The sequence below is a fragment of the Corynebacterium sp. MSK035 genome, from assembly GCF_030232615.1.
GTDB classification, from domain to species: Bacteria; Actinomycetota; Actinomycetes; order Mycobacteriales; family Mycobacteriaceae; genus Corynebacterium; species Corynebacterium jeikeium_D.
In genome coordinates this window covers 1-47,989 of record NZ_JASPJP010000016.1, presented here as the reverse complement: position 1 = coordinate 47,989, position 47,989 = coordinate 1, and the positions used below count along the sequence as shown (strand labels likewise).

Genomic DNA, 47,989 nt, shown 5'->3' with positions numbered 1-47,989 from the left:
ACTGCGTAAATCTAGACCGTTGTGACACACCTCAATCATGCTCGAGCACAGGCCCACAATTAGGAGACACGCCCTAGTCAAGCTCGACCCGCACCCGCCCGTTGCGGTTCTGGTCTTCTCGTGGCGCAATACCCAGCGCGGCGGCGGGGAACAGAGCCGTGACGGCAAACAGCGCGGGGAAGCCCGCAGCGGCCACAATCGCACCCGAAACCGGAGGCGTTGCAGCGTAGATAATGTTCTGGAACGTGTTCTGCGTACCCATAGCGCGTCCGGACCAGAAGGGGCCTGCGTATTCAGCAACTGCGGTGAAGGCGAGTCCATTCGGGCTGACCACAGCAACGGCCAGTGCGCAGACCAGCAAAGTTCCAAGCGTGCGCCAATCAGCCCAGCTGGCAATCATCATTGCGACAGCCAAAACAAAGGTCGCACCCGAGACCCAGCGGTAGGGGCGGATGCGAGATCGCACTCGGTCAGAGACCACACCCATCAGTGCTCGCGATCCGGCACCGAGCAGCTGCGAGACCATCACAATTGTGCCCGCCGTGCCATCGGAGTACCCCACAGACAGCAACCACACCAGAATGTAGGCACCCATCATCGACTGCGGCCAGGACAGCAGCGCCGAGGCGATGTGGATGCGCACGAGGTACTTGCCGTCCCGGTAGGGGCTGGCCGTGACGGTGGGGTTCGAGGCATCAGGGCGAGGGGGATTCTTCACGCCTATCAGTACAAGCAACGCCAGCACGGCGCACAGGATTGCGGGCATCGCGAGTGCGACTCCGATGCTGTAATTCTGCGCGAGAGGGTGCAGGGTTACCGCTGATAGTGCAGCGCCGAGGGGCTGAGCCATTTGGCGAATGCCCATCGCAGTGCCGCGCTGATGCGGTGGGTACCAGCCCGACACCACGCGGCCGGATGCCGAATTCACGCTCGCCGCCGCACACCCGGCGAGAAAGAGCGTGGCCCCGAGCAGAGCCGGGCTTGACGACGAAGCTAGCGCCGCAAGCCCCGTCGTTAAGGCAGTAGAGGTCAGGCCGGCGAACAGAGCTGCGCGTTCGCCATAGCGGTCGACAAACCAGCCCCAGGCGATGAGCGTGAAGACAATACCGGCCGCCGGCATTGCTGCGACGAGGCCGGCGGCGGAGAGGCTTAAGCCGTTTTCCTGTAGGGATGGGATGAGAAAAGGCACACCCATGTGAACGACGGACGAACCGACCGCCGCGAACATGGACAGAAGAAGGACAAGGTGACGGTAAGCGGGCATTACAGTCGGGAGCTCATCTCTTCAGCGGCGCCGAGAACCTTTGCGCCCCAGCATTCGTAGGGCGACGGAGTCATGCGCTCCACGGGGCCGGAGACGGATAGGACTGCAATCATGCGCTGGTTGCTGTCGAAAACCGGGGCGGAGACGGAGGCAAGTGCGGGGTCGCGCTCACCCATGGACTCGGACCAGCCGAGACGTCGGCAGTCGTCGAGGTCCTGTTGGTTGAAGTCGGCGTCGGGAAGCATTCGCTCAGCGAGGTTGGCCGGGCCAAAGGCCAGGAGAACACGTGCGGCGGAGCCGGCGGTTAGCGGCATGCGAGAGCCAACTGGCACGGTGTTGCGCAGTCCGGTGGCGGGCTCCATGGAGGCAATACAGGTGCGGGTATCGCCGGTGAGACGGTAGAGCTGCACGGACTCTCCGGTTACCTCTACTAGCTTCGGCAGGATGTGCGCTGCGGCGTCGGCAAGCAGGTCGGTTGTGACAGGCGTGATCTCGGTGAGGCCGGGGCCCGTCGTCCAGCGGCCGTCCGGAGTGCGGGTGACAAGGCGGTGTACTTCCAACGCCGTGGCCAGCCGATGGGCGGTGGCGCGGGGCAGGCCGGTGTCGTCACAGAGCTCGGCGAGGGTGCGTGGAGTTTCTGCAACAGACTTGAGAATGAGTACCGAACGGTCGAGAACCTTAATGCCACTTAGAGCTGGCGTCTCGGATGTGCTAATCTGTCCCATGCCATGATATTAACATCTCATTCCTTGAGATAAAAGAGATATATCCGGAAGGCGGCTCACCCACTATGCGCACCACGGACACCAGCCCGAAGACTCTGGCCGAGAAAGTCTGGCATGACCACGTAGTCAAGCAAGGCGACAACGGCGAACCAGATCTGATTTATATCGATCTGCACCTCGTCCACGAGGTTACCTCGCCGCAGGCTTTTGATGGCCTCCGTCTGGCAGGGCGCAAGGTACGCCGCCCGGATTTGACCATCGCAACCGAGGACCACAACGTTCCGACCACTGTCGCCGGCGGCAAAATCAATCTGATTGAGGAGCCGACCTCTCGTACCCAGATTGCCACACTGCGCAAGAACGCCGAGGAGTTCGGTATCCGCCTGCATCCGATGGGCGACCGCGAACAGGGTATCGTGCACGTCGTCGGCCCACAGCTGGGCCTGACTCAGCCGGGCACCACCGTCGTCTGTGGTGACTCGCATACCGCAACCCACGGTGCTTTCGGTGCTATGGCCTTCGGTATCGGTACCTCGGAGGTTGAGCACGTTCTGGCTACCCAGACCCTGCCGCTGAAGCCTTTCAAGACCATGGCGGTCAACGTCACCGGCGAACTGCAGGATGGTGTTACCGCCAAGGATTTGATTCTGGCGATTATCGCCAAGATTGGCACCGGCGGTGGTCAGGGCCACGTTATTGAGTACCGCGGCGAGGCCATCGAGAAGCTGTCGATGGAAGCCCGCATGACCATTTGCAACATGTCCATCGAAGCCGGTGCCCGTGCCGGCATGATTGCTCCGGACGAGACCACCTTCGAATACCTGAAGGACCGCCCGCACGCGCCGCAGGGCGAGCAGTGGGACGAGGCAGTCGAATACTGGAAGTCCCTGGTTACTGACGAGGACGCGAAGTTCGACAAGGTCGTTGAAATCGACGGTTCCGCGCTGACTCCATTCGTTACCTGGGGTACTAACCCTGGCCAGGGCGTGCCGCTGGGGGAGACCGTGCCAGATCCGGAGTTCATCGCTGAGGACTCCGACCGCATCGCGGCCGAACGCGCACTGGAGTACATGGATCTGAAGCCGGGCACCCCGATGCGCGACGTCAAGGTCGACGTGGTCTTCGTAGGTTCCTGCACCAACGGCCGCATCGAGGACATGCGCGCCGTCGCCGACGTGCTGAAGGACCGCAAGGTTGCCGACGGCGTCCAGATGCTCATCGTGCCGGGCTCCGCAAAGGTCCGTGCGCAGGCTGAGGAAGAGGGACTGGGCAAGATCTTCGAAGAGGCAGGCGCCGAATGGCGTATGCCGGGCTGCTCCATGTGCCTGGGCATGAACCCGGATCAGCTGACCCCGGGCCAGCGTTGCGCTTCGACCTCCAACCGCAACTTCGAGGGCCGTCAGGGCAAGGGTGGTCGTACCCACCTGGTCAGCCCGGCTGTCGCCGCAGCCACTGCCGTCGCCGGTCACTTCGCAGCACCGGCTGATCTCTAACTGACTCTCACTGCCGATCTTTGTACAACAGACCCAAGCAGAACTTCTAAGGACCTTTCACTATGGAAAAGTTTGATACTCACACCGGCGTCGGCGTTCCCCTGCAGCGATCCAACGTCGACACTGACCAGATCATCCCGGCTGTCTACCTAAAGCGCGTCACCCGCACCGGATTCGAGGATGGCCTGTTCAGCAACTGGCGCAACAACGAGTCCGACTTCGTGCTCAACCGTCCGGAATACGCAAAGGGCTCCGTCCTCGTAGCAGGGCCGGACTTCGGTACCGGTTCTTCCCGCGAGCACGCCGTGTGGGCCCTGATGGACTACGGTTTCCGCGTCGTCATCTCCTCCCGCTTCGCCGATATCTTCCGTGGCAATGCCGGCAAGGCGGGGCTGCTCGCCGCACAGATGCAGCAGTCCGATGTCGAGCTGCTGTGGAAGCTGCTGGAGGCTAACCCTGGCATGGAGCTCACCGTCAACCTGGAGACCCGCACCGTCGAGGCCGGTGAGCAGGTCTTCCCGTTCGAGGTCGACGACTACACCCGCTGGCGTCTGATGGAAGGGCTTGACGACGTCTCCCTGACCCTGCGCAACGAAGCGGACATTGTGGCCTACGAGGAGAGTCGTCCGGCCCACAAGCCTAAGACGCTGTAGGTCAAAATCCTCACAAACTACTTCACCGGCAGCGCCGAGGCGTAGTAATCAGCCGTGGTCATCACACCGTCGTTGAAGCCCAGCACCCAGGCAGAGCCCTTCTTGCACAGGATTTCCTCGTCGAAGGGCAGGGTGCCCTCAGCGGACCAGGCGGCAAGCAGGTCTGGGATGGTGATGCCCTGAGAGCAGATGACGCTGACTCCGCCTAGCGCGACAATGTCTTCGAATGCCTTCTTGGACTCAACCTGGTTGGCAATCCAGTGCTCGTCGCCAAGCCGTTCGTCGACTGTGACCTGCATTCCCAGCTCTGCGGCGAGTGGCGCGACGGTGTCCTGGCAACGCACGGGCTCGGCGGAGTAGATCCGCTCGGGGCGGAAGCCTTCCAGGGCAGAGACGAGCAGTTCCGCTTGACGACGTCCCTTCTTATCCAGTGGCCGCAGTGCATCATTGCCGTTCCAGTTGGTGCGACGGTGCGCACGCCCATGGCGAACCAGAATGAGACGGGTGTCCGGTTCCTTGTTCATGCGCTTGCGGGCCTTGACCAGCACGTCGCGGTCGAGGTCGTAGGACAGCAGCTCCTCGGCTTCGTCCCAGGAGACCCAACGAAGCTCGTTGACCTCGGAGTTCTGTTCGAATTCGCCGTCTAGAACCTCAGCGGTCCAGTACCAGACCAGCTTCGTTCGTCCGGCGACAGGGTAAGAGACGTTGCCGACGAGCTTGCCCAGACGGACGCGGTAGCCGGTCTCTTCCCAGATTTCGCGGACGGCGGTGGCAATGAGGTTCTCGCCGGCGTCGAGCTTGCCTTTCGGCAGCGACCAGTCGTCGTAGGAAGGACGGTGAATCACGCAGATTTCAGGGTTATGGACATCGCCGCGCCATAGAACCGCGCCGGCCGCGAAGGTCGGCTTGGTGACATCCTGACCTGGCTTCGTCGGAATCTGGCGCAGGCGACCGGTCACGGAGGTATCGCCCTTGAGGTCCTTGTCCTCTTCGTGCATCATCGTGAATTCCCTTTCAATCCTTTGTCGCCGACCTAGTTTAGTATCGCAGTGTGAGAACGTCTCGCTAGACTTGTTGGAGATTAGAGGCTAACGGAGGAAGGTCGCGGCGATGGTGCAAGTTTCAGTGATGGGTGCGGGCTCGTGGGGCACGACGCTCGCCAAGGTTTTTGCTGATGCGGGCAATCCTGTACGGCTGTGGTCGCGACGTGCGGAGCAGGCACAGCGTATTCAGATCAGCCGCGAAAACCACGACTACCTGCCTGGTCTGGGGCTGCCGCGCAACATCGAAGCCACCTCGGATGCAGAGGCCGCGCTGAAGGGCGCGGATGTGGTGGTGCTGGGCGTGCCCTCGCAGACTCTGCGTGACAACCTCAAGGTCTGGAAGGACTTCATCGGGCCGGAGACGATTCTGCTCAGCCTGGCCAAGGGTGTGGAGCGCGAGACACATCTGCGCATGAGTGAGGTCATTGCGGAGGTCACAGACCTGCCAGCAGAGCGTATTGCGGTGCTGTCCGGCCCGAACCTCGCCCGCGAGGTTGCGATGGAGCAGCCAGCGGCAACGGTCATTGCTTGCGCTGATGAGAACAATGCCAAGATGATTCAGGCGGCAGTTGCCACTAATTACTTCCGCCCGTACACCAACACCGATGTGATCGGCTGCGAAATCGGCGGTGCCTGCAAGAACGTCATTGCGTTGGCCTGCGGTATGGCCGCTGGTCAAGGAGTGGGTGAGAACACGCTGGCAACCATTATCACCCGTGGCTTGGCGGAAATCACTCGTCTGGGTAATGCCGTCGGCGCAGAAGATAAGACTTTCGCGGGATTGGCGGGCCTCGGTGACTTGGTGGCCACTTGTTCCTCGCCGCTGTCGCGTAACCGCACCTTCGGTGACCGTCTCGGTCGCGGTGACACGATGGAGCAGGCGCAGCACGCTACGCGCGGTCAGGTGGCTGAGGGTGTGATTTCTTCAATCTCGGTCCGTGACCTCGCTCGTCGCAATGGCGTGGAAATGCCAATTACTGAGGCCGTTTACGCCGTCTGCCACGAAGGCGCGAAGGTCGATGAGACAATTCGCAAGCTGATGGGGCGAAGCCGCAAGTCGGAGTAACCACTTCAACGAGGTCGGGGCTAAACTAAGTCACCATGACTTCGTCGAATAGCTCGTCTGCAGATCGCATTTCCGTCGCCGTCATCTACGGTGGCGCAAGCCCTGAGCACAGCGTCTCCTGTGTCTCGGCCGGCGCAATTATGGATCACCTGGATGAGGACCGCTTCCGAGTGGTTCCCATTGGTATTACCAAGGATGGTGTCTGGACCGTCGGTACGCGTGAGACGGATACGCTGCGCACACAGGGGCGTACGATGCCGGAGGTCATCCCGGGCGAGGAAGTTGCGCTGAGCACGTCGCCGTCACGCCGCGGTGAATTCCGCTTCGTCACCGGTGATCGCGCCGGCGAGGTTTTCGACACCGTCGACGTCATCTTCCCGGTACTCCACGGTCCGCACGGCGAGGACGGCACGATTCAGGGGCTCTTTGAGCTTTCCGGCATTGCTTATGTCGGCCCGGGCGTGCTCGCTTCCGCGGCGGGAATGGATAAGGAACGCACGAAGAATCTCTTGCAGGCAGCGGGGCTTCCTATCGGCAAGCAGGTTGTTTTGCATGTCGGCGAGTCGCTTTCCGACGAGGACAAGGAGCCCCTTGGCCTGCCGGTGTTCGTTAAACCTGCTCGTGGTGGATCGTCGATTGGCATTTCCCGCGTGGATGATTGGGCGAATCTGGATGCGGCGGTAGAGCTGGCCCGAGAGCACGACTGGAAGGTCATTGTAGAGGCCGGTGTAGACGGCGCCGAAGTGGAGATTGGTGTGCTGCAGCGTGCTGACGGCAGCCTGCAGGTATCAGTTCCGTCGTTGCTGCGTGGCACGGAGGACTCTGACGAGGGCTTCTACGGTTTTGAGACCAAGTACTTGGATGATGTCGTCTCGGCGCAGATCCCGGCTGAGCTGCCGGAGGATGTTTTGAAGGCACTGGACACGGATGCTCGTCGGGCGTTCAGGGCACTGGGCTCTGATGGTCTGACTCGCGTGGACTTCTTTGTCACGGATAATGGCCCGATTATCAATGAGGTCAACACCATGCCGGGCTTTACCCCGATTTCGATGTACCCGCAGATGTTTGCGGCCTCAGGTGTAGCCTACGAGGAGCTGCTCAGCGCCCTGATTGAGCGGGCGCTGGTAGCTCGTCGATAGAAGTTGGTTCTTACTTTTCTTCGCTCGGCGAGATGTTCTCCAGGTTGTCAGCGATGACCGAGGAGAGCACCGGCATCAGTGAGCTGGCCTCCGACATCGGCATTTCAACGGCGACGAAGCGCTCCCGGCCCATGGCGTACCAGGTGGCGGAGGTACCGGAGGAAAGCGTTGGTTCGTTGAACCAGACAATGTCGCCAACCTGCGTCAGCTGCTGCGTGGTGGTGCTATAGCCAGCCGGCTCGTCGACACCACAGCGCAGCACCACCGGATCGGCTGGGGTGCCGCCCCAAATGACCATGTCCTTCGGCATGTCAGCCGGCATTTCCTCTGCGCTCAGACGGTGACGGTTGCCAAGCTCGCGGGGGAGGGCAGCCTCCAAGCCGCTGCAGCGCCTATCAGCTTCCGGAGCTGCCAGTTCTACCAGTGGGACGCCGCCGCGCTCCGGCTTGTTCTTGTACGCGGAGTCCGGGCGCAGCGCCTCGGCGAGGTCACTCAGGGCATCCTCCGCCTCTGCATTTCCTTCGGCGGTAATTGCAACAACCGGTTCGCGCCCGACGGTGAACCAAGTCGCCAAAGACTCGTCGGTACTGTCGACAACACGCAGCCACGAAATGCCCTTGACCTCTTCGGTCTTAGCCAGTTCGTTGTACTGGCTAGGTACGTTCGCGCCACAGCGCAGCGTGATGCGGTCTTGTTCCAAGTTTCGGTACACAGCGGCACCTTCTGGAGCTGGCTCTGCAATGTCGGCGCGAACCAGACCTGCGGCGCGATCTGGCAGTCGGTCGAGCAGTTCCGCACACTCGGGCGAGTCATTGGCGGGGAGCTCCGGGTTGGAAATCGCGACTGGCTTTGTCGCCTGATTATCCTGGTAAATCTTTGCGGCAAAAATGATGCCGAGGATAGAGATAATGGCGATAGCGAGTGCGATGCCCGCGCGTGTCCGGCTACCCTTGGACTGAACTGTTTCTCCCGATGGGGGTGCGTCTACCATGGGCCTGATTCTACGTTGTCCGGTACCAACTCCAATTGGTTGGGGGCAATACCGAGACGGGTTCCGCTATTAACGGTTAACCATCGACTATTAGGAATGTGACTCGACACTGTGACTGAATTGACCATTGGCGATATTGGCGAGTTTGGGGTCATTGAGGCCATCCGGGCTATCGCCCCGTCGGCACGCAATGGCGACGATGCCGCCGTCTTGACACAGACAACCCCCAACGCCCGTTTTGTCACTTCCACCGACATGTTGGTGGAAGGGCGCCATTTCCGCCTGGACTGGTCGACACCTCAGCAAGTTGGAGCTAAGGCCGCAGTACAGAACTTCGCCGATATCGAATCGATGGGTGCGCGTCCAACGGCCATGCTTTTCGCCATCTCAGCACCGTTGCATACTCCGGTGAGTGTGGTCACCGGTATCGCCGAGGGGTTGTGGCAGGAAGGCAAGCAATGTCCGGCGGAGCTCGTCGGTGGTGACATGGTCAGCGGAGATTCTCTGGTGATTTCCATCAGTGCGATGGGCGAACTCGGTGGGCTTGGGCGGCCGCTGCTGCGCTCAGCGGCACGCGCGGGGGATACGGTGATTGCGTCGGGACGCATCGGCTACTCTGCTGCGGGCCTTGCGCTGCTGCAGCACTGCGGAAGCCCGGCAAAGGTTCCGAGTGAGTTTGCGCAGCTGGTGGCAGCACACTGTACGCCCGAATTTGAATATCGCAGGGGTGCCACGGCGCGAGCCACAGGTGTGCGTTCACTGACGGACAATTCCGATGGACTGGTGGTGGATCTCCGCGCTATTGCGCAGGCCTCCAGGGTTACTTTGGAAGTTGACAGCAGTGCTATTGCGCCCGATGAGTTGCAGATTGCCGCTGGTGAATACCTGGGCATCGACCCGTGGGAGTGGGTGCTCACCGGAGGGGAGGACCATACACTGATCGGTTCGACGCCGGGGGAGCCTCCGACGGGGTTCCGCGCTATCGGTACGGTGTCGAAGGAAAAGTTCGATTCGGTGCTTATCGACGGCAAACCTCCTGCCCGCGATGCCGGTTGGGTTTCCTTTTAAGAGTTCGAAGAGGTTTTGAGAAGAAAGGCTGCATGACATGGATCCGTTGCCGGTCGAAGAAGGGTGGCAGAAGGCGCTGGAGCCAGTGGCCGATGACATCCACCGGATGGGGCAGTTCCTGCGCGAGGAGAACGCGGCCGGCTACGGTTACCTGCCCGCGGGCACCGATGTGCTGCGCGCCTTTACTTATCCATTCGATGAGGTCAAGGTGCTCATTATCGGTCAGGACCCGTACCCGACCCCGGGGCATGCGATGGGGCTTAGCTTCTCGGTCCAGCCGGATGTGAAGCCGGTACCGCGGTCGTTGGCGAATATTTTTAAGGAGTACTCCTCCGACCTGGGGCTCCCGACTCCCTCCAACGGTGACCTCACTCCGTGGAGTAGGCAGGGCGTGGCCCTGTTCAACCGTGTACTGACCGTGCGCCCGGGTGCTGCTGCCTCGCACCGCGGTAAGGGCTGGGAGGCAATCACGGAGCATGCCATCAAAGCATTGGTCGCCCGTGATCAGCCTCTCGTGGCCATTCTGTGGGGACGCGACGCGCAGAGTTTGCAGCGTTGGCTCCCCGGCGTGGACTGCATCTGTTCGCCGCACCCGTCACCGCTGTCGGCATCCCGTGGGTTCTTCGGGTCGCGTCCGTTCAGCCGGGCCAATGAGTCGCTGATTCGTCAGGGAGCTACCCCTATCGACTGGACGCTAGAATAGGAATTCATGTCTTTGCAGATTGGTTCTGCCGCCATTGTCGGCTGGGTTGCCCGGGGGATTGACGCGCTTCAATCCCGCCGCGATGAGATCAACAGTCTCAATGTCTTCCCAGTACCGGATTCCGATACCGGGTCGAATATGCTCGCGACGTTGAGTTCGGCCTATGAGGAAGCGCAAAAGGCTGACGCTTCCGATGTTCGCGCAGTCACCGCGGCCCTAGCTGCCGGTGCAGTGCGCGGCGCCCGCGGTAATTCGGGCACTGTGCTCTCGCAGGTTTTTCGCGCGGTGGCTGAGGCTGCCTCCGGTAGTGGCATTGGCGTTGAGTCGGTACAACACTCGCTAAAGCTAGCTGTGCAACATGTTTCCCAAGCGATTGCCAATCCGGTGGAGGGCACGATTCTGACAGTCCTGCGGCACGCCGCGATTGCCGCGGAGGAATTTGAGGGCGACTCGATTGAGGAGCTCGCCGACACGATCGCGGATGCCGCTCGCGATGCGCTGGCGAAAACCCCCAGCCAGCTCCCGGCACTGCAGCAGGCGGGCGTGGTCGACGCCGGCGGCGCGGGGTTGGTCATTCTGCTCGACGCGCTTGCCGACGAAGTCAGCGGCCGCGCAGCCGCACCGGTCGATTTGCATGTCGACGCGCCACACGTAGCCACCGTTGAGATGGAGGTCATGTACCTGATTTCCTTGGCGGATACCCAGGCGGTGGAAGCGCTGCGAGAGCGGTTGAACCCGCTGGGCAATTCGCTCATCATCGCAGGTGATGCTGGTAATGCGGAGACCGCGCAGTACATGGTGCACATCCACACAGTGGAGCCGGGCGCGGTTATCGAGGCAGCACTTGACTTCGGTCGTCCGGAACGCATCCGTATCGAGGTGCTCGATGAGCCGGAGACAACACCTGAGTCCACTCGCATCCTCATTGCGGTAGTGCCGGACGGTCCGCTGAATGATCTCATCACCTCCTCTGGGGCGATTGCTATCAGCCCGACCCCCGCTCCGACTCCCACATCCACTCCCACAGATCGAGCAGCCATCGCCGACCAGGAGTTCGCTGACAATGTGGTCACCAAGGCACTGACTGCCATGAGGGGCGCGGACGAGGTTATCCTGCTGCCAAATGGGCTGGTCAGCGACCAGGAATTGGCGGATATCGAATTCGCTGCTGCCGCGGCTAATCCGACGCTCGCGGTAGTGTCCACAGTCTCCATTCCGGCTGGCCTTGCTGCCTTGGCCGTGCATTCGGCTGAGCTGCCGCTGGCGGTTGCTGCGTATGCGATGGGAGAGGCTGCCAATGGCACGCGAACGGCTGTAGTCGCTGCGGACGTCGATAAGCCCCTGACTGACGCGCTCACAGAGACCATCTCAGACCTGTTGGCTGGCGGCGGGGAACTAGTGACTCTGCTGCTCGGGCGCGGAGCTGAGGGCGTGGACATAGCGCAAGTGCGGGCGCGGCTGGACAAGCCTGTGGAGGTCGTAGCCTATGATGCGACCGGCATCGATGAGCTGGTGCAGGTAGGAATCGAGTAGCGCGATGCTCGGATGGCTCGGCTCGGATTATGCGCGCACGCCCCTGAATATCGTGGTGGGGCCAAAGATTGCAAAGAAGCTGCATACGGCTTTTGGTATGGAGACCGTCTCGGATGCGCTGACGAATTTCCCGAAGCGCTACGTGGCGCAGGGTAAGAGCTTAGATGTGTCATTTTCCGACATTGGCGACACCATCACCACAGTCGTGGAGGTGCACAGCATTTCGCCAGCGCCCGCCTTCGCCGACCGACGCAAGCCACTGAAAATCTATGTCAGCGACGGCGTGCGCATTCTTCCGGCCGCGATTTTCGGTGCCGAATGGCTGCGCAATATGCTGCACCCCGGTGTGCGTCTACTCATTGTTGGCACGCTCAGCGAGTTCCGCAATGAGCTACAGCTGAAGAATGTTGATTGCATGGTGCTTAAAGCCGATGGTTCGGTAGGCGCAGCCACTGGCAAGCTGGCCACACTGACGAAGACAGCCAAGGGGATTGCGGAGATGCAGCGGCTGCTCACGCGCCCCTATCTGCCCATTTACCGTGGCCGTAAAGGAGTAGCGGGTATTCACCTGGCTCTGTACATGCAGCGCATCCTCGAATGGTTACCGCTGCAGCCAGACCCATTGCCCGCCACGCCGGAGGGACTTACCGATTTCGACTCCGCACTGCGTGGCGCACACTTTCCCTCCATCGCGGGCCCCGATATTGCGCTTGCCCGTCTGAAGTACGACGAAGCGCTTGAGCTCCAGCTCGCCGTTGGTGCACGCAAGCGTACTCAAGCGAGCCTCACCGCGCCGGCCTGCATGGAAGTCGCCGGGGGACTTCGCGACGAGCTACGCCGGGGGTTGCCGTTTTCGCTTACCGACGGTCAGGTCGCGGTCGCAGCCGATATTGCGCACGATATGGCGAGGCCTAACCCAATGAACCGCCTGCTAGCAGGTGAAGTTGGCTCGGGTAAAACCGTGGTGGCCCTGCTGGGAATGCTGCAAGCAGTCGATGCCAGCAGGCAGTGCGCGATGCTGGCGCCGACGGAAGTCCTGGCCCAACAGCACTACCGATCGCTGACAGCGATGCTGGAGCAAGCCGGAGTAGCAGTGACTGTACGACTGTTGACGGGATCGATGTCGACGAAGGAGCGCCGGGCAACCCTGTTGGAGGCAGTCAACGGGGAGGCTGACATTGTCGTCGGCACGCATGCCCTGCTCAGTGAGGGCGTGGAGTTCTTCGATCTCGGGCTGGTGGTCGTCGATGAGCAGCACCGCTTTGGTGTGCGCCAGCGCGATCAGCTGCGAAGCAGGGGACGGGGTGGAATGACACCGCATCTGTTGGTGATGTCGGCAACCCCGATTCCGCGCACGGTAGCGATGACCATTTTTGGCGACCTCGCAGTTTCGCAGTTGACGGAATTGCCACGGGGACGTCAGGAGATCCAATCTTTTGTCGTACCGACGCTGGAAAAGCCGCGCTGGGAGGCACGAACCTGGGAGCGGATTGGGGAAGAAGTGGCCAAGGGCAACCGCGCCTTCATTGTCTGTCCCCGCATTACCCGCGACGAGGAACAGTTCCTCGACGAGTCCGTGGAGGCGGTGTTCGACCGAGCGAGGAAGAAACTTCCCGGTGTACGTATCAGTCAGTTGCACGGCAATATGGCACCGGAGGACAAAGACCGCGTGATGCAGGCCTTTGCCACAGGACAGCTGGATGTGCTGGTGTCCACCACAGTTATCGAAGTCGGCGTGGATGTACCAGAGGCCACGATCATGATGATTCGCCGCGCCGAGAGCTACGGCATCTCGCAGATCCACCAGCTGCGCGGTCGTGTCGGCCGTGGTGACCGTGGTGGACTGTGCTTCCTGTGTACACACACGCATTCACAGACACCAGAGCGCACCCGGCTAGACCGCATTGCCGCCACCACCGACGGCATTCAACTGGCGGAGTTGGACCTGGCCACGCGTAGTTTCGGCGATCTGCTCGGCGATGACCAATCGGGACTGGCAACAGGCCTCGGCCTGGTGGACCTCACCACCGACGGCGAGATCATCGAGCGCACCCGACACGATGCCACGGCTCTCCTCGACAGTGATGAAAGGCTTGTGGGAGAGCTTATCTCCGATATCGATGAAGAGCAGTCGAACTACTTGGACCGCTCCTAGTAAGACCAAAGTAGACTGTTGGGCATGGTAAATGTCTGTGCACCTTTTGCAGGAGTAGTCCGCTGGGAGGTCGCCGAGAAAGACTCGGTGACGACCGGTCAGGTCATTGCGGTCGTGGAGGCCGTCAAGCTAGAAGCGCCGGTTTTAGCGCCCTGCCCGGGCACGGTCGCGGAGGTGGCGGCAGATCAATTTGTGGATGTCGAAGGCGGTCAGCTGCTGGCAAGAATCACGCCAGCAACTCACAGCGCCACGGCACAGCACAACGGCAACGAGAACACATCGCACGAAGGGAAGTAGATGACCCGCATTATTGCAGGTGAGGCACGCGGTCGTAGGCTAGTCGCGCCTAAGGGAGAGACCACTCGGCCAACTAGTGACCGCGCGAAGGAAGCCATCTTTTCCTCCTGGTCAACACGCTTTGGGCTAGAGGGAACTCGCGTTCTCGACCTGTTTGCTGGCTCGGGCGCGCTCGGTTTGGAAGCGGCTTCTCGCGGCGCGCGTTCCGTCGTGTTGGTGGAAAACGATCCGAACGCCATTGCCGCTATTGAAAAGAACATTCGCACCGTGGGGCATCCTGATGTGGCCGTGTCTCCGATGAAAGTGTCGTCGTACCTTGCGGGCGCGCCGGGCGAGCCTTTTGACCGCGTTATTGCGGATCCGCCCTATGAGCTGGCGGGGGAGGCCGTTACAGAGATGCTGGAGGCGCTGCGCAGTTTCCTCGCGCCGGGCGCGGTCGTGACTGTGGAGCGTCACCGCGATGACGAGGAGACGCAGTGGCCCGAGGGCTACGAACAGCTCCAGCAGAAGCTGAAGCGTCGCATTCACGGTTTGGCGCGCTTCGACACCGCTATCTACAACGCTTAACGTTCTTCTTTACGCTTTACGACGGCCAAAGGTGGTTTGACCTCTATGACTCACGCATGCTGCCCCGGTTCCTACGATCCCATGACCTCTGGTCACCTCGATGTGATTGAGCGTGCCGCGCGCCAATTCGATCAGGTGACCGTGCTGGTTACCCACAACCCGAATAAGCAGGGCATGTTCAACGTCGAAGAGCGCATGGACCTCATTCGGCAGTGCACGCAGCACTTGGACAATGTGCAGGTGGACTCCTGGTCGAAGCTGTTGGTTGACTACACCTCCGCGCAGGGTATCACCTGCCTGGTCAAGGGTCTGCGCTCGGCGGCGGACTACGAGTACGAGGCGCCCATGGCGCAGATGAATCGGCGCATGACGGGCATTGAGACTCTCTTTGTGGAAGCTGATCCGAAGTACGGTCATGTGTCGTCGACACTGATGAAGGAAGTTGTTCGCTACGGCGGTTCGGTGGAAGGGCTAGTTCCTGAGCCTGTCTTGCACGCCCTGCAGCGCCGACTGAAGTAGCATGTAAGTCATGTTTCGCGTCTTCGAATCTCTTGATGAACTGGTCCAGATCCTAGAAGAGGCACACGGCGTGCCACTGTCGGCCAATTGTATGGTTCCGCGTCAGCGTGTTCTCGAGTTGCTCGATGAGCTGAGGGATGCTTTCCCGGCTGAGCTCGATGACGCGCAGGACGTCTTGGACCAGCGGGATGAGATTATCAACGATGCTGAAGCCCGGGCGAACAACACCATTTCGACTGCGGATGAAGAAGCCCATCGCATTGTCGACGAGGCCGAGGCCCGCGCTAACCACACCGTCGAGGATGCCAATGCCCACGCAGCTGGCACCGTCGCGGCCGCTGAGGACGACGCCCGTCGCCTCCGCGAGGATGCTCAGCACGAGTACGACAGCATTGTGGATCGTGCTTCTGCCGAGTCCGATCGCCTGATTCACGCTGGTAACGAATCCTACGAGCGTTCCGTTGCGGAAGGCCGCGAAGAGCAGGCTCGCCTGGTCGCTGAGTCGACGGTCGTCCGCGAAGCCAACGACGAGGCGAATCGTCTGCTTTCCGACGCACACGCGGATTCCTCTCGCCTCCGTGAAGAGTGTGACCGCTACGTCGATTCCAAGCTCGCCGAGTTTGAACAGACTCTCCAAGAGACCCTGCGTAATGTCGGTCGCAATCGCTCTGTACTGCGTTCGGGAGCCGGTGCCGTCGGCGGTGGTGCAGGGGCACAGAGCGCGCCGTCTTCCTTCTCCGAGGGGCAGGAACGCCGCCGGTACGAGCGTTAGCGCATCTTCGGGGTAGACTGAGGTCTATCATGACTGACTCATCCCCATTTGTTCTGGACGTTTCGACATGTCTGCAGGGTGGCATGCCCGAGCAGTTCCGCAAGGTAGGCGATAGCCCTGTCCGCGTTGGTGTCGAGATGATTGGCATCGCCGCTGGCGAGGAGGTTGTCGTTGACGGCATTGTCACGAACCTCGGCAGCGGTGTCATGGTTGACGCGACTGTGACTGCCAAGGCCACTGGCGAGTGCGTGCGCTGCCTAGCCCCGCTGAATCCGGAGCTCAGCTTCCACATTTCGGCTGTCTTTTCCAACAACGAGGACTTCATCACAGGCGACGATGCCGAGGAAGAAGACCTTGAGGACGAAGTTGGCCAGATCGTCGACAATACGGTGGATATCACTCAAGCCGTCATCGATGAGGCGGGCTTGAATCTGCCCTTCAATCCGACCTGTCTGGATTTCGATTCCAGCTGTGCTGAATCGGATTCGGAAGTGCCGGAGCCAGACGGCATCTCGGGTGAAGAGGAGCGCATTGATCCGCGTTGGGCTGGCCTGGCGGAAAAGTTTGGCTCGCTCGGCGACGAGAAGTAATCGACGACGACTTAGACGAAGACTTTAAAGGAGATATAACGGATGAGCCGCAAGCGTCGGCTAACCGGTGAGGCGGCTAGAAAGGCGGCTTTCGAGGCCGTCGATCACGCCCCGCTGCTGGAAAAACTCGGTGTTGAGCTACCAGAGGAGTCCCTGAAGCTCGCTTTGACCCACCGCAGTTTCGCGAATGAAAATGGCATGCTGACCAATAACGAGCGGCTAGAGTTCCTGGGCGACGCCGTGCTGGGCATGTGCGTTGCTGAAGAACTCTACCGTCGCTTCCCGGACCGCGCTGAGCAGGATATTTCCAAGATGCGTGCAGGTGTCGTGAACATGTACGCGCTGGCTGACCTGGCCCGCAGTATCGGGCTGGGAGAGCACATTCTCCTCGGCCGCGGTGAGAAGGCCACCGGTGGCGCGGATAAGCACTCGATTCTCGCTGACACCACCGAGGCGCTGCTGGGTGCTATTTACCTGCAGCATGGCTTCGAGGTTGCCCGCGAGACCGTGCTTCGCCTGTTCAACCAGATGATTGACGATGCCCCGACTGAGTCCCGCGGCCGTGACTGGAAGACGCTGCTGCAGGAACGCCTGGCGGCCAAGCAACTACCGGCTGCTGAGTACACCGTGCGCACCACCGGCCCCGACCATGACCTAACTTTCTACGTCGACGTGCTGGTTGACGGCGTGGTTAAGGGCAGCGGTACCGGCGCCACGAAGAAGGAAGCTGAAATGCACGCCGCGCATCAGGCGCATACCGCACTGGCCTAATGCCCGAGCTTCCTGAAGTCGAGTCCGTACGCCGCGGTCTCGACACTTACGTCGTCGGTGGCCGCATCGACGATTCCTTCGTCTACAACGCTCGTGCCGTGCGGCGCCAACTCGGTGGCGCCGCGGAGTTTATCGGTCGTACGCGCGGGCGGACGGTTGTCGCTACGGATCGTCGTGGCAAGTTCATGTGGCTCACGCTTGACGACGACTCCGCAATCGCCATCCACCTGGGCATGAGCGGCCAATTGCGCGTGGAAGCTCCGTACACTCCCGATACGCTGCCTGGCCGTCACACCCGAGCCGCTTTCGACATCGCCCTGCCGGACGGCGCTCGGCACCTAATCAACTTCAACGATCAGCGCACCTTTGGTTGGGTCTGGGCCTGTGAAATGGTCGAATCCCATGGACGCGTGGTTCCGGAACCCGCAGCCAAGATCGCGCCCGATCTATTGGAGCCCACCGTCGATGTGGTTGCACTTGCACACCGCATGATGAAGTCGCGTTCACCGATCAAGGCCGTATTGCTCAACCAGAACATTGTGTCGGGTATCGGCAACATCTATGCCGACGAAATGCTTTGGGCGGCGAAGGTCGATGGTCGCGTGCCGGCGTGTGACCTTTCGGTCCGTCGTTTAGCGAAACTTTTGCGCGAGGGGCAATCGGTACTCGAGCGGGCGCTAGCGGCCGGTGGCACGAGCTTCGATGCGTTATATGTGCATGTCAACGGCGAAAGTGGCTATTTTGAGCGGAGCTTGAACGCCTATGGACAAGCGGGGGAGCCGTGCCCGAGGTGTGGGCGCGAAATTGTCCGTCTGCCATTTGGGAATAGATCGAGTTATCTGTGTCCCACTTGTCAACGCTAGAATTTCCTTATGAGTTTCATGGAGCAAGCAACCGACTGGGTAAATGCTTGGAATGACAAGTACTGGCTGTTCATGATTGTTCTGCTAGTTGGTACAGGTTTGTACTTCTGTTGGCGGACCATCATGGTGCAGATCCGGTACATCCCGGAGATGTTCAGGGCCATCACTGAAAAGCCCTCTGATATCTCTGAAGGTGTCAAGGGCATCTCGGCCTTTAAGGCCTTCACAATTTCGGCGGCCTCACGCGTGGGTACCGGAAACGTCGCAGGTGTGGCGGTGGCGATCACCACCGGTGGCCCTGGCGCCGTGTTTTGGATGTGGCTGCTCGCCGCGATTGGTGGCGCAACCAGCTTCGTGGAGTCTACGCTGGCACAGCTGTACAAGGTGCGGGATAAGGACTCTTACCGAGGCGGCCCGGCCTACTACATCACCAAGGGGCTCGGGGAGAACTGGCGCTGGATGGCCTCGCTGTTCGTCATCGCTATCACGGTGACCTACGGTTTCGTGTTCAACGCGGTGCAGTCCAACTCGATTACGGCGGCTGTGGCGGAGTCGACCGGTCAAGACGCGCCGATCTTTAAGTTCGGTGTCGGCATTGTGCTGGCAATCTTGGCCGGCGTCATCATCTTCGGTGGTGTGCAGCGTATTTCGGCGGTGACGCAGATCGTCGTGCCGATTATGGCCGTCGCCTACATTATCCTCGGCCTGATTGTTTTGGCTCTCAACATCACCGAGGTGCCGAGCATGATCAAGCTGATTTTTGAGCACGCCTTCGGTATCCGCGAGATTGCCGGTGCCGCTGTCGGTACTGCCATGATGCAGGGCATTCGCCGCGGCCTGTTCTCCAACGAGGCTGGTATGGGTTCCACTCCGAATGCGGCGGCGACGGCGTCGGTGTCACACCCGGTCAAGCAGGGTCTCATCCAGACGATGGGTGTCTACTTCGACACCTGGGTCGTCTGTACCATCACCGCAGTGATCATCCTGCTGTCCGACCCTACTTTCGGCGGCGATGCAGAGGGCACCGCGCTGACTCAGGCCGCGCTGTCGGCGCAGGTGGGCACGTGGGCAATCCACGCGGTTACGGTCATCATCTTCTTCCTGGCGTTCTCCTCCCTGGTGGGTAACTACTACTACGCCGAAGCAAATATCCCATTCCTGTCTAAGAGCAAGGCTGTCCTGAATACCGTGCGCGTGCTGGTCATCCTGTGCGTTATTGGCGGAGCTGTCGGTTCCGTGCCGCTGGTCTGGTCGCTTGCGGACACCTTCTCCGCACTCATGGCCACCATCAATATCATCGCCATTCTGCCGCTGGGCGGCGTAGCTGTCGCCCTACTAAAGAATTACTCCGAGCAGAAGTCCAAGGGGCTTAATCCGGTATTCCACCGCGATGATCTGCCTAACGTCCGCGGCCACGACAAGATTGAGTGCTGGGACGGTTCCGACCCGATGACAGTGCGTGAGTCCGATGTCGCTTAACGACGTCCGCCTCACCGCGTGGGTACACGGTCGTGTTCAAGGTGTCGGTTTTCGCTGGTACACCCGCGCGACGGCTCTGGAGTTAGGCCTGGTTGGTTATGCCCAGAACTACCCGGATGGTCGGGTGTTAGTTGTTGCTGAAGGGCCACGGGCAGACTGTGAGAGTTTGCTCGCTTGGCTTGAGGGGCCGAATACTCCGGGCGATGTGACGGCAGTGGTGCCGTTATGGCAGGAACCGAAGGGTGCATTGAGCGCATTTGACCGTCGTTAAGCGGGTGCCAACTGCCTTCTCTCCCCCCCCCATGTCGGTGTAGGAATCCGAAAAATTCGAATACGTTCTATCCCTCGCTCTGCGTCGTTGTTTTTACGCAGTTGGCGGGGGATTTTTTCGTGTCTTCAGATAGTCAATTGGGACGCTGAAGAGGTCTTAGAGCCCTGGAAAACTACGCAAGGGAGAAAAAGAATACGCAAATACGGAGGAAAAGTGATTTAAGTTGATAACTACCTACTGACAGACAGGGGAGGCACATATGACGCCTGAAGAAGTAATTGCACAGTCGGGAAACTCAGCGTGGATGCTGATTTCGGCTTCGTTGGTTTTGCTGATGACACCGGCGCTCGCGCTGTTCTATGGCGGCATGTCGCGACAGAAGTCGGTGCTCAACATGATGATGATGAGTTTTGGTGCGGTCGGCGTTGTCGGTGCCATTTACGTGCTGTGGGGCTGGTCGATGTCCTACGGATCGCAGTCGATCGGTGGTGTTTTTGCCAACCCATTCGAGTTCTTCGGTCTGCGTAACTCGATTACGGATGGTGACGGCAACTACATCGCAGGTGCGAACGGGTACCCGAACATCATCGACATCGGGTTCCAGCTCACGTTCTGCTCTATCTCGGTGGCGCTGATTTCCGGTGCGCTGGCTGAACGTGTGAAGTTCTCCACCTGGTTGATCTTCGTCGGCTTCTGGACGACGCTGGTGTACTTCCCAATGGCCTTCATGGTCTGGGGCGGTGGCCTGCTGAGCCACTCGGCAGAGGGGCTGTCGGCAAAGCTGTTCGGTACCGCTGACGGTGAAGCATTGATCGCTCCAATTGACTTCGCTGGCGGTACGGTTGTGCACATTGCTGCTGGTACTGCCGCTTTGGTGCTGGCGATTATCGTCGGTAAGCGCAAGTCCATCGATGGCAGCCAGCATCGCCCGCACAATCTGCCACTCGTCATGCTGGGTGCTGCACTGCTGTGGTTCGGCTGGTTTGGCTTCAACGGCGGTTCGGCATTTGCTGCCGACGGTGTCGCTGGTCTGGCATGGCTGAATACGACGGTGGCAGCGTGCGTGGGGATGCTCGGCTGGATTTCACTCGAGCGTATTCGTGATGGACATCCCACCTCGCTGGGCGCCGCTTCGGGTGTCATCGCAGGGCTTGTGACTATTACTCCGGCCGCAGGAGATATGAACCCAGTGACGTCAATCATTCTGGGCTATATCGGCGGTGCGCTGGCTTGCTGGGGCGTTGGCTTAAAGTACAAGTTCAACTTCGATGACACCCTGGATGTGGTTGGTCTACATCTGGTTGCAGCTATGTGGGGAACGATTGGTGTTGGCCTGCTGGCCAACGATCGCGGATTGCTTACCGGCGGTGGCATCGACGGCCTGAAGTTGTTTGCCATCCAGGTCATTATTGCTGTCGTCGCAGCGGTGTTCTCAGGCGTGCTGACGTACATCATTGCCCGAGTCCTGAAGGCAACCGTCGGTTGGCGTATCCACGGCGAGCAGGAGCATTCTGGTATCGACGTCGCTCAGCACGGTGAGTCGGCCTACGCGTCAACTAAGCAGGCAGTGGTGTAAACAACGCTGTGTAAACAATCTTGTGTAACAGGGTGCGTGCTTGGGGTAATTCAGCTCCAAACCGTAACTACGGGTAAGATATTGCCCCATGTATTTGAAATCGCTGACTCTGAAGGGCTTTAAATCCTTCGCTTCGGCGACGACGATGAAATTCGAGCCCGGCATCTGCGCAGTTGTCGGCCCGAATGGATCTGGTAAGTCGAATGTCGTCGATGCCCTCGCGTGGGTTATGGGTGAGCATTCCGCCAAGACCCTCCGTGGCGGCAAAATGGAAGATGTCATCTTCGCGGGAACCTCCGGGCGAAAGCCTTTGGGGCGCGCGGAGGTCACTCTTACCATCGACAATTCCGATGGGGCACTTCCCATTCAATATAAGGAAGTCTCTGTCACGCGTCGCATGTACCGCGACGGCGCAAGTGAGTACGAAATCAACGGTTCTCGCGTCCGCCTCATGGATGTCCAAGAGCTCCTCAGCGACACCGGCATTGGCCGCGAGATGCACATCATCGTCGGCCAGGGTCGGCTTTCGCAGATTCTGGAATCGCGGCCAGAGGAGCGTCGTGCGTTTATCGAAGAAGCCGCAGGCGTGCTCAAACACCGCCGTCGCAAGGAAAAGGCGCAGCGCAAGCTGCAGTCGATGCAGGCCAATCTCGACCGTCTGCAGGATCTGACAGGTGAGCTTTCCCGTCAGCTCAAACCGCTGAAGCGTCAGGCTGAGGCCGCCTCTCGCGCCCAGACTGTGCAGGCAGACCTGCGCGACGCCAAGTTGCGTTTGGCTGCCGCGGACTTCGTGGATTTGCAGGACAGCCTCAATGACATTGCTGGTCAAGCCAAGCTCATTGAGGAAAAGGTGGAGGCCGCCACGGAGCGAGCCGAGATTGCCGCTGAGCGCACTGCAGAACTCGAAGCCGAACTGGAGGACATCACTCCAGCTGCCGATGCTGCCCGAGATTTGTGGTTTCGTCTCTCCGCACTCGGTGAGCGTATCCAAGCGACGGCCCGCATCGCCGCCGATCGCGCGGCCGACCACTCCGTCGCTCCGTGGGTAGGCCCAGACCCGGACTTCCTGGAGCAGAGGGCCGACGACGCCGCCACCGAAGAAGCCACGCTCGCTGAGGCTGAGGCAGAGGCCCGCGAAAAACTGGAGGAAATCCGCGAAACGCTCTTCGACGCCGAGGAGACTTTCCGTGAAGCCGAAGCGGAGCACCTCGCGGCCGTTCGCGCAATCGCCGACCGTCGCGAAGGCGTGGTTCGTCTCATTTCCGCAGAAGAATCTCTGCGCACCCGCTTGGAAGCCGCCGAAGCCGAAGCTGCACGCCTTGCCGAGCAAACCAATGAGGCCGACGAACGCCGTGCCGATGCCACCGAAGCCGTGGAAAACGCCGCGCAGGAACTAGCCGAGGCCGAATTCGAAGGTCCCGAGCTGCAGAGTGCTTATGAACAGGCCAACCGAGAAGCAGAGCTGGCCTCTACACGGTTGAAAGAACTCCGCGCTGACGAGCGCGACCTCGAACGCAGTGTCTCAGGTCTGTCCGCCCGCATCGAAGCTCTGGAGACCGCCCGCACCGCCGCTGCCAACGACGGCACCGCGTGGCTACGTGAAAAACACGAACTCGGCGTTCTCTCTGAAGTCATCGATGTCGACGCTGGCTGGGAAAAAGCGCTCACTGCCGCCCTCGGCGCGGCCGCCGAAGCACTGGTCAGCGAGGGCAGTGGAGATTCGCTTATCGACGAGCTTGTGGCCACGGGCAAGGGCAGTGCCGTTGTTATCAATTCTGCGGATGCATCCGACTCTTGGCGCTTGGACATCACTCTGCCCGCACAGGCATCCTGGCTGCTCGATCATGTGACAGTGCCCGCGGAGCTTTCGGGTTCGTTGACCTCTCTGCTCGTTGACGTCGTGGCCTGCGACGACGAGCACGTCGCCCGTGAGCTGGTGACCCAGGATACTCGACTGCGCGTTGTTGACCGCGATGGTGTGCTGCGTGGCTCTGGTTGGGTAGCTGGCGGTGCTGGTGGCACTGCATCAGGTGTGGAAATCGCCGCCGACATTGCTAAGACTCGCGAAGAACTAGCAGAAGCACAGGTGCGTTTGAGTGACCTCGGTGGTGTGCTCTCCGGTGCACAGGCCGAAGAAGAGGACCGCCGCACGGACGCGGCGGCCGCCCGTGCTGCGCTGCGTGAACACCAGAGTCGTATGAAGGTCCTCACGGATGCCCGAACTCGGGCCACAGCGCAGCTGTCCGGCGTGGTGCATGATGCCGAACGCGCTGAGCAGCGCGGAGCCGAAGCCGCGGACCGAGTAACGAAGCTCCAGAAGGAGTTGGCGGTGGTCGCAGACCGCTTAGCTCGCGTTGACCGTGACCCCGAGGAGGGGGAACCGTCGACAAGCGAACGTGACCGTGCCTCGGAGGCGCTGACGGCTGTGCGCGCCATGGAAACAGAGGCGCGTCTGTCGCTGCGTACGGCAGAGGAGCGACTGTCGAGTGTACGAGGCAAGGCCGAGCGGCTCCGTCGCCAGGCTGCATCGGAGCGCGTAGCGAAGGCCCGCCATGAGCAGGCGCAGATGGCGAAGGTTGCCCAGCGCGAATTGGCAGAAGTTGTCGCGGAGCTGGCTGAGGATTTGCATGCGAAGGTCAACGTGTCGTTGGCGCGGGCAGAGGCCGATCGCGACGATGCCGAGGCGCAGAAGAAGACAGTGTCGCAGGCACTATCAGCGGCCCGGACGGAGGCAAATGCGGCGCAACGTGAGCTGGCACAGCTAACGGATTCCGCGCACCAGGGCGACATCGCCCGTGCGCAGGCGCAGGTCCGCGTGACCGAGGCTGCAGAGCGCATCGTCGACCAGTTGGGGCTGTCTGTCGATGACCTGCTCGCGGACTTTGCTCCTGATGAGAACTTCGACCGCGCAGCCGTGACGAAGCAGCTCAAACAGGCGGAGAAGGATCTGCGTGTGCTCGGCCGCGTCAACCCGTTGGCGCTGGAGGAGTATAAGGCGATGGAGGAGCGCTACTCTTTCCTATCCACGCAGCTCGATGATGTCCTCAAGGCCCGCCAGGACCTCACCGATGTTGTCGAGGAAGTCGATGCCACGATCCTGCAGCTCTTCACAGACGCGTGGAACGATGTCGAGGCAGAATTCCCCGCAGTCTTTCAAACGCTTTTCCCGGGCGGCGACGGACGACTGGTTCTCACCGAGCCGGACAACCTGCTCACGACAGGTATCGAGGTTGAAGCCCGCCCGCCGGGCAAAAAGGTTAAGCGGCTGTCGTTGCTCTCCGGCGGCGAGAAGTCGCTGACGGCGCTGGCAATGCTCGTCGCTATTTTCCGCGCGCGCCCGAGTCCCTTTTACGTACTCGACGAGGTGGAAGCCGCGCTTGACGACGTTAACCTGCGTCGCCTTATTGCGCTGCTCGAGGAACTCCGCGCGACCAGTCAGCTGATTGTCATTACGCACCAGAAGCCAACAATGGACGTTGCGAATGTGCTCTACGGCGTGACCATGCGGGGCGATGGTGTGACTCGAGTAATCTCGCAGCGAATGTCACCGGCATCCGCAACTCCGTCGACAGGAGCGGAGTAAGCGCGGAGTAAGTGAGGAAGAGTCGTTGATACTGCATAATGAGAGTTATGACTCCAACTCAGTGGATACTCCTTGTCGTCGCGATTGTCGTTATTATCGCGCTGCTCTTTGTTGTGGGCTATGTCCGCAGGAAGAACCAGCGCATTTCCTTTGCGAAGGAAGATACTAAGGAACTCACCCAGCAGGAGAAGTCTGGAAATTACCAGGCCACTAGTGGTTTTAACTTCGCTCCGGCCGGTGGTGGGACTGATACCCGCGAGAAGCAGCCGGTTGAAAAACCGATGCCGAAACCGGCGGAAAAGCCGATTGAAAAGCAGGCCCCGGAGCCAGAGGAAAAGCAGGCTGATATACCTGCCGATCAGCCGGACGGTTCACTGCTGAAACCAGAAGGTCGACTGGTTATTCCGGATAACCCCACCGAAATGGAGGGGGATTATGACCGCGTAATGCGGGAAATCCCAATCGATTTGCCAACGGCCGGGGAAGAGGAATCAGAGCCCGAGCCGGAACCACAACCAGAGCCCGAAGCAGAGCCTGAGGTAGAGGTAGTTCCTGCTCCTGAACCGGAGCTGGAGCCGGAGCCGACTCCCGAACCAGAACCGACGCCAGAGCCGGAGCCGGAAGCTGCGCCGGAGCCGACGCCAGAGCCAGAAGCAGAACAGCAGATTGACTCCATCGACCCGGCTGAGGGACGTCTGGGCCGCCTGCGCGGTCGTCTGTCACGGTCGCAGAATGCAATTGGCCAGTCTGTGCTCGGCATCTTGGGCGCGGGTGACCTTGATGAGGACGCGTGGGAAGAGGTTGAAGACATCCTGGTTATGGCTGACCTCGGTGCGGCTGCGACGCAGCGTGTCGTCGATAAGCTGCGCGAGCGTATTGCCAGCCAGAAGGTGAGCACGGAAGAGCAAGTGCGCGCCCTGCTGCGTGAGGTGTTGATTGAGGAGTGCAAGCCTGAGATGGACCGCTCCATCCGCGCACTTCCGCACGAGGGCAAGCCCGCAGTGATTCTGGTAGTCGGTGTCAACGGCACAGGTAAGACCACGACGACGGGCAAGCTGGCTCGTGTACTGGTCGCCGGTGGCCACCGTGTTGTTCTCGGCGCAGCGGATACCTTCCGTGCTGCTGCAGCCGACCAGCTGGAGACCTGGGGGCGACGCGTTGGCGCGGAGACCGTTCGCGGCGCTGAAGGCGCCGATCCTGCTTCTATTGCATTTGAGGCAGTTGCTCACGGTATCGAGTCCGGCGCTGATGTGGTGCTCATCGACACCGCCGGCCGCCTGCACACCAAGGTCGGTCTGATGGACCAACTGGACAAGATTAAGCGCGTGGTGGAGAAGAAGGCTCAGGTTGACGAAGTCATCCTGGTTTTGGACGCGACGGTTGGCCAAAATGGTCTACTGCAAGCTCGTACGTTCCGGGATGTAGTAGACATCACCGGCGTTGCCCTGACCAAGCTGGACGGTACCGCGAAGGGCGGCATTGTATTCCAGGTGCAAAACGAGCTCGGTGTGCCGGTGAAGTTGGTTGGCCTTGGTGAAGGTGCTGACCACCTGGCGCCGTTTGAGCCGGAGAGCTTCGTAGACGCACTGCTCGGCGGCCGCAAATAGTAACTAACATCGATGAGTGAATTTTCCATCGATTGGTGAGTACAGCGTCCCCCGTTGCCCCCGGCAAAAATAAAGGCCTCGGAGCCACCGCGTAGATTTCTGTAGAGGATACGCGGGGCTCCGGGGCCTTTAATGTTGAGGTGCTAGGAATCTAGCGGAGAGTTGTGCTAGGAATCCTTAGAATTCTTGCGTGCGAGGCGGGTAGCTGCCACGCCACCGACCAAGAGTGCAAGAGCGGCACCGCCGAGGGCAGTCGCCTGAACACCAGTGACTGCTAGCCCAGTGTTCTTGGTCCCGGTTTTCTTACCGTCATTCTTAGGGTTGTCGGGCTTGTCGCCTGGTTTTTCCTCCCCGGGCTTCTCGTCGTCCCCAGGCTGTTCGTCGCCTGGGTTCTCGTCGTCGCCCGGAGTTTCGTCATCGGAGGTCGGACAGTAGCCGTAGACTCCGGTTGCCGGGTCAATCTTGCTCATATCACGCGGGGAACCGTCGGGGCACGTTGCGGTGTCGTCGACTCCCGGCGGAATTCCGTCATTTTCTGGGGCATCTTCATCAGGCTCCGGAGTTGGGCCGGAATCATCTGAAGTGCCACAAGCACCGTAAGCCCCGGTTGCCGGGTCAATCTTGCTCATGTCACGCGGGGAACCGTCGGGACAGGTCTGGGTGTCCTCAACGCCCGGTGGGATGCCATCGTTAGATGAACCTCCTGGATCCGGATTTGCAGCGTCATCTACACACTGGAAAGTACCGCCAACATTTTCAAAGTGTTGACCGGCGGGGCATTCCGACGGGGCGGGGTCAGGAATCTGTGCGGTGGCAGCGCCAACGCCGATGAGCATGCCGGCTGAAGAGGCAGCGGCCACCATGGTCGAAGAGAGCTTCTTCATTTGGAGACCTCACAATGTCTATAGGAAAGCCCTGTAATCAACGGGCTTAAGGGGGGGGGAACACTGTTCACACTTTTGATTCTAATAACTAATTACAGCCTTTGGTGACGTGAGCTTGGGGAGGGGGTAAATCGAAATTGTTGACTCGTCCAAGTCCCAGTAAGGGAAAGCGGGAACTTATATTTACAACGCTGAGTGTGTACACCCGTTGTGGTTGGAGCATCTTTAGAACTCGTCACTGTTCACTCGGCGGGGAGGCTTTTCTGTCTTCGCTAGCGAAGCTTGGCATCTGATCGTGTCGGGGTGGCGAGAGGCGGGTGGGAGCGTAGAGGTTTGGTAAAAAAATCGGTACCTGTGGGTTTTATGCTTCGAGCTCTAGACGTTATGACTTTTCGGAGGTGTGACGCACAAAAATGCTCCCGATGCTGAATTGGCATCAGGAGCATTTTATGTTTCGTTAGCGGGGTAGAACCCTAAGCTTCTTAGCGGTTCTTGCGGGCGATGCGGGTAGCGGCGACACCGCCGACCAGGAGAACCAGAGCGGCTCCACCCAGGGTGGTGGCGTCAACGCCAGTGGCTGCCAGGCCAGTGTTCTGAGTCGAAGAAGCCTTCTTGGACTCCGAGGTATTGTGCTCAGACTTCTTGGAGTCCGAAACCTTCTTTACATTCTCGGAAGAGGTCGTCTTCTTGGACTCGGAAGCCTTCTTCTCAGCCTTTTCCTTGGCCTTCTTCTCTTCCTTCGTGCACTTGTTTTCGTTCTTGCACTCAGCAGAGATCTTGATGTCAACGTTTACCTTGACATCCTTGCCGTCCTTGCCTGGCTTACCGTCCTTGCCGTCCTTGCCGTCCTTACCCGGCTTACCGTCCTTGCCTGGCTTACCGTCCTTACCGTCCTTGCCGTCCTTGCCCGGCTTACCGTCCTTGCCGTCCTTGCCTGGCTTCTCGGTGTCCGGCTTGTCCGTGCCTGGCTTGTCAGTGTCCGGCTTCGCCTCGTCCTTGACGCAGACACCGAAGACATTCGGGTTGCCTGGAACTGGCTTGCTCATGTCGAAGTGCTCGCCCTCCGGGCACTGCTTATCAGAAATGCCTGGGTTTCCGGGGTCGCCCGGCTGGGACTCATTGTCGCCCGGTGTTTCGGGCTTAGGAGCTTCCTGGTCCGCGACGCACTGGAAGGTTCCGCCGACGTTCTCAAAGTGCTGGCCGTCTGGGCACTTGTCCGGCATTGGGGCCGGAATTCCGTCAGTGGAATCCTGCTCAGGCTGGTCTGCGACGCACTGGAAAGTGCCTCCGACGTTCTCAAAGTGCTGGCCGGCGGGGCACTCGGTCGGCATTGAGTCCGGAATCTGTGCAGTAGCGGTGCCTGCGCTTGCAATCATGCTGGCGGAGAAGGCAGCGGCGGCGATAGCCGTGGTGAACTTCTTCATGAAAACCTCTCAAGGAGTCAAACGGTCAGAGACCAATGAATATGATTTCGCCGTTCATCCCTCATCGTGCACGGCGGAAAATAAAACCAGGCCAACTGCGGTTAACTAGGTTCATGATTAACCATAAACTGGTTGATATATGAACGGTATTGGAGGTAGTTATAGGAATAACATCAGGTGCGCAGTGGCGTGCTTTGACCTGCTGCAATGCCGCCGGTTTGCTATTTGGCTTACACCATTCCGGGGGAGGTTCTTACTAAGGGTGGCCTTAGCAAAAGCTAGCCACTGGCGTTATCTTTCTGTTACCTAGCTGGTGGTAACTGGGTTGGATAAACGTTCTTTATGCAGTAGGGCATTCATATCTGGAGGCTCGTTTAATTGTCACGTTAAAATAACGAACAGTAATCTAACGTCCTTGAGTACAAAAGAGCTTCATCCTATTGCTATTTCTTACTTCCTATTGGTTACACCCGAATCGGGGCATTTAGGGTGGGTGGGCTGCAATCGTTGTCGATAGGCGAAGCTGTAGATATGTGCCAAATGGAGTATCCAGCGGGTACGGTAGAACAGTTAAGAAAAAACAAGGCAAAAGGGGAGCTGGAAACTTGTTTGAGTCTCTTTCCGATCGTTTGACGGGTGCCCTGCGGGGGCTGGGCGGGAAGGGCCGCCTGACTGAGGCGGATATTAACGCCACCGCCCGCGAGATTCGGCTGGCTCTTCTGGAAGCCGATGTCTCCCTCGAGGTTGTCCGTACCTTCATCAAGCGCATCAAGGAACGCGCTAACGAAATTATTGGCAGCCAGACTGTCAACCCGGCAAACCAGATTATTGAGGTCGTCAATGAGGAACTGATTAGCATCCTCGGTGGCGAGACTCGACGGCTGAATATGTCGAAGCAGCCACCAACGGTTATCATGCTGGCCGGTCTGCAGGGCGCTGGTAAGACCACCTTGGCCGGTAAATTGGCCAGGTACCTCACGGATCAGGGGCACACCCCGGTCCTCGTCGCCTGTGACCTGCAGCGTCCGGGCGCGGTGCAGCAGCTGGAAATTGTCGCTGAGCGTGCAGGCGTGCCGTGCTTCGCACCGTTCCCGGGCACCAGCCTCGATTCCACCCATGAAATGGGCACCAGCGAGGACAATCCAGTTGACGCCGCGTTCCGTGGCCTCGCTTATGCTCGCCAGCATCGCCACGATGTGGTGATTATCGATACCGCAGGTCGCCTGGGTATCGATGAGGTTCTGATGAAGCAGGCCCGCGACATTCGCGATGCCATCAACCCGCATGAAGTTCTGTTTGTCATCGACTCCATGATTGGTCAGGACGCGGTAGAGACCGCCAAGGCCTTCCGAGACGGCGTTGACTTCACCGGCGTTGTACTGACCAAGCTCGATGGCGACGCGCGCGGTGGCGCTGCACTGTCTATCCGTGAGGTCACCGGTAAGCCGATTCTGTTCGCCTCCACGGGCGAGAAGTTGGAGGACTTTGACGTCTTCCACCCAGACCGTATGGCCAGCCGCATCCTGGGGATGGGTGACCTAAAGACGTTGGTTGAGGTCGCTTCCAAGGAAATCGATCATGAGCAGGCTGCCAAGTCCGCCCAGAAGATTGGTTCCGGCGAACTGACTCTTGAGGACTTCCTCGAGCAGATGATGATGGTCCGCAAGATGGGCCCAATCGGCAACATCCTCAAGATGCTCCCCGGCGGCGCGGAAATGTCCAAGGCCGCCGAGATGGTCGACGAAAAGCAGCTTGACCGCATCGAGGCGATTATCCGCGGTATGACTCCGGAAGAGCGCGAGAATCCGAAGATTCTGAATGCTTCACGACGTCGTCGTATCGCCAACGGTTCCGGTGTGTCCGTTTCAGAGGTTAACCAGCTCATCGAGCGTTTCAATGAGGCGCGGAAGATGATGGCGCAGATGGCCGGCCGATTTGGTATGGGCGGTGGTCGCCCATCGAACCGCAAGGCCAAGCGTGGTCGAAAGGGCAAGGGCAAGAATAAGCGCAAGGGCGCTAACCGTGGTCCAACGCCGCCGAAGGCAATGCGCGGTGGCGGAATGCCCGGTATGCCTGGAATGCCAGGTATGCAGGGCATGCCGGGTATGCCTAGCATGGCTGAACTGCAGAAGCTGCAGAAGCAGATGGGTAATCAGCTGCCAGAAGGTATGGAGGACTTTGACCTCAACAATCTCGACTTCGGACAGGGCAAGAAGTAGCGGGGACTAGAAGTAGCTAGTCCCGCAGAGCCTTCTGAATCTGGCGGTCCATTTCAGGACTGAAAGTGGCCGCTAGTTCATCGGTGATGTGATTGCTGTCGCGGTAGACGTAGATATTGCCAATAACTTTACGGCAGGTGGTCGGACCGCAGAAGATGTCGGAGAAATCTAGACTGTGCCCGTTGGGGAAGTTCGCAAGAATCTCCTCAGCGGGATTTTCTGCATTTAGGGCAGTTTTGCGGTGGATAGTGCAGTCTTCTTCCGCTTCTTCGCATACACTGGGGGAGAATTGGTCCAAGTCCTCCCGTAGCGCCCATGGGTTATCGCGGATGGCGAAGAAATCAATTCCGCGTTCTTGCAGAGCAGCGAAAAACGAAACGTAACCATCCGGTGTGTAGTCGCCGGGCTGCGGTGGGTCCGCCTGGAACAGGGGTCTGGTTGAAGTGGTGAAAACCATCTCTGGCTGAATCTCGTCAATTTTCTGCAGAGCCTCGAAAGTCCAGGCCACGCAGATATCGCCGACTCCGTGGATCGGTTCTAAGGTCGCTGGACAGCCTTGTCGGAGAAGAACCACCACTCGGTACCCGTTGTTTTTGCCGTAGGCATCAATCGGGGCAAACCAATGTTCCATGTGCGAGCCGCCGACGATGACAATCGAGTCACTAGCATCTGGATCACCGTAGACACACGGCTGGGTCTCATCGCGCCAACGGCGATTCGGCGGGAAGTATCCGACGTCCTCACCGCCTGTCGCAAGGCAGCCATCGAGGGCAGGTTCCGGCCAAAGGTCCGTGATGAAATCGGAATTCGGCTTTGTGGCTGCCTTGGGGACCTCGTACCCGTCGGTAAGCGCGAGTGCACCTGGATAGACCTCTGGATCTAGGCTGGTGGCGGAGGCGCGATCGACGCGCACCTGTTGCACGTTGACAAGGCTGGACATGCCGACCAACGCAATGACGACAACAGTGCCGACTACCGCTAGACGACGAGCCGGGCGACGATGCTTCATTGCGTGGATTGCATCGCCGACGACGGGCTGAGTCCGGGTCGGTCGGCGAGTCGATTGAGCCAGCGGCAGCTCGACATACTTGTTGGTGAGTTTGGCCAAAATAAAGGAAACGACGATCACTGCGGTGCCAAGCTTCAGCCCCGGAGTATCGCGGTTGAGGTAGTTTATGGCCAGGATGAGAAGAGGCCAGTGCCACAGGTAGAGCGCGTAGGCGCTCTGGCCTACTTCGCGCATTGGGCGGCTGGCCAGGAACTTGGAGATCCAGCCCGCCTCAGGGCCGGCGATAATAATCAGCGCAGCACCACCGAGGGGCCATAGGGTCCAAGGGCCTGGGAACTGTGCGGCGCCGTCGAAGATGAAACCGGTGGAGACTACCAGTGCGAGGCCGATGCTGGCTAACAGCACTCGAAGTGGCTTGGGCATGGGGATGGAGCCCCGGACAAGAATCAGTCCGAGTAGTGCGCCGAGGCAGAGCTCCCAGAGGCGGCTGACAGTGGAGTAGTAGTTCCAGCCCTGGTTTTCGGAGTGCATATAGAAGGCATAGGCAAGCGAGCCGAGAGTGATAACTGCCAGCAAAGGGGTGAGGATTCGGCGGAGTTTACCGCCGGTAGCGTCGGTGCGCTTCGCCTCCACCGGTGAGGTAACCGCGCCGACAATCTGGGGTGAGCGCGTCATCCAGGCGAGTAGGGAGATGAGCAAAATGGAGCCGAGATAAAACTGGCCCTGTACCGACATTGACCACAGGTGCTGCAGTGGGGAAGTTTCGCTCTCTGCGGCAGCGTAGTCCGAGCCCTGGAGTGCCAGTTCATAATTTTGGTAGTAGAGCAGGCTGGCGCGGAGTTGCTGGGCAATGTCGATGGTGCGAAGCGATGGAATGAAGTAAATGACAAACAGGGTTGTCGCGAAGAGGACCAGCACCAGTGTCGGGATTAGGCGACGCAGCGTGCGCCAGATGCTCCACCATGGATTGATGGACTGCCGGGGATTGATGGCATTGCGGTACTGCGCGCCGAAGAAGAAAAACCCGGAGAGCAAGAGGAATACGTCCACACCACCGGAAACGCGGCCGACGTAAACGTGGAAAAGGACTACGAGGGCAATCGAAATGCCCCGTAGTCCGTCCAAGTCATACCTATATTGGGTGCCGGTGGTTTTCATAGAATGTTACGTTACCGCACTGTCAACGACGTTCAGCTTTAGTGGGTATGCAGCGTTTCGAGTGCGCAGTTTTGTTAATTTCCAAAAACTGCTGGTAACATACCTCGAGTTGTCTCAATGAGAATCCTCAACTGAGGCACGACTGCGAATTCATCGGATCCGGCCACGGCCGCCCGGTGGTCACGCGCAGTGTAAATATCCCAAGGGCAAAACCGGTCCGAGGCACTTCGTTAGTAATTACTCGTGAGCTCGGATGCATAAGTATTGTCCAGTGACATAGAAGAAAGAGGAACTCCTCATGGCAGTCAAGATTAAGCTGCAGCGCCTGGGTAAGATTCGTACCGCTCAGTACCGCGTTGTCGTTGCTGATGCTCGTACCCGTCGCAACGGTGCGGTCATTGAGAACCTGGGCATCTACCAGCCGAAGGAAGAGCCGTCGATCATCAAGATTGACTCCGAGCGCGTTCAGTACTGGCTGGGCGTCGGTGCACAGCCGACCGAGCCGGTTCTGGCTCTGCTGAAGGTCACCGGCGACTGGCAGAAGTTCAAGGGCCTCGAGGGTGCAGAGGGCACTCTGAAGGTTGCTGAGCCGAAGCCGACCAAGCTCGAGCTGTTCAACAAGGCTCTGGAAGAGGCCAACAATGGCCCGTCCGCTGAGGCCATCACCGCTAAGCGCCGCGAGGCCAAGGAAGCAGCTAAGGCTGCTAAGGAAGCTGAGGAGGCCGCAAAGGCTGCCGAGGCTGAGGCTGCTGAGTCCGAGGCTTCCGAGGACGCCGAGTAATAAGGACGCTGAGTACGCCGCTTAGCTAATCCGGGCGCTACCTTATACTTCAAGACGAAGTGTTGGGTGGCGCCTTTTTGCTTTACGCGGGGTGTTTTACAGAGCCTTTATAAGAGAGGGAGTGTGCGCGTGTCGGTAGCTGACATGGTGCTTATTGGCCGAGTGATCAAGCCCCACGGTGTGCGCGGGGAAGTCGTCGTCGATGCGACAACGGATGACCCGGAAGGGCGTTTCGCAGTCGGGACCACGCTGTTGGGTGTACAGGCCGGCCGTGAGGAACAGCTGACTGTGAAAACGGCACGCCCGCACCAGGGGCGTTTGCTGGTTCGCTTCGAGGAGATTCCGGGCCGCAATGAGGCCGAGCGCCATCGGGGCATGCAGTTTTATGCCGAGCCCGTCTTCGAAGACGGGGACTTTTATGACTTTGAACTTGAAGGCCTGCGCGTAGTCCATAACGGCACCGATATAGGCGAGGTCACTTCTATCGTCCGCGCGCCCGCTCATCGTCTCCTTGAAGTCACGCTTGACGACGGGGCCCGGGAGGTACTCATCCCTCTGGTAGAGGACATCGTTCCGGAAGTTGACCTTGAGAATTCTACTGTCACCATCACCCCGCCGGAAGGACTGTTGGAGCTGTGAGCTTACGTCTCGATGTAGTCACAATCTTCCCGGAGTACCTCGAGCCACTGCGTCATGCGCTGCTGGGCAAGGCAATTGAGCAGGGCATTTTGAGTGTCGGCGTACACAACCTGCGCGACTGGGCGCCAGGTGTACACCAGGCTGTGGATGACTCGCCCTACGGCGGTGGCCCCGGCATGGTTATGAAGCCGGATGTCTGGGGTCCCGCCCTCGACGAGGTAGCGGCGCTGAAAGCGGAGCAGTCGCTCACGTCCGCGGTGCCACATTTGGACAATGTCCGCCATGATCAGAAATTGGGTTTGGCCGAGGAATCTTCCTATGCTGCAGCGGAAGTGCCGTCGTTAAGCGAAGAAGATTCAGCGAAGCCCCTGCTGATCGTCCCGACCCCGGCGGGCGAGCCGTTTACGCAGCAGATGGCGCAGGAGTTCTCACACGAGGAGCACATTGTGTTCGCGTGCGGGCGCTACGAGGGCATTGACCAGCGAGTTATTGATGATGCCGCTAATCGTTACCGCGTGCGTGAGGTATCTATTGGGGATTATGTGCTGATCGGCGGGGAAGTGGCGGTACTGGTGATTGCGGAGTCCGTCGTGAGGTTGATCCCGGGTGTGTTGGGCAATCGAAAAAGCCACGAGGAGGACTCTTTCTCTGACGGTCTGCTCGAAGGGCCGTCTTACACCAAGCCGCGCGAGTGGCGTGGACTGGCCGTGCCGGACGTTCTCCTCAGCGGCAATCACGCGCTGGTGGACCGTTGGCGGCGCGACCAGTCACTAATCCGCACGGCCGAACGTCGTCCCGATTTGCTTGCCGACGTCGACCTCAGCGCCCGTGACCGGGAAATAATCCAAGGAGTCATTGGGGAAGTAACCGAGGAGAACTGCTAGTGGCACGTGTTCGAATTGCGCGACCCCGGCATGTCATTGGTTGGTTAGCTGTCCTAGGTGCACTGGCGTGGTTCACTCAGACGCAGCTGGCGGGGAGCGTGGATCAGTCGTTTGCGGGCTGGGTCAGTGACCTGCATGGGGCGCGGGATGGCCGCGTCGATAGTTTGATGCTGGCTTTGAGCGAGATTATCCGGCCGATTTACATCGCGCCGGTCACGCTTGTTGCTACGGCACTCCTGTGGTTCCGCTTCCGTGCGTGGGCGTTGCTACTGCCGGCGTCATTCGGTTCGTCGATTGCGGTGACTTATGCCATGAAGTGGTTTTTGGGCCGCGACCGACCGGGTGAGGAGTTCTCACTGGTCAACCTGCACGATGCGGCGTTTCCTTCTGCACATGTGGCAGCGGTTACTTCCAGCGGTATGGCCGCGATGCAGCTTGCCATCCCCGTATTGCGCCGTACAGCCCGCAAGTTGCTCGACTTGGCCATCATCGCGCTTATCGGCGCTGTGGCACTGTCGCGCGTGTGGGTCGGGGCACACTGGCTCACCGATGTTATCGGCGGCCTCATCGCCGGAGTTATCGGCTTAGCAGTTGCGCTGCTAGTTCTTAGGAGATGGCCACGAGCACGGCGCTACGCGCTGCCTTAGTCTCCTCGTAGAAGGCCACGAGTTCGCGGTACCGCTGTGTCGCAGTGGCTTCGTCGATAAGCGAACCATTGTCCGTGATGCGGGCGGCAAGATCGATGCTTGCCAGCGTCTGGTGCACGTCGCCGACGCGATCGGCGCGGATGACTGCAGACAGCGGCTTGCGGCAGACGCGGTCGGCGCCGAGGATGGCCTCCGCCAGCGGGTCGCCGAGTGCCTGGCCGTCGATGGGATTGCCGGTCAACGTGCGCAGCAGGGACTCCCAGTCCGTGTCGATGTCCAGGGCATCTTCGTCCGGAACGTCGACGAAGTGCTGCAGGATAATCTTCTCCGCGCCGTCGGTAACAAGCCCCGCCGTGCCGCCGTCGCTGGTCGCCGCAGGTGCTGCGACCTCAACTAACCGCGCTGCCTCCTCATCGGAAATGCGCAGGTATTCGGCACAGAGTTTCTGCTTCATGGGGCTCCTTTTCCGGTGTTTACTGCGAGCCTTCTGTGGGGCGTTCGCCAATTGGTACTTCCACGATAGTAAAGTTGCCCGGGTGATTTCATCAGTAATTGCCCGAGAACTCGCCGCCACTGGTGCGGACGTTGCCGAAAGTGCCGTCGCCGCCGCTATCAAGCTTCTCGACGAAGGCAACACCGTGCCTTTCATCGCCCGCTATCGCAAGGAAGTAACCGGCGGGCTCGATGACACACAGCTGCGTTTCATCGAGGAACGCGTCGTTTACCTGCGCGAACTAGAAGAGCGCAAGCAAACGATTCTCGCCGCCATTGAAGAGCAGGGAAAGCTTAACGACGATCTCAAGGCCGCCATCCTCGCCTGCGACACTAAGGCGCGGTTGGAGGATCTCTACCTGCCGTACAAGAAGAAGCGCAAGACCAAGGCCGATATTGCACGTGAGGCCGGGTACGAACCGCTGGTGGAGGAGCTGCTGGCCGACCCAGCCGCGGACCCCGAGACTCTGGCCACTAAGTACGGCGAGGCAGCTGGTAAGGATGCGAAGGACGCTCTGACCGGTGCCCGTGCCATCTTGGTCGATCGCTTCGCTACCGATGCTGATTTGGTTGGCTCTGTCCGTGAGCAGGTGTGGTCCTCCGGTTCCGCCGCCGCTGCCGTGGTGGAGGGCAAGGAGACTGCGGGTGCGAAGTACCGTGACTACTTCGAGCACAACGAACCTCTGGACACCATGCCTAGCCACCGCGTGTTGGCCGTGCTGCGCGGTGAGGCCGAGGGCATCCTGACGCTCAACATCGATGCGGGTGAGGATGAGACCTACGAGCACATGATCCGTGAGGCCTTTGAGCTTCCCGACGGCGGTACCTCCAAGTGGATTGACCAGGCCGTTCGTTTCGGTTGGCGCACCAAGTTGGAGGTGTCCGCTGCCCTCGATGCCCGCACTCGACTGAAGGAGCGCGCCGAGGCCGAAGCCGTGGATGTCTTCGCCCGTAACCTGCGTGACCTGCTGCTGGCCGCACCGGCTGGCCAGCGCGCCACTCTCGGCCTGGACCCGGGATACCGCAATGGTGTGAAGTGCGCCGTTGTCGACTCCACTGGCAAGGTCCTCGACACTGCCATCGTCTACCCGCACCAGCCGCGCAATGACTGGTCCGGCGCCAAGGAGCAACTGGCCACTCTCTGCGCCACGCACCGCGTGGAGCTCATGGCCATCGGCAACGGCACCGCTTCCCGCGAGACCGAAACCCTGGCCCGCGAAATCGCTGACCTCATCGCTCAGGCCGGCGGCAAAAAGCCGACCCCTGTGGTGGTTTCTGAGGCCGGTGCTTCCGTCTACTCCGCATCGTCCCTGGCAGCAGCCGAGTTCCCGGACATGGATGTATCTCTCCGCGGTGCCGTATCGATTGCCCGCCGCCTGCAGGACCCGCTTGCTGAGCTCGTCAAAATCGATCCGAAGTCCATCGGTGTCGGCCAGTACCAGCACGACGTTTCCCAGACCAAGCTCGAGCACTCTCTCGATGCCGTGGTCGAGGATGCCGTCAACGCTGTCGGCGTGGAGGTCAACACCGCCTCTGCGCCGCTGCTCGGTCGCGTTGCTGGCGTGTCCTCGACTGTTGCGGACAACATCGTCGCTTACCGAGACGAAAACGGCGCTTTCACCTCCCGCAAGGAGCTGCTGAAGGTTCCGCGTCTTGGCCCGAAGGCCTTCGAGCAGTGCGCCGGCTTCCTTCGCATCCACGGCGCTAACAACCCGCTGGATGCCTCCGCCGTGCACCCGGAGTCCTACCGCGTCGTCGATGCCATCGCCGCTTCGACCGGCGTTAGTGTCCAGGAGCTCATCGGCAACTCCCGTGTCCTGTCCAAGGTGCGTGCTGCAGACTTCGTCGACGAGTCCGCAGGTATCGGCCTGCCCACCGTCCAGGACATCTTGACCGAGCTGGACAAGCCCGGCCGCGATCCGCGTCCCGAGTTCGTCACCGCCACCTTCAAGGAAGGCGTGGAGAAGGTCTCCGATCTTCAGCCCGGCATGATTCTCGAGGGCACCGTCACCAACGTCGCGGCCTTCGGCGCCTTCGTCGACGTCGGAGTCCACCAGGACGGCCTCGTCCACGTCTCCAACATGGCCCGCGGTTTCGTCTCCGACCCGCACGAGGTCGTCCGCTCGGGCGAGGTGGTCAAGGTGAAGGTTCTCGACGTTGACGTCGAACGCAACCGCATCGGTCTATCGCTCAGGCTTGACGACGACGCCTCGGATGCCAAGCCAAAGCGTGACGGCGGTCGCGGAGAAGGCCGTGGTGGTGGTCGTCGTGGTGATGGTCACGGCAAGGGGCGCAAGCGCGGTTCCCAGAACAAGAAGCAGGGCGGTTCCATGGCCGACGCGCTGCGCAGGGCGGGCTTTTAGCGCTTGATCTGTTAGCGCATAGCCTGTTAGCGCATAGCGTCGATGCGGCTGTTAATCTCTCCCGCGACAGTCGCAGCCATTCCATCCGGTACGACGATGGTGTAGTTGGAGCCTGAGGTCTCAATCTTGACGGCCTCGCCCGACCGGGCCGCAACGCTGATGCGACCGTCATTGCCGAGGCGAAGGCCAATACCGCCACCATCGGCCCAGTTATATTTCCCCGGTGCCGCGTACTTAACGGTTCGAAGCTCGATGCGGTGCTTCATCTTCAATGGTCCGCAACCGTTAAAAATAGTGATGGAATCTGTCTTTGGGGCGGTATCTAGTGTCATGCCGGTCTCATATGCAATGAGGAATAGCGGCGTGCACAGCAGAAAAACAATGCCGAGGCTTGGCAGGAACACTGCGAGCGCTACAGACACCACGCACCAGACTGCGAGGGTGACCTTGACCCCCTTAGAGATGGCCACACTGACATCGATGGGAGTCGGGGCTCCTTCTCGATGGGGCAACTGTGGCGATGTCGGCTCGGTGACCGTGGCGTCGGTAAGCGAGGAGTAGTCCTTGAGGCGGCGCGTCACGAGCAGGGCCGCTACTAGGCCGATGATGACGCCGGCTATTGCATAGATCCAGCCGATTCGGGCGGTCGTAGGGTCCGTCGTGCCGATCTGCGGGATGATAATCGCGAATTCAATGCCGATTAAGAAGCCGCAGAGGGCGAGGTTGGTTATTGCAATTGGCTTGCGCACGACAAGCGGCGTGCTGGTCTTTGCACCGAGCCAACCGATCTGCGCACATGCGATGACGATGATGGCCATAATCAATGTGCTTTGAATTGGCGGCATGAAACCGTTGGGAGTGCCGCTACCGCTCCAATGCGTTGCTAACTGCTCCGGTAGTCGGTCGGAAATGGCAATTACCCACAGAAGCTGTGCAATCGCCAGAACGCACGGGGCGATGATTGTTCCTCGAACAATCCAGGGGTCAAAGCGTGGAATCTGCTGCATGGAGACAATCTAGCAGTTGGGGGGGGGGGCTTTGTAGCAACGGTCGGCAGCGGTCGTTATTGGAGTGCTGTATCAGCGTGACGTTGTAGCGAGCGGTTGTAGCGTGCCGTCTTAGTGTGCGCGGAGTTTCGCCAGAAGATGCACCTCGTGACATTTGATAACACGCTCAACAATTCACTCGAATGTACAAGCGAAAAAGTTTTATTAAAGGGGTTGCGCAATCGAATGGGTGTGCTAAAATGGAGGCATCAAGAACAAAGTGCTTGAGCTTCTCTTCTTGGCGTTGGGCTAGTGGTATTCACTGGTTATCGACACTGAGCGGGGTTGGGGCTTTGGGGGAACAATGTCTGAAAAAGATAGTCCGGCCAAACAACCGTCCGATGTTTACCAAGCGGCTCTGCTGCCTGAAGCGCCGCAGTTTTTCCACGAGTCATCCACGAACCAGTTGGCGGTGGCGGGTATCCAACGCAATCGCCTGGAACTGGGTATAGCTTGCGGTTGCACGCCGAAGTCGCTTGAGATTGATGTGGATGCATACATTGCTGAAATCGCACCCGAGTTGGGTATTTCCCGCGGTAAGGCGCTCGAGTATGTAGAGGTCGGCATTCAGTTAGCGCGTATGCCCCGGCTGGGTGCCTTTATTAAAGCTCGAGCTCATTTGCCCTTTGCGCATCTGATCACCATTGCTCGCGCGACAGCGCCGCTCCACGATCCAGAGGTGCGTGCAGCTGTTGAAGAAGAAATTGCCCGCTTTGTCATTCCCCGAAAGCATGGCGAGGCACTCCGGGGAGTTCGCAGCCTACATAAATTCCTGCAACGGGTTATCGAAGAAATTGAACCTCAGCTTCGCCCCAAAAACCTTCCGGGTGATGTCGATCCGCTGCTTCCTGCAGGAGAACGCGAAATAGTAGGAGAGAGTATCGGTTTTGAAGAGAGCGACAACTTCGCGGAAGTTTTTATGGAGCTGGAAAAGACCCGCGCTCTCGAATTCAAAACCACCCTCGAGTCCATCTCCAGCTCAGCTGGCTGCACTCGAGTCGAAGCTTTGACACACCTCATCCGCGGCACCGCCGAGGCAAAAATCGTACTCAACCTATACTGTCCTGCCACAGAGGAGCGTCCCCGCACCGCCTGGCTTGGCGGCGTTGGCTGGATCTCGCAGTTAGCTACGCAGGCGTGGATTGATAAGGTCACGCATATTCGTATGCTTGCCGACGAAACCGCGGAGGGCTACGCCCCAACCGAAAGTCAGAGAGCCTTCGTTAAAGGTCGGGACGGAACGTGTCGCTTTCCGGGGTGTGATGTACCCGCGGAGCTCTGCGACATTGACCATATTGAGCCGTACGACAAAGAGCACCCAGAGGAGGGCGGGGCAACAGAAACGCCGAACCTCCACTGCCTCTGCCGCCGGCACCACAACATGAAAACAGCTGGTCTGTGGAATGTTGCACGTGATCGGGATGGGGTGGAACTGTGGACGTCGTCAAGCACGGGCAAAAAGGCGGTGAGCCTGGAAGACGGGCCGCTTGCCGGGCACGGGCGCTACACTTTCGACAAACGGGGACTGCGGATGACGCAGGCGCTGGCAGAATATAACGAGTATCGCCAGGAGCTGATAGAGCAATCACGGAAGCTGGTCGAGGAAGCGCGCAGGGGAGAAGACACCGATACTCCCAACCCGCAAGACCCCCAAGACTCGGAAGCTCCCCAAGACCCGCAAGACCCGCCGAACATGGAAGAGTTTGGTTTCTGACCAGGGGGTGTGTAATAATTTCCAGGTTGTCTTTATAGGCAGCTTTACCTGTTTCGGGCATGAACCGGCCGAGCGTCCCTCTGTGGGAAAGCGCCGCCAGGGTCCTCTGTCTATGCAAAAAGTAAAGGAATAAGTTTCCATGAACATTCTTGACAAGGTTGATGCAGCATACCTGCGCGACGACATTCCGGAGTTCCGCGCTGGTGACACCGTCGAGGTCGACGTAAAGATCGTCGAGGGTAAGACCGAGCGTATTCAGGTCTTCAAGGGCGTCGTTATCCGTCGTCAGGGCGGCGGCGTCCGCGAGACCTTCACCGTCCGCAAGGTATCCTTCGGTATCGCTGTTGAGCGTACCTTCCCGGTGCACTCCCCGAACATCGACGAGATTCGCGTTGTCTTCAAGGGCGACGTTCGCCGTGCGAAGCTGTACTACCTGCGCAACCTGCGCGGTAAGGCTGCACGCATCAAGGAGCGCCGCTAGTCTTTTGGCGCAAAATAATCCCCATCGAGTGTTGAGCTCGGTGGGGATTTTTCTATCGCGTATAGTCTTTTCCCATGACCGACGACGATTCTCGCGAACAGACTGACGGCCAAAAAGAAGACCGTACTGAAGGCTTGAAAGGCTTCCGGAAACTTGACGAGGAGCCTGAAAAGCACACTCCGTGGTACATCGAGATTCCAATCATTATCGTGATTGCCCTGCTCATCAGTGCTGGTGTGCAGTCCTTTATCGGCCGTGTCTACGTGATTCCATCCGAGTCGATGCAGCCGACGCTCAACGGATGTGTCGGGTGCACCGGTGACCGCATTTGGGTGGATAAGGTTTCCTACCAGTTCTCAGATCCCAAGCCCGGCGATGTTGTCGTCTTTAATGGCCCGGAGTCCTGGAATAGTAACTACGTGTCACAGCGTTCTACTAACCCGGTGGCAAACTCGCTGCAGACGGTTGGTTCCTGGATTGGCCTTGTCGCCCCTGATGAAAATGCGTTGGTCAAGCGTGTGATTGCCACGGGTGGGCAGACTGTGCAGTGTCGCCCAGGAGATCCCGGCATCATGGTTGACGGCAAGATGACAGACCAGGATTTCATTAAAACTCCAGCAGACAAGCCGGTGGTGGATAATCTTGGCTCAGAGCAGTGTGGTGGCCCGTACTTCGGGCCGGTAACAGTGCCGGAGGGGCATCTGTGGGTCATGGGTGATAACCGCACCAACTCCGCGGACTCTCGCTATCACATGGGCGACGAGCTGCAGGGTACTGTGCCACTGGATAACGTCGTCGGCAAGGTGCAGGCAATCATCCTGCCGTTTAACCGCATCGGTGGCGTCGATGATCCGGACATCCAGCACAACTAGTCAGCACAGTCTGCTCACGCCGCCGGCGCCGAAACTGCGGAGGCTGAAGCAGTCGCGCACGATAGAGGTCGCGCTGGCAAAGCGCGGCTTTGGACCTGTAGCCGGGGTCGACGAGGCTGGTCGCGGCGCCTGTGCAGGCCCGATAGTTATCGCCGCCTGCTGCCTTCCAGAACGCCCTATCGCAGAGCTGGATAAGCTCACCGATTCTAAAAAGCTCACGCCGGCCGCACGTGAACGGCTCTTTCCGCTCATCCAACGCTTCGCCACCTCTTTTTGCGTGACGACGATTCCCGCGTCCTACATCGACCAATTCGGCATCCAGGACGCGAATGTCACTGGAATGCGCCGCGCGGTAGCCGGGTTGGGGCAGCGTCCTGGCTACGTGCTTACCGACGCACTCAAGGTGTCTGGCTTCACGGCACCCTATTTGCCCGTGATTGGTGGTGATTCCGCTTGCCGATGTATTGCTGCTGCGAGTGTCTTAGCCAAAGTCACCCGCGACCGCATTATGGTTGACCTATCGGAGAAGTATCCGGACTATGGTCTGGCGGGGCATAAGGGCTACGGCACGTCATCGCATATGGAAGCGATTTCACGCCATGGCGCAACCCCGGAGCATCGGTGGTCATACCGCAATGTGCGCTTGGCACACGCGGAGTATCTTGAGCACCCCGAATAGACCAACATGTACAAAAAGAGCAACATGTAAACACTCGAAGGAGCCGTCGCGGTCGTGAGCGCAGAAGATCTAGAAAACTACGAGGCCGACGTTGAACTATCCCTGTACAAGGAGTTCCGCGATGTCGTTAGTCAGTTTTCGTACGTTGTTGAGACGGAGCGCAGGTTCTACCTTGCTAATGCTGTGGAGCTGATTCCGCACAACAGCGAAAACGAGGTCTATTTCGAGCTGCGGATGTCGGATGCGTGGGTGTGGGATGTCCATCGCCCGGCTCGGTTTGTCCGCTACGTGCGCGTTATCACTTTCAAGGATGTCAATATCGAGGAACTGGATAAGCCGGACTTGCGACTGCCGTAGGTTATCGTCGCCTGTCATCGCATGTTATGGCTAGCTGCTAACAGTTATCCACAGTCGAAAAATTATCCACAGTTAGGGCCCTCTGAGCATTTATCGGAGGGCCTTTGTCATGCCCGCTGTGCAAGAGTGTTTCCGAACCGCCAAGGCAGTAAACCGCCAAGGCACAATTCAACGGGGAACCAGGGGGACCGGGGCTATGACACAGAGCTTTGAAGAACTAACCACGAGACAGCTCGGCGCGTTTGGGGAGGATTTCGTCGCCGAGATGTTGGAGGATCAGGGGTGGGAAGTTATTGCTCGGAATGAGCGGGTGGGGCGCTATGAGCTCGATCTTATTGCTGAAGATGTTGACGGCAGGCTGCATTTTGTGGAGGTAAAAACGCGGCGCAGCTCGCGAAGTAGTCAGTTTGGGGACGGCAGAGAGTCCATCACAGCAGCCAAGCTTCGTCATTTGCGCAAGGCGGCGGCACAGTGGCTGTCAGAGAGTTCTACCTACTGGTTAGAGTCCGTAGTTATCGACTGCGCAGAAGTCACAGTGTCCAGCCCTTCGTCCGGTCCTCCAGTCGTTGCAGTTACGTACATTCCCGCAATCAGCGACGCGATCATGTGGGACGGCTAGATGACTGTCGGTACAGCTCTTGCAGTCAGCCTCAGCGGCATTGAAGGAACTATTGTGCAGGTGGAAGCCGATGTTGGGCGTGGCTTGCCAGGAATGTATATCGGTGGGCTCGGCGATGCCGCCGTCGGAGAAGCCAAACATCGCGTGCGCACGGCGGTTGCTAACTCGCAGTTGCCCTGGCCGAAGACAAAGGTCGTGGTGAGTCTGTCTCCGGCGCATATCCGCAAGCACGGCACTAGCTTTGACCTCGCCATCGTCTGCGCCATCCTTATCGCAACCAGCGATGACATGGAGGCCCGAGGTCGTCTCCGCCACACGGTTCTCATTGGCGAACTTGGGCTCGACGGTTCCATTCGACCGGTGCGTGGAGTGCTGCCGCAAGTTCTTGCCGCCCGCGAGGCCGGTGCCCGTTGGGTTGTCGTCCCCGCCGCCAACGCCGCCGAGGCCGCGCTCGTCGACGGCATCGCAGTCTGCACCGCAGCCGACCTCACACAGCTATGGGGCTGGGTACTCACCGGCTCAGGTTTGACGACCGCGCTTAACGACGACCCCAGCGAACAAGCCTTCTCGGTAGACCTGGCCGATGTCGATGGCCAACCTGAGGCGCGCTTCGCCCTCGAGGTAGCCGCAGCAGGTGGGCACAATCTGTTCATGCAGGGTTCTCCGGGAACTGGGAAGTCCATGCTCGCTGAGCGCTTGCCCACAATTCTGCCGCCATTGCAGAAGTGGCAGCAGCTGGAGGTCACCGCGCTGCATTCGGTGGCCGGAGCGCTCGATACTGCGGACACTCTTGTCCAACATCCGCCGTTTGTGGCTCCACATCACAGCGCGACTGTGGCAGCGCTAGTCGGCGGCGGTGCTGTGCCCAAGCCCGGCGCGATTAGCCTTGCCCACCATGGGGTGCTCTTCTTGGACGAAATCACCCTCATGCGCCCGGCGGTATTGGATGCGTTGCGGATGCCGATGGAAAACGGGGTGGTCGTCCACCTGCGTACGCACCATCGAGTGACTTTTCCGGCGAGAACACAACTAGTCATGGCGACCAATCCCTGTCGGTGTGGGGCGGCGTATGCCAGCGAATGCACCTGTTCTAGTACCGAGCGAGCCAAGCATGGTCGCGCATTATCGGGCCCGCTACGCGATCGCATGGATCTCAACGTCACGCTCAGTCCTGCCGGGGCCAAGCTGGGAATTAAAAACAAAGCACACAATGAGCCCTCCGCGGCCGTTCGCGATCGGGTACAGGCCGCACGTGACCGTGCCCGCCACCGATGGCAGGCCCTGGGGCTTGCCGACGAAGCAGCCGTCACCAACGCGAGTGCGCCACGCTCGCTTCTCCGTCGTCACGCGGGCTTAGACGAAGAAGCGATGGCGTTATTGGACTTCCAGTTGAGGAACGGAGAGATTACCCAGCGGGGAGTGGACAAAGTAATCGCAGTGGCGTGGACGCTCGCAGATCTCGGGGGAGTAGACGCGTTTACCTTCGAGCACGTGCAACGTGCTTGCCAGCTGCATGACCGCGGGGGCGGCTAATACAACCGAACCATTATCAAGGGGGAGAAATGGACGAAATTCACGCGTGGGCTTACCTGAATCGTGTGATAGAGGCGACGCATCCGCAGATTGTGCGGCTCGTGACGGAGTTTGGGCCGGTAGAGGTAGCAGAGAGGATCAAGGCTCGCGCCGGGCTGCCGGAAGGTCTGCTCAATACGACGCAGGCACGGGCCGACGTTGACCAGAGCGGCCACGATTTGGAGCTGGCGGCAGCGATGGGGTGGCGTCTTATTTATCCGGGGCACCCAGAGTGGCCGGGGGAGCTGCTGTCCTGCTTTACGACGCTCGAAGTCCGTGACCGCGCCGATGCACCACCACTTGCGCTGTGGGTGCGTGGCCGTGACTTGCGGGACGTGGTCAGTGAAGCGGTGGCGATTGTCGGAACGCGGATGGCCAGCAGCTACGGGACACAGGTGGCGGCCCAATTCGCGGGGCAGTTCGCGAATGCGGGGGTTAGTGTCATCAGTGGTGGTGCGTTGGGTATTGATGCCGCGGCGCATCGAGCTGCGCTCGACGCTGGCGGCACTACGGTTGTGGTCGGAGCCGGTGGTGTAGGGGTTGACTATCCGCGGGCGCATGCAGAACTCTTCGACGGGATTGCAGAGCGGGGTGCGCTGATTACGGAGTATCCACTGGGGGTGCGACCTGCGCGGCATCGGTTTTTGACTAGGAATCGTCTGGTAGCGGCCCTATCGCGAGCAACCACAATCGTCGAGGCGGGCTGGCGTTCAGGGGCGCGCAACACAGCGCACTGGGCAGTGAGGCTAAACAAGCCCTTGGGAGCAGTGCCGGGACCGGTGACGCTGCAAACTACCTCTGGCTGTCATGACCTAATCCGCAGTGGCGAGGCTGTCCTGGTGTGTAGTGCCGATAATGTGCGGTCGCTGTATCGGTCAGTTGGCACAGTGAACGAGGATGCTCAGCTTGAATTGTTGTGGGAAAAGTCGGCGGTGCAGAAGCTTTCTCGAAACGAGCTCGCTGTCTACGACTCTCTGAATTCTGCGGAGCCAACGCCGGTGGGAGAAGTCGCAGCGCAGGCGGGATTGGCCGTGGCGCTTACGACACATTTGTTGCTGGAGCTGCAGGGACAGGGGCTGACCAGTCGGGTGGAGGGTGGGTGGTTGCGCCAGGAACAGAAGCGTTAGTGAGGCGCTAATAAAGCCTTCTGCAGAGAATCTCGAAAAAATCTTGAATTAGGTATTGCAATTCTCTGTACGCTCAGTAATATAGGCAAGGCAAGCCTAAGTAACTGTTACGGAAACGGGCTTGTGACATGGGTGAGGCAATAGGGCAGTGGCTCTGGCGAAAGTCGGAGTCACTGCCTTTTTCCGCTGTCTGGTGAGGTCTCGCGGTGTGCATCTACGGGTTAAGTAAAGAAAAGTGTGTCTTTTCCGGGCGTGTTGCGGTTATTTGATCCAGCCTTTTTGGATGCCGAGGTT

The 47,989-nt window shown here is 59.6% G+C and carries 43 protein-coding genes; 34 read left to right on the top strand and 9 right to left on the bottom strand.

Annotated features, from left to right (window positions below; all coding sequences use genetic code 11):
* Nucleotides 1–73: 73 nt before the first annotated feature.
* The gene (locus QP978_RS09435) at nt 74–1,264 is read right to left on the bottom strand and encodes an MFS transporter (protein ID WP_049189543.1); all 1,191 of its coding nucleotides are present in this window, start codon (nt 1,262–1,264) and stop codon (nt 74–76) included.
* Nucleotides 1,264–1,989, bottom strand: a complete 726-nt coding sequence (locus QP978_RS09430) for an IclR family transcriptional regulator (RefSeq protein ID WP_049171587.1) — start codon at nt 1,987–1,989, stop codon at nt 1,264–1,266. The genes QP978_RS09435 and QP978_RS09430 overlap by 1 nt, the downstream gene beginning before the upstream one ends.
* Nucleotides 1,990–2,054: 65 nt before the next feature.
* On the opposite strand from QP978_RS09430, the gene leuC reads away from it, so the two are divergent.
* Complete coding sequence (gene leuC, locus QP978_RS09425; RefSeq protein WP_049189542.1) at nt 2,055–3,482, top strand: 3-isopropylmalate dehydratase large subunit; 1,428 nt, start codon at nt 2,055–2,057, stop codon at nt 3,480–3,482.
* A 62-nt stretch (nt 3,483–3,544) separates the two neighbouring features.
* Nucleotides 3,545–4,135, top strand: a complete 591-nt coding sequence (leuD, locus tag QP978_RS09420) for a 3-isopropylmalate dehydratase small subunit (protein ID WP_049189541.1) — start codon at nt 3,545–3,547, stop codon at nt 4,133–4,135.
* 17 nt (nt 4,136–4,152) lie between these two features.
* Here the strand turns inward: leuD and QP978_RS09415 are convergent, their stop codons facing one another.
* Complete coding sequence (locus tag QP978_RS09415; protein ID WP_172954645.1) at nt 4,153–5,133, bottom strand: NUDIX hydrolase; 981 nt, start codon at nt 5,131–5,133, stop codon at nt 4,153–4,155.
* Between the two features lie 112 nt (nt 5,134–5,245).
* On the opposite strand from QP978_RS09415, the gene QP978_RS09410 reads away from it, so the two are divergent.
* Both QP978_RS09410 and QP978_RS09405 read left to right on the top strand, forming a co-directional pair.
* Nucleotides 5,246–6,244 carry an NAD(P)H-dependent glycerol-3-phosphate dehydrogenase gene (locus tag QP978_RS09410; protein WP_284857105.1) on the top strand — a complete coding sequence of 333 codons (999 nt, stop codon included), beginning with the start codon at nt 5,246–5,248 and terminating at the stop codon, nt 6,242–6,244.
* A gap of 35 nt (nt 6,245–6,279) precedes the next feature.
* Nucleotides 6,280–7,383 carry a D-alanine--D-alanine ligase family protein gene (locus tag QP978_RS09405; RefSeq protein WP_070439666.1) on the top strand — a complete coding sequence of 368 codons (1,104 nt, stop codon included), beginning with the start codon at nt 6,280–6,282 and terminating at the stop codon, nt 7,381–7,383.
* A 10-nt stretch (nt 7,384–7,393) separates the two neighbouring features.
* Here QP978_RS09405 and QP978_RS09400 read toward each other — a convergent pair whose 3' ends face one another.
* Nucleotides 7,394–8,374 (bottom strand): DUF3515 domain-containing protein, encoded by a 981-nt coding sequence (locus QP978_RS09400; protein WP_049194012.1) that lies wholly within the window; start codon nt 8,372–8,374, stop codon nt 7,394–7,396.
* A gap of 111 nt (nt 8,375–8,485) precedes the next feature.
* On the opposite strand from QP978_RS09400, the gene QP978_RS09395 reads away from it, so the two are divergent.
* From QP978_RS09395 to ftsY, 16 genes are all read left to right on the top strand, one after another.
* Nucleotides 8,486–9,442, top strand: a complete 957-nt coding sequence (locus tag QP978_RS09395; RefSeq protein ID WP_049171566.1) for a thiamine-phosphate kinase — start codon at nt 8,486–8,488, stop codon at nt 9,440–9,442.
* 37 nt (nt 9,443–9,479) lie between these two features.
* Entirely contained in the window at nt 9,480–10,145 is a 666-nt protein-coding gene (locus QP978_RS09390; protein WP_048735462.1) for a uracil-DNA glycosylase, read from the top strand.
* 6 nt (nt 10,146–10,151) lie between these two features.
* Entirely contained in the window at nt 10,152–11,678 is a 1,527-nt protein-coding gene (locus QP978_RS09385; protein ID WP_049189537.1) for a DAK2 domain-containing protein, read from the top strand.
* A 4-nt stretch (nt 11,679–11,682) separates the two neighbouring features.
* Complete coding sequence (locus QP978_RS09380) at nt 11,683–13,833, top strand: ATP-dependent DNA helicase RecG (RefSeq protein ID WP_070652927.1); 2,151 nt, start codon at nt 11,683–11,685, stop codon at nt 13,831–13,833.
* 24 nt (nt 13,834–13,857) lie between these two features.
* Nucleotides 13,858–14,130, top strand: a complete 273-nt coding sequence (locus QP978_RS09375; protein WP_070439653.1) for an acyl-CoA carboxylase biotin carboxyl carrier protein subunit — start codon at nt 13,858–13,860, stop codon at nt 14,128–14,130.
* Entirely contained in the window at nt 14,131–14,697 is a 567-nt protein-coding gene (rsmD, locus tag QP978_RS09370) for a 16S rRNA (guanine(966)-N(2))-methyltransferase RsmD (protein ID WP_048735471.1), read from the top strand.
* A gap of 45 nt (nt 14,698–14,742) precedes the next feature.
* Nucleotides 14,743–15,216: a pantetheine-phosphate adenylyltransferase gene (gene coaD / locus QP978_RS09365; RefSeq protein ID WP_016422540.1), complete on the top strand. Its 474-nt coding sequence runs from the start codon at nt 14,743–14,745 to the stop codon at nt 15,214–15,216.
* Nucleotides 15,217–15,226: 10 nt separating this feature from the next.
* Nucleotides 15,227–15,988 (top strand): SPFH domain-containing protein, encoded by a 762-nt coding sequence (locus QP978_RS09360; protein WP_049171555.1) that lies wholly within the window; start codon nt 15,227–15,229, stop codon nt 15,986–15,988.
* A 29-nt stretch (nt 15,989–16,017) separates the two neighbouring features.
* Nucleotides 16,018–16,578, top strand: coding sequence for a YceD family protein (locus QP978_RS09355; protein ID WP_048735478.1), 561 nt, complete (start codon nt 16,018–16,020; stop codon nt 16,576–16,578).
* A gap of 42 nt (nt 16,579–16,620) precedes the next feature.
* A complete protein-coding gene (rnc, locus tag QP978_RS09350; RefSeq protein WP_038628630.1) occupies nt 16,621–17,349 on the top strand; it encodes a ribonuclease III in 729 nt (242 codons plus the stop codon).
* Nucleotides 17,349–18,212, top strand: a complete 864-nt coding sequence (gene mutM / locus QP978_RS09345; protein WP_069358781.1) for a bifunctional DNA-formamidopyrimidine glycosylase/DNA-(apurinic or apyrimidinic site) lyase — start codon at nt 17,349–17,351, stop codon at nt 18,210–18,212. The genes rnc and mutM overlap by 1 nt, the downstream gene beginning before the upstream one ends.
* 18 nt (nt 18,213–18,230) lie before the next feature.
* On the top strand, nt 18,231–19,691 hold the full coding sequence (locus tag QP978_RS09340) for an alanine/glycine:cation symporter family protein (RefSeq protein ID WP_070601596.1): 1,461 nt from the start codon (nt 18,231–18,233) through the stop codon (nt 19,689–19,691).
* Nucleotides 19,681–19,962, top strand: a complete 282-nt coding sequence (locus QP978_RS09335) for an acylphosphatase (protein ID WP_048735484.1) — start codon at nt 19,681–19,683, stop codon at nt 19,960–19,962. The genes QP978_RS09340 and QP978_RS09335 overlap by 11 nt, the downstream gene beginning before the upstream one ends.
* A gap of 259 nt (nt 19,963–20,221) precedes the next feature.
* Nucleotides 20,222–21,538: an ammonium transporter gene (locus QP978_RS09330; protein ID WP_284857104.1), complete on the top strand. Its 1,317-nt coding sequence runs from the start codon at nt 20,222–20,224 to the stop codon at nt 21,536–21,538.
* An 88-nt stretch (nt 21,539–21,626) separates the two neighbouring features.
* Nucleotides 21,627–25,121 (top strand): chromosome segregation protein SMC, encoded by a 3,495-nt coding sequence (gene smc / locus QP978_RS09325; RefSeq protein WP_049171541.1) that lies wholly within the window; start codon nt 21,627–21,629, stop codon nt 25,119–25,121.
* Between the two features lie 47 nt (nt 25,122–25,168).
* Nucleotides 25,169–26,728 (top strand): signal recognition particle-docking protein FtsY, encoded by a 1,560-nt coding sequence (gene ftsY / locus QP978_RS09320; RefSeq protein ID WP_049171536.1) that lies wholly within the window; start codon nt 25,169–25,171, stop codon nt 26,726–26,728.
* A 167-nt stretch (nt 26,729–26,895) separates the two neighbouring features.
* Here ftsY and QP978_RS09315 read toward each other — a convergent pair whose 3' ends face one another.
* On the bottom strand, nt 26,896–27,612 hold the full coding sequence (locus tag QP978_RS09315) for an intestinal mucin (RefSeq protein ID WP_076773670.1): 717 nt from the start codon (nt 27,610–27,612) through the stop codon (nt 26,896–26,898).
* A gap of 482 nt (nt 27,613–28,094) precedes the next feature.
* Nucleotides 28,095–29,036, bottom strand: a complete 942-nt coding sequence (locus tag QP978_RS09310) for a hypothetical protein (RefSeq protein ID WP_284857103.1) — start codon at nt 29,034–29,036, stop codon at nt 28,095–28,097.
* A gap of 605 nt (nt 29,037–29,641) precedes the next feature.
* On the opposite strand from QP978_RS09310, the gene ffh reads away from it, so the two are divergent.
* The gene (ffh, locus tag QP978_RS09305; protein WP_284857102.1) at nt 29,642–31,255 is read left to right on the top strand and encodes a signal recognition particle protein; all 1,614 of its coding nucleotides are present in this window, start codon (nt 29,642–29,644) and stop codon (nt 31,253–31,255) included.
* Between the two features lie 16 nt (nt 31,256–31,271).
* Here ffh and QP978_RS09300 read toward each other — a convergent pair whose 3' ends face one another.
* Complete coding sequence (locus QP978_RS09300) at nt 31,272–33,422, bottom strand: acyltransferase family protein (protein WP_070706144.1); 2,151 nt, start codon at nt 33,420–33,422, stop codon at nt 31,272–31,274.
* A gap of 298 nt (nt 33,423–33,720) precedes the next feature.
* Here QP978_RS09300 and rpsP point away from each other — a divergent pair, with 298 nt between their 5' ends.
* The 4 genes from rpsP (at nt 33,721) to QP978_RS09280 (ending at nt 36,373) form a co-directional block, all read left to right on the top strand.
* Complete coding sequence (gene rpsP / locus QP978_RS09295) at nt 33,721–34,203, top strand: 30S ribosomal protein S16 (RefSeq protein WP_038628648.1); 483 nt, start codon at nt 33,721–33,723, stop codon at nt 34,201–34,203.
* A 144-nt stretch (nt 34,204–34,347) separates the two neighbouring features.
* On the top strand, nt 34,348–34,842 hold the full coding sequence (rimM, locus tag QP978_RS09290; RefSeq protein WP_070601594.1) for a ribosome maturation factor RimM: 495 nt from the start codon (nt 34,348–34,350) through the stop codon (nt 34,840–34,842).
* On the top strand, nt 34,839–35,726 hold the full coding sequence (gene trmD, locus QP978_RS09285) for a tRNA (guanosine(37)-N1)-methyltransferase TrmD (protein ID WP_069358773.1): 888 nt from the start codon (nt 34,839–34,841) through the stop codon (nt 35,724–35,726). Before rimM ends, trmD begins: the two co-directional genes overlap by 4 nt.
* Nucleotides 35,726–36,373: a phosphatase PAP2 family protein gene (locus QP978_RS09280; RefSeq protein WP_284857101.1), complete on the top strand. Its 648-nt coding sequence runs from the start codon at nt 35,726–35,728 to the stop codon at nt 36,371–36,373. Before trmD ends, QP978_RS09280 begins: the two co-directional genes overlap by 1 nt.
* On the opposite strand, the gene QP978_RS09275 is transcribed toward QP978_RS09280, so the two are convergent.
* Nucleotides 36,333–36,827, bottom strand: coding sequence for a DUF1877 family protein (locus tag QP978_RS09275; protein ID WP_049171521.1), 495 nt, complete (start codon nt 36,825–36,827; stop codon nt 36,333–36,335). The genes QP978_RS09280 and QP978_RS09275 overlap by 41 nt on opposite strands.
* Nucleotides 36,828–36,909: 82 nt before the next feature.
* Between QP978_RS09275 and QP978_RS09270 the strand changes: the two genes are divergently transcribed.
* Nucleotides 36,910–39,228 carry a Tex family protein gene (locus QP978_RS09270; protein ID WP_284857100.1) on the top strand — a complete coding sequence of 773 codons (2,319 nt, stop codon included), beginning with the start codon at nt 36,910–36,912 and terminating at the stop codon, nt 39,226–39,228.
* Nucleotides 39,229–39,254: 26 nt separating this feature from the next.
* Here QP978_RS09270 and QP978_RS09265 read toward each other — a convergent pair whose 3' ends face one another.
* Nucleotides 39,255–40,235: a DUF1648 domain-containing protein gene (locus QP978_RS09265; protein WP_150961174.1), complete on the bottom strand. Its 981-nt coding sequence runs from the start codon at nt 40,233–40,235 to the stop codon at nt 39,255–39,257.
* A gap of 343 nt (nt 40,236–40,578) precedes the next feature.
* Between QP978_RS09265 and QP978_RS09260 the strand changes: the two genes are divergently transcribed.
* The 8 genes from QP978_RS09260 (at nt 40,579) to dprA (ending at nt 47,695) form a co-directional block, all read left to right on the top strand.
* Nucleotides 40,579–41,988, top strand: coding sequence for an HNH endonuclease signature motif containing protein (locus QP978_RS09260; protein ID WP_049170763.1), 1,410 nt, complete (start codon nt 40,579–40,581; stop codon nt 41,986–41,988).
* Between the two features lie 139 nt (nt 41,989–42,127).
* Entirely contained in the window at nt 42,128–42,469 is a 342-nt protein-coding gene (gene rplS / locus QP978_RS09255; protein WP_048761860.1) for a 50S ribosomal protein L19, read from the top strand.
* Between the two features lie 74 nt (nt 42,470–42,543).
* Complete coding sequence (gene lepB / locus QP978_RS09250) at nt 42,544–43,341, top strand: signal peptidase I (RefSeq protein WP_048735525.1); 798 nt, start codon at nt 42,544–42,546, stop codon at nt 43,339–43,341.
* The gene (locus tag QP978_RS09245) at nt 43,316–44,020 is read left to right on the top strand and encodes a ribonuclease HII (protein WP_224783775.1); all 705 of its coding nucleotides are present in this window, start codon (nt 43,316–43,318) and stop codon (nt 44,018–44,020) included. The genes lepB and QP978_RS09245 overlap by 26 nt, the downstream gene beginning before the upstream one ends.
* A gap of 54 nt (nt 44,021–44,074) precedes the next feature.
* Nucleotides 44,075–44,377: a DUF2469 domain-containing protein gene (locus QP978_RS09240; protein WP_005509529.1), complete on the top strand. Its 303-nt coding sequence runs from the start codon at nt 44,075–44,077 to the stop codon at nt 44,375–44,377.
* A gap of 196 nt (nt 44,378–44,573) precedes the next feature.
* On the top strand, nt 44,574–44,996 hold the full coding sequence (locus tag QP978_RS09235; RefSeq protein WP_284857099.1) for a YraN family protein: 423 nt from the start codon (nt 44,574–44,576) through the stop codon (nt 44,994–44,996).
* Complete coding sequence (locus tag QP978_RS09230; protein WP_284857098.1) at nt 44,997–46,529, top strand: YifB family Mg chelatase-like AAA ATPase; 1,533 nt, start codon at nt 44,997–44,999, stop codon at nt 46,527–46,529.
* Nucleotides 46,530–46,558: 29 nt separating this feature from the next.
* On the top strand, nt 46,559–47,695 hold the full coding sequence (dprA, locus tag QP978_RS09225) for a DNA-processing protein DprA (protein WP_049189671.1): 1,137 nt from the start codon (nt 46,559–46,561) through the stop codon (nt 47,693–47,695).
* Nucleotides 47,696–47,989 lie beyond the last annotated feature (294 nt).

Bases quoted from the DNA above. Each gene is read 5' to 3' on its own strand.
- QP978_RS09430 (WP_049171587.1), bottom strand. From the start codon at position 1,989: ATGGGACAGATTAGCACATCCGAGACGCCAGCTCTAAGTGGCATTAAG.
- QP978_RS09375 (WP_070439653.1), top strand. From the start codon at position 13,858: ATGGTAAATGTCTGTGCACCTTTTGCAGGAGTAGTCCGCTGGGAGGTC.
- QP978_RS09275 (WP_049171521.1), bottom strand. From the start codon at position 36,827: ATGAAGCAGAAACTCTGTGCCGAATACCTGCGCATTTCCGATGAGGAG.
- QP978_RS09435 (WP_049189543.1), bottom strand. From the start codon at position 1,264: ATGCCCGCTTACCGTCACCTTGTCCTTCTTCTGTCCATGTTCGCGGCG.
- rpsP (WP_038628648.1), top strand. From the start codon at position 33,721: ATGGCAGTCAAGATTAAGCTGCAGCGCCTGGGTAAGATTCGTACCGCT.
- QP978_RS09310 (WP_284857103.1), bottom strand. From the start codon at position 29,036: ATGAAGAAGTTCACCACGGCTATCGCCGCCGCTGCCTTCTCCGCCAGC.
- QP978_RS09385 (WP_049189537.1), top strand. From the start codon at position 10,152: ATGTCTTTGCAGATTGGTTCTGCCGCCATTGTCGGCTGGGTTGCCCGG.
- QP978_RS09360 (WP_049171555.1), top strand. From the start codon at position 15,227: ATGTTTCGCGTCTTCGAATCTCTTGATGAACTGGTCCAGATCCTAGAA.
- QP978_RS09410 (WP_284857105.1), top strand. From the start codon at position 5,246: ATGGTGCAAGTTTCAGTGATGGGTGCGGGCTCGTGGGGCACGACGCTC.
- smc (WP_049171541.1), top strand. From the start codon at position 21,627: ATGTATTTGAAATCGCTGACTCTGAAGGGCTTTAAATCCTTCGCTTCG.
- QP978_RS09260 (WP_049170763.1), top strand. From the start codon at position 40,579: ATGTCTGAAAAAGATAGTCCGGCCAAACAACCGTCCGATGTTTACCAA.
- ftsY (WP_049171536.1), top strand. From the start codon at position 25,169: ATGACTCCAACTCAGTGGATACTCCTTGTCGTCGCGATTGTCGTTATT.
- QP978_RS09380 (WP_070652927.1), top strand. From the start codon at position 11,683: ATGCTCGGATGGCTCGGCTCGGATTATGCGCGCACGCCCCTGAATATC.
- QP978_RS09355 (WP_048735478.1), top strand. From the start codon at position 16,018: ATGACTGACTCATCCCCATTTGTTCTGGACGTTTCGACATGTCTGCAG.
- QP978_RS09300 (WP_070706144.1), bottom strand. From the start codon at position 33,422: ATGAAAACCACCGGCACCCAATATAGGTATGACTTGGACGGACTACGG.
- QP978_RS09230 (WP_284857098.1), top strand. From the start codon at position 44,997: ATGACTGTCGGTACAGCTCTTGCAGTCAGCCTCAGCGGCATTGAAGGA.
- QP978_RS09330 (WP_284857104.1), top strand. From the start codon at position 20,222: ATGACGCCTGAAGAAGTAATTGCACAGTCGGGAAACTCAGCGTGGATG.
- rsmD (WP_048735471.1), top strand. From the start codon at position 14,131: ATGACCCGCATTATTGCAGGTGAGGCACGCGGTCGTAGGCTAGTCGCG.
- rimM (WP_070601594.1), top strand. From the start codon at position 34,348: ATGGTGCTTATTGGCCGAGTGATCAAGCCCCACGGTGTGCGCGGGGAA.
- QP978_RS09315 (WP_076773670.1), bottom strand. From the start codon at position 27,612: ATGAAGAAGCTCTCTTCGACCATGGTGGCCGCTGCCTCTTCAGCCGGC.
- coaD (WP_016422540.1), top strand. From the start codon at position 14,743: ATGACTCACGCATGCTGCCCCGGTTCCTACGATCCCATGACCTCTGGT.
- leuD (WP_049189541.1), top strand. From the start codon at position 3,545: ATGGAAAAGTTTGATACTCACACCGGCGTCGGCGTTCCCCTGCAGCGA.
- QP978_RS09335 (WP_048735484.1), top strand. From the start codon at position 19,681: ATGTCGCTTAACGACGTCCGCCTCACCGCGTGGGTACACGGTCGTGTT.
- lepB (WP_048735525.1), top strand. From the start codon at position 42,544: ATGACCGACGACGATTCTCGCGAACAGACTGACGGCCAAAAAGAAGAC.
- QP978_RS09245 (WP_224783775.1), top strand. From the start codon at position 43,316: ATGATCCGGACATCCAGCACAACTAGTCAGCACAGTCTGCTCACGCCG.
- QP978_RS09235 (WP_284857099.1), top strand. From the start codon at position 44,574: ATGACACAGAGCTTTGAAGAACTAACCACGAGACAGCTCGGCGCGTTT.
- QP978_RS09265 (WP_150961174.1), bottom strand. From the start codon at position 40,235: ATGCAGCAGATTCCACGCTTTGACCCCTGGATTGTTCGAGGAACAATC.
- rplS (WP_048761860.1), top strand. From the start codon at position 42,128: ATGAACATTCTTGACAAGGTTGATGCAGCATACCTGCGCGACGACATT.
- QP978_RS09340 (WP_070601596.1), top strand. From the start codon at position 18,231: ATGGAGCAAGCAACCGACTGGGTAAATGCTTGGAATGACAAGTACTGG.
- leuC (WP_049189542.1), top strand. From the start codon at position 2,055: ATGCGCACCACGGACACCAGCCCGAAGACTCTGGCCGAGAAAGTCTGG.
- rnc (WP_038628630.1), top strand. From the start codon at position 16,621: ATGAGCCGCAAGCGTCGGCTAACCGGTGAGGCGGCTAGAAAGGCGGCT.
- dprA (WP_049189671.1), top strand. From the start codon at position 46,559: ATGGACGAAATTCACGCGTGGGCTTACCTGAATCGTGTGATAGAGGCG.
- QP978_RS09390 (WP_048735462.1), top strand. From the start codon at position 9,480: ATGGATCCGTTGCCGGTCGAAGAAGGGTGGCAGAAGGCGCTGGAGCCA.
- QP978_RS09405 (WP_070439666.1), top strand. From the start codon at position 6,280: ATGACTTCGTCGAATAGCTCGTCTGCAGATCGCATTTCCGTCGCCGTC.
- QP978_RS09415 (WP_172954645.1), bottom strand. From the start codon at position 5,133: ATGCACGAAGAGGACAAGGACCTCAAGGGCGATACCTCCGTGACCGGT.
- mutM (WP_069358781.1), top strand. From the start codon at position 17,349: ATGCCCGAGCTTCCTGAAGTCGAGTCCGTACGCCGCGGTCTCGACACT.
- QP978_RS09400 (WP_049194012.1), bottom strand. From the start codon at position 8,374: ATGGTAGACGCACCCCCATCGGGAGAAACAGTTCAGTCCAAGGGTAGC.